50 protein-coding genes and 2 pseudogenes (2 of these 52 only partly in view) are annotated in these 56442 nt (G+C 63.7%); 25 read left to right on the forward strand and 27 right to left on the reverse strand.

Annotated elements, in window-relative coordinates:
• The 5 genes in view from B9A31_RS07245 to B9A31_RS07265 are tightly spaced (at most 44 nt apart) and all read left to right on the forward strand, a layout consistent with a single transcriptional unit that may run on beyond the window.
• Positions 1-348, forward strand: partial view of a response regulator gene (locus tag B9A31_RS07245; RefSeq protein WP_084296830.1) — the 3' portion only. 3123 nt of this gene lie to the left of the window's left edge; only the last 348 of its 3471 coding nucleotides appear in the window; its start codon lies beyond the left edge, outside the window; it ends in the stop codon at positions 346-348.
• A complete protein-coding gene (locus B9A31_RS07250) occupies positions 345-1166 on the forward strand; it encodes a CheR family methyltransferase (protein WP_019099468.1) in 822 nt (273 codons plus the stop codon). Before B9A31_RS07245 ends, B9A31_RS07250 begins: the two co-directional genes overlap by 4 nt.
• Complete coding sequence (locus B9A31_RS07255; RefSeq protein ID WP_019099467.1) at positions 1163-1738, forward strand: chemotaxis protein CheB; 576 nt, start codon at positions 1163-1165, stop codon at positions 1736-1738. Before B9A31_RS07250 ends, B9A31_RS07255 begins: the two co-directional genes overlap by 4 nt.
• Positions 1732-2958: a hybrid sensor histidine kinase/response regulator gene (locus B9A31_RS07260; RefSeq protein WP_019099466.1), complete on the forward strand. Its 1227-nt coding sequence runs from the start codon at positions 1732-1734 to the stop codon at positions 2956-2958. Before B9A31_RS07255 ends, B9A31_RS07260 begins: the two co-directional genes overlap by 7 nt.
• Before the next feature lie 44 nt (positions 2959-3002).
• A complete protein-coding gene (locus B9A31_RS07265; protein ID WP_016711125.1) occupies positions 3003-3380 on the forward strand; it encodes a response regulator in 378 nt (125 codons plus the stop codon).
• Between the two features lie 48 nt (positions 3381-3428).
• Here the strand turns inward: B9A31_RS07265 and B9A31_RS07270 are convergent, their stop codons facing one another.
• From B9A31_RS07270 to B9A31_RS07280, 3 genes are read right to left on the reverse strand one after another with little or no spacing between them, the layout of a single operon-like run.
• Complete coding sequence (locus B9A31_RS07270) at positions 3429-4010, reverse strand: TetR/AcrR family transcriptional regulator (protein ID WP_084296831.1); 582 nt, start codon at positions 4008-4010, stop codon at positions 3429-3431.
• 12 nt (positions 4011-4022) lie between these two features.
• On the reverse strand, positions 4023-4871 hold the full coding sequence (locus tag B9A31_RS07275) for a 3-hydroxybutyryl-CoA dehydrogenase (protein WP_019099464.1): 849 nt from the start codon (positions 4869-4871) through the stop codon (positions 4023-4025).
• A 13-nt stretch (positions 4872-4884) separates the two neighbouring features.
• Entirely contained in the window at positions 4885-6069 is a 1185-nt protein-coding gene (locus B9A31_RS07280; RefSeq protein ID WP_027608884.1) for an acetyl-CoA C-acyltransferase family protein, read from the reverse strand.
• A gap of 168 nt (positions 6070-6237) precedes the next feature.
• On the opposite strand from B9A31_RS07280, the gene B9A31_RS07285 reads away from it, so the two are divergent.
• Positions 6238-7248, forward strand: coding sequence for an AraC family transcriptional regulator (locus B9A31_RS07285; RefSeq protein ID WP_027614965.1), 1011 nt, complete (start codon positions 6238-6240; stop codon positions 7246-7248).
• A 31-nt stretch (positions 7249-7279) separates the two neighbouring features.
• Here the strand turns inward: B9A31_RS07285 and B9A31_RS07290 are convergent, their stop codons facing one another.
• Complete coding sequence (locus B9A31_RS07290; RefSeq protein WP_019098769.1) at positions 7280-7717, reverse strand: carboxymuconolactone decarboxylase family protein; 438 nt, start codon at positions 7715-7717, stop codon at positions 7280-7282.
• Between the two features lie 201 nt (positions 7718-7918).
• On the opposite strand from B9A31_RS07290, the gene B9A31_RS07295 reads away from it, so the two are divergent.
• Positions 7919-9115 carry a cyanate transporter gene (locus tag B9A31_RS07295; RefSeq protein WP_027608885.1) on the forward strand — a complete coding sequence of 399 codons (1197 nt, stop codon included), beginning with the start codon at positions 7919-7921 and terminating at the stop codon, positions 9113-9115.
• On the opposite strand, the gene B9A31_RS07300 is transcribed toward B9A31_RS07295, so the two are convergent.
• The 7 genes from B9A31_RS07300 to glcD all read right to left on the reverse strand — a co-directional run bounded on the left by B9A31_RS07300 (position 9108) and on the right by glcD (position 17610).
• Positions 9108-10541: a MocR-like pyridoxine biosynthesis transcription factor PdxR gene (locus B9A31_RS07300; protein ID WP_027614963.1), complete on the reverse strand. Its 1434-nt coding sequence runs from the start codon at positions 10539-10541 to the stop codon at positions 9108-9110. The two genes, B9A31_RS07295 and B9A31_RS07300, sit on opposite strands and share 8 nt — an antisense overlap.
• A gap of 80 nt (positions 10542-10621) precedes the next feature.
• On the reverse strand, positions 10622-10960 hold the full coding sequence (locus B9A31_RS07305; protein WP_019099228.1) for a hypothetical protein: 339 nt from the start codon (positions 10958-10960) through the stop codon (positions 10622-10624).
• 200 nt (positions 10961-11160) lie between these two features.
• The gene (locus B9A31_RS07310; protein WP_025752658.1) at positions 11161-13332 is read right to left on the reverse strand and encodes a malate synthase G; all 2172 of its coding nucleotides are present in this window, start codon (positions 13330-13332) and stop codon (positions 11161-11163) included.
• Positions 13333-13422: 90 nt separating this feature from the next.
• Complete coding sequence (locus B9A31_RS07315; protein WP_084296832.1) at positions 13423-13821, reverse strand: heme-binding protein; 399 nt, start codon at positions 13819-13821, stop codon at positions 13423-13425.
• On the reverse strand, positions 13814-15049 hold the full coding sequence (glcF, locus tag B9A31_RS07320; RefSeq protein ID WP_027608887.1) for a glycolate oxidase subunit GlcF: 1236 nt from the start codon (positions 15047-15049) through the stop codon (positions 13814-13816). Before glcF ends, B9A31_RS07315 begins: the two co-directional genes overlap by 8 nt.
• A 9-nt stretch (positions 15050-15058) precedes the next feature.
• On the reverse strand, positions 15059-16111 hold the full coding sequence (gene glcE / locus B9A31_RS07325; protein WP_025752652.1) for a glycolate oxidase subunit GlcE: 1053 nt from the start codon (positions 16109-16111) through the stop codon (positions 15059-15061).
• Complete coding sequence (gene glcD / locus B9A31_RS07330; RefSeq protein WP_019098607.1) at positions 16111-17610, reverse strand: glycolate oxidase subunit GlcD; 1500 nt, start codon at positions 17608-17610, stop codon at positions 16111-16113. The genes glcE and glcD overlap by 1 nt, the downstream gene beginning before the upstream one ends.
• Before the next feature lie 194 nt (positions 17611-17804).
• Between glcD and glcC the strand changes: the two genes are divergently transcribed.
• A complete protein-coding gene (gene glcC / locus B9A31_RS07335; protein ID WP_027608889.1) occupies positions 17805-18569 on the forward strand; it encodes a transcriptional regulator GlcC in 765 nt (254 codons plus the stop codon).
• 61 nt (positions 18570-18630) lie between these two features.
• On the opposite strand, the gene B9A31_RS07340 is transcribed toward glcC, so the two are convergent.
• Positions 18631-18948: a DUF2388 domain-containing protein gene (locus B9A31_RS07340; protein ID WP_019098605.1), complete on the reverse strand. Its 318-nt coding sequence runs from the start codon at positions 18946-18948 to the stop codon at positions 18631-18633.
• Between the two features lie 292 nt (positions 18949-19240).
• Between B9A31_RS07340 and B9A31_RS07345 the strand changes: the two genes are divergently transcribed.
• Positions 19241-19867 carry a glutathione S-transferase family protein gene (locus B9A31_RS07345; RefSeq protein ID WP_084296833.1) on the forward strand — a complete coding sequence of 209 codons (627 nt, stop codon included), beginning with the start codon at positions 19241-19243 and terminating at the stop codon, positions 19865-19867.
• A gap of 22 nt (positions 19868-19889) precedes the next feature.
• Here the strand turns inward: B9A31_RS07345 and sfnR are convergent, their stop codons facing one another.
• From sfnR to B9A31_RS07365, 4 genes are all read right to left on the reverse strand, one after another.
• Positions 19890-20990 (reverse strand): sigma54-dependent transcriptional activator SfnR, encoded by a 1101-nt coding sequence (gene sfnR, locus B9A31_RS07350; protein WP_019098603.1) that lies wholly within the window; start codon positions 20988-20990, stop codon positions 19890-19892.
• A 9-nt stretch (positions 20991-20999) separates the two neighbouring features.
• Positions 21000-22187, reverse strand: coding sequence for an acyl-CoA dehydrogenase family protein (locus B9A31_RS07355; protein WP_027608892.1), 1188 nt, complete (start codon positions 22185-22187; stop codon positions 21000-21002).
• Positions 22188-22196: 9 nt separating this feature from the next.
• On the reverse strand, positions 22197-22757 hold the full coding sequence (msuE, locus tag B9A31_RS07360; RefSeq protein WP_016711107.1) for an FMN reductase: 561 nt from the start codon (positions 22755-22757) through the stop codon (positions 22197-22199).
• Between the two features lie 252 nt (positions 22758-23009).
• Positions 23010-23600 (reverse strand): TetR/AcrR family transcriptional regulator, encoded by a 591-nt coding sequence (locus B9A31_RS07365; protein ID WP_019096232.1) that lies wholly within the window; start codon positions 23598-23600, stop codon positions 23010-23012.
• An 84-nt stretch (positions 23601-23684) separates the two neighbouring features.
• Here B9A31_RS07365 and B9A31_RS07370 point away from each other — a divergent pair, with 84 nt between their 5' ends.
• The 10 genes and pseudogenes from B9A31_RS07370 (at position 23685) to B9A31_RS07415 (ending at position 38129) form a co-directional block, all read left to right on the forward strand.
• Positions 23685-24434, forward strand: a complete 750-nt coding sequence (locus B9A31_RS07370) for an SDR family NAD(P)-dependent oxidoreductase (RefSeq protein WP_084296834.1) — start codon at positions 23685-23687, stop codon at positions 24432-24434.
• Complete coding sequence (locus tag B9A31_RS07375) at positions 24427-25182, forward strand: SDR family oxidoreductase (RefSeq protein ID WP_027608893.1); 756 nt, start codon at positions 24427-24429, stop codon at positions 25180-25182. The genes B9A31_RS07370 and B9A31_RS07375 overlap by 8 nt, the downstream gene beginning before the upstream one ends.
• 238 nt (positions 25183-25420) lie before the next feature.
• Positions 25421-27496, forward strand: coding sequence for a hydantoinase/oxoprolinase family protein (locus tag B9A31_RS07380; RefSeq protein WP_088537530.1), 2076 nt, complete (start codon positions 25421-25423; stop codon positions 27494-27496).
• Between the two features lie 24 nt (positions 27497-27520).
• Positions 27521-29185 carry a hydantoinase B/oxoprolinase family protein gene (locus B9A31_RS07385; RefSeq protein ID WP_084296835.1) on the forward strand — a complete coding sequence of 555 codons (1665 nt, stop codon included), beginning with the start codon at positions 27521-27523 and terminating at the stop codon, positions 29183-29185.
• Between the two features lie 3 nt (positions 29186-29188).
• The gene (locus B9A31_RS07390) at positions 29189-30391 is read left to right on the forward strand and encodes an aminotransferase class I/II-fold pyridoxal phosphate-dependent enzyme (RefSeq protein WP_084296836.1); all 1203 of its coding nucleotides are present in this window, start codon (positions 29189-29191) and stop codon (positions 30389-30391) included.
• A 25-nt stretch (positions 30392-30416) separates the two neighbouring features.
• Positions 30417-31229, forward strand: a complete 813-nt coding sequence (locus B9A31_RS07395; protein WP_019096237.1) for an NAD-dependent epimerase/dehydratase family protein — start codon at positions 30417-30419, stop codon at positions 31227-31229.
• 27 nt (positions 31230-31256) lie between these two features.
• The gene (locus B9A31_RS07400) at positions 31257-32453 is read left to right on the forward strand and encodes an NAD(P)/FAD-dependent oxidoreductase (RefSeq protein WP_019096238.1); all 1197 of its coding nucleotides are present in this window, start codon (positions 31257-31259) and stop codon (positions 32451-32453) included.
• Between the two features lie 25 nt (positions 32454-32478).
• A complete protein-coding gene (locus B9A31_RS07405) occupies positions 32479-34164 on the forward strand; it encodes a thiamine pyrophosphate-binding protein (RefSeq protein WP_025752635.1) in 1686 nt (561 codons plus the stop codon).
• A 62-nt stretch (positions 34165-34226) separates the two neighbouring features.
• Positions 34227-34950, forward strand: a pseudogene (locus tag B9A31_RS07410) (aldehyde dehydrogenase family protein); the annotation flags it as partial.
• Positions 34951-35240: 290 nt separating this feature from the next.
• Positions 35241-38129, forward strand: coding sequence for an HD domain-containing phosphohydrolase (locus tag B9A31_RS07415; RefSeq protein WP_084296837.1), 2889 nt, complete (start codon positions 35241-35243; stop codon positions 38127-38129).
• Positions 38130-38132: 3 nt separating this feature from the next.
• Here B9A31_RS07415 and B9A31_RS27430 read toward each other — a convergent pair whose 3' ends face one another.
• From B9A31_RS27430 to B9A31_RS07425, 3 genes and pseudogenes are all read right to left on the reverse strand, one after another.
• Positions 38133-38360, reverse strand: a complete 228-nt coding sequence (locus B9A31_RS27430) for a helix-turn-helix domain-containing protein (protein ID WP_256207354.1) — start codon at positions 38358-38360, stop codon at positions 38133-38135.
• A gap of 144 nt (positions 38361-38504) precedes the next feature.
• Positions 38505-38912: pseudogene (locus B9A31_RS27435) on the reverse strand (sigma 54-interacting transcriptional regulator); the annotation flags it as partial.
• Positions 38913-38927: 15 nt separating this feature from the next.
• Positions 38928-40640, reverse strand: a complete 1713-nt coding sequence (locus B9A31_RS07425; protein WP_025752629.1) for an FAD-dependent oxidoreductase — start codon at positions 40638-40640, stop codon at positions 38928-38930.
• Positions 40641-40835: 195 nt separating this feature from the next.
• Between B9A31_RS07425 and B9A31_RS07430 the strand changes: the two genes are divergently transcribed.
• From B9A31_RS07430 to B9A31_RS07440, 3 genes are all read left to right on the forward strand, one after another.
• Positions 40836-41612 (forward strand): IclR family transcriptional regulator, encoded by a 777-nt coding sequence (locus tag B9A31_RS07430; RefSeq protein WP_016711093.1) that lies wholly within the window; start codon positions 40836-40838, stop codon positions 41610-41612.
• A gap of 139 nt (positions 41613-41751) precedes the next feature.
• Positions 41752-42804: a Gfo/Idh/MocA family protein gene (locus B9A31_RS07435; protein ID WP_084296838.1), complete on the forward strand. Its 1053-nt coding sequence runs from the start codon at positions 41752-41754 to the stop codon at positions 42802-42804.
• A gap of 29 nt (positions 42805-42833) precedes the next feature.
• Positions 42834-43649 carry a sugar phosphate isomerase/epimerase family protein gene (locus B9A31_RS07440; RefSeq protein WP_025752625.1) on the forward strand — a complete coding sequence of 272 codons (816 nt, stop codon included), beginning with the start codon at positions 42834-42836 and terminating at the stop codon, positions 43647-43649.
• A gap of 106 nt (positions 43650-43755) precedes the next feature.
• Here the strand turns inward: B9A31_RS07440 and B9A31_RS07445 are convergent, their stop codons facing one another.
• Positions 43756-45045, reverse strand: coding sequence for an MFS transporter (locus B9A31_RS07445; RefSeq protein WP_371059045.1), 1290 nt, complete (start codon positions 45043-45045; stop codon positions 43756-43758).
• A 423-nt stretch (positions 45046-45468) separates the two neighbouring features.
• On the reverse strand, positions 45469-45768 hold the full coding sequence (locus B9A31_RS07450; protein WP_019099560.1) for a hypothetical protein: 300 nt from the start codon (positions 45766-45768) through the stop codon (positions 45469-45471).
• A gap of 162 nt (positions 45769-45930) precedes the next feature.
• Here B9A31_RS07450 and B9A31_RS07455 point away from each other — a divergent pair, with 162 nt between their 5' ends.
• Entirely contained in the window at positions 45931-46359 is a 429-nt protein-coding gene (locus tag B9A31_RS07455) for a DUF2231 domain-containing protein (RefSeq protein WP_019099561.1), read from the forward strand.
• Positions 46356-47648, forward strand: a complete 1293-nt coding sequence (locus B9A31_RS07460) for a PQQ-dependent sugar dehydrogenase (protein WP_084296839.1) — start codon at positions 46356-46358, stop codon at positions 47646-47648. The genes B9A31_RS07455 and B9A31_RS07460 overlap by 4 nt, the downstream gene beginning before the upstream one ends.
• Before the next feature lie 33 nt (positions 47649-47681).
• Here the strand turns inward: B9A31_RS07460 and B9A31_RS07465 are convergent, their stop codons facing one another.
• A complete protein-coding gene (locus B9A31_RS07465) occupies positions 47682-49814 on the reverse strand; it encodes a TonB-dependent receptor (protein WP_178092337.1) in 2133 nt (710 codons plus the stop codon).
• Between the two features lie 215 nt (positions 49815-50029).
• Here B9A31_RS07465 and B9A31_RS07470 point away from each other — a divergent pair, with 215 nt between their 5' ends.
• Positions 50030-50611, forward strand: coding sequence for a hypothetical protein (locus B9A31_RS07470; RefSeq protein ID WP_084296841.1), 582 nt, complete (start codon positions 50030-50032; stop codon positions 50609-50611).
• Positions 50612-50613: 2 nt separating this feature from the next.
• Here B9A31_RS07470 and B9A31_RS07475 read toward each other — a convergent pair whose 3' ends face one another.
• The 5 genes in view from B9A31_RS07475 to B9A31_RS07495 are tightly spaced (at most 55 nt apart) and all read right to left on the reverse strand, a layout consistent with a single transcriptional unit that may run on beyond the window.
• Positions 50614-51963, reverse strand: a complete 1350-nt coding sequence (locus B9A31_RS07475) for a cation:proton antiporter (RefSeq protein ID WP_016713817.1) — start codon at positions 51961-51963, stop codon at positions 50614-50616.
• A gap of 23 nt (positions 51964-51986) precedes the next feature.
• Positions 51987-53474: an amidase gene (locus tag B9A31_RS07480; RefSeq protein ID WP_084296842.1), complete on the reverse strand. Its 1488-nt coding sequence runs from the start codon at positions 53472-53474 to the stop codon at positions 51987-51989.
• Positions 53474-55138 carry an NAD(P)/FAD-dependent oxidoreductase gene (locus B9A31_RS07485; RefSeq protein WP_019099566.1) on the reverse strand — a complete coding sequence of 555 codons (1665 nt, stop codon included), beginning with the start codon at positions 55136-55138 and terminating at the stop codon, positions 53474-53476. The genes B9A31_RS07480 and B9A31_RS07485 overlap by 1 nt, the downstream gene beginning before the upstream one ends.
• A gap of 55 nt (positions 55139-55193) precedes the next feature.
• Positions 55194-55832 carry a peroxiredoxin-like family protein gene (locus B9A31_RS07490; protein WP_084296843.1) on the reverse strand — a complete coding sequence of 213 codons (639 nt, stop codon included), beginning with the start codon at positions 55830-55832 and terminating at the stop codon, positions 55194-55196.
• Positions 55833-55852: 20 nt separating this feature from the next.
• Positions 55853-56442, reverse strand: partial view of a hypothetical protein gene (locus tag B9A31_RS07495; protein ID WP_025752615.1) — the 3' portion only. It continues 175 nt past the right edge of the window; the window shows 590 of its 765 coding nt (coding positions 176-765); its start codon lies beyond the right edge, outside the window; its stop codon occupies positions 55853-55855.

Below are 56442 nucleotides of genomic sequence, written 5' to 3' on the forward strand. Positions count from 1 at the left end.
CGTAACATCTTTGCCCTCACCAGTGCCTTGGAGCACAAGGGCGCGATAGTGGAAATCGGCCGCAACGGGCGTGAAGCCATCGAGCGCCTGGAGCAGCATGACGACATCGACCTGGTGCTGATGGACGTGATGATGCCGGAAATGGACGGCTTCGAAGCCACCCGTCTGATCCGCCAGGAACCGCGCTGGCGCAAGCTGCCGATCATCGCCGTGACCGCCAAGGCCATGAAGGATGACCAGCAGCGTTGCCTGCAGGCCGGGGCCAATGATTACCTGGCCAAACCGATCGACCTGGACCGCCTGTTCTCGCTGATCCGTGTATGGCTGCCGCAACTGGAGCGAATTTGACTAGCGAACGTAACACCGACATTGAGATCCGCTTGCTGATCGAGGCCATCTACCTCAAGTACAGCTACGATTTCCGCAACTATTCCGGCGCTTCGATCAAGCGCCGGATCCTGCACGCGCTGCGCCAGTTCGACTGCCTGACGGTGTCGGCGCTGCAGGAGCGTGTGCTGCACGACCCGGGCATGTTCATGCAGTTGCTGCAGTACCTGACGATCCCGGTCAGCGAAATGTTCCGCGACCCGGGGCACTTCCTGGCGCTGCGCAACGAAGTGGTGCCGCTGCTGCGCACCTGGCCTTCGATCAAGGTGTGGATTGCGGGTTGCAGCACGGGTGAGGAGGTGTACTCCATGGCCATCCTGCTGCGCGAGGAAGGCCTGTTGGAGCGCACCATCATCTACGCCACCGACATCAACCCGCATTCGCTGGACAAGGCCAAGCAGGGCATCTACTCGATGCAGAGCATGCGCGAGTACGCCGAAAACTACCGCATCGCGGGCGGGCGCAGGGACTTTTCCGAGTACTACACGTCGGCCTATGGCAACGCCATCATGGACAGCACCCTGCGCGACAACGTGACCTTCGCCGACCATAGCCTGGCCACCGACAGCGTGTTTTCCGAAACCCAGCTGGTGTCGTGCCGCAACGTACTCATCTATTTCAACAAGGAATTGCAAGACCGTGCCCTGGGCCTGTTCCATGAATCCCTGTGCCACCGCGGCTTCCTGGTGCTGGGCAGCAAGGAGTCGGTGGACTTTTCGGCCTACAGCGACCGGTTCGAGCCGCTGGTCAAGCCTGAACGGATCTACCGTAAATCATGAAGGGCGTACGCGCAGTGGTGATTGGCGCCTCGGCAGGCGGCGTGACGGCGTTGTTCACCGTGCTCGGCGCGTTGCCCGCCGGTTATGGCATCCCGGTGGTGTGCGTGCTGCACCTGCCGGATGACCGTCACAGTCAGTTGGCCGAGGTGCTGCAACGGCGCTTGCAGCGCCCTGTGTGCGAGGCGCGCGACAAGCAACCGCTGAAGCCCGGGCAGGTGTATGTAGCCGGGCCTGGCTACCACTTGTCGGTGGAACGCGACTTCACCCTGTCGCTGAGCCAAGAGCCACCGCGGCATTTTTCCCGGCCATCGATCGATTTCCTGTTCACGTCGGCGGCAGACGCCTACGGTGATGGCCTGCTCGGCGTGCTGCTTACCGGTGCCAATGAAGATGGCGCCGAAGGGCTGGCCTACATCAAGAACAGCGGGGGCCGGACCATCGTCCAGGACCCCCGTGACGCACAGGTTGCGCTGATGCCTGAGGCTGCCCTGGCCCTGCACCAGCCTGACCATATACTTTCTCTGAGTGGCATCGAGCAGTTGCTCGCCGCCCTGGAACCCAGCGCATGCTAAGCCACACCATCGCCAAACTGCTGATCGTCGACGATCTGCCGGAGAACCTGCTGGCCCTGGACGCCCTGATTCAGGGCGAAGACCGCGAGGTGCATCAGGCCCAGTCGGCGGAAGCCGCGTTGTCGCTGCTGCTCGAACACGAGTTCGCCCTGGCCATTCTCGATGTGCAAATGCCAGGCATGAATGGCTTCGAGCTGGCTGAGCTGATGCGTGGTACGGAAAAGACCCGCAACATTCCCATCGTCTTCGTCACTGCGGCCGGACGCGAAATGAACTATGCCTTCAAGGGCTACGAAAGCGGGGCGGTGGACTTCCTGCACAAGCCGCTCGACACCCTGGCGGTGAAGAGCAAGGTGTCGGTGTTCGTCGACTTGTACCGCCAGCGCAAGGTGCTCGACCGCCAGTTGCAGGCGCTGGAGCGCAGCCGCCAGGAGCAGGAACTGTTGTTGACCCAGTTGCAGACGGCGCGAGGCGAGCTGGAACATGCCGTGCGAATGCGTGATGACTTCATGTCGATTGTCGCCCACGAGGTTCGCACGCCGCTCAATGGGTTGATCCTGGAAACCCAGCTGCGCAAGATGCACCTGGCACGCGGCAACCTGGCCGCGTTCAGTGGCCAGAAGCTGCAGGCGATGGTCGAGCGCGATGAACGGCAGATCAACAGCCTGATCCGCCTGATCGAAGACATGCTCGATGTGTCGCGTATCCGCACCGGCAAGCTGTCGCTACGGCCCAAGGCCTTCGACTTGAGCCAGCTGGTAGGTGGACTGGTGGAGAATTTCGCTGCCCAGGCCACTGCGTTGGACACGCGTATCGAGCTACACCGTTGCGAACCGCTGCACGGTGAGTGGGACGAATTTCGCATTGAACAAGTGGTGGTCAACCTGTTGTCCAATGCCTTGCGATATGGTGAGCGCAAGCCGGTGCAGGTACGGGTGTTCGAACAGGACGGCCTGGCGTGCGTGCAAGTGCAGGACCAGGGTATCGGCATTGGTGCGGCCAACCAGCAGCGCATTTTCCAGCAGTTCGAGCGGGTGGCCACCCAGCAAGCCAGCGGCGGATTGGGCTTGGGGTTGTATATATCGGAGCAGATCGTGCAGGCTCATGGCGGGTGCATCCGGGTCGACAGTGAAGAGGGCAAGGGTGCCACTTTTACCTTGCAGCTGCCGCTGGCAACCTACGAACAACAAAACGACCAGGCGCGGGCAACCTCTGCATGAGCCTGCGGTCTGATGGCCAACTGTAAGCATTTCAAGGCGTTAACATGAGTGAAGATGCACAAGACGTGGTGCTGATCGTCGAGGATGAACCGGCGATTCGCATGATTCTGCGTGACTACCTGGCGGGCGAGGGGTATCACGTGCTGGTGGCCGAAGATGGCGAGCAGGCGTTTGCCATCCTGGCCAGCAAACCGCACCTGGACCTGATGGTGACGGACTTCCGCCTGCCGGGTGGCATCTCCGGGGTGGAGATTGCCGAGCCTGCGGTGAAGTTACGGCCGGACCTGAAGGTGATCTTCATCAGTGGCTACCCGGCGGAGATTCTGGAATCGGGCAGCCCGATCACCCGCAAGGCACCGATCCTGGCCAAGCCGTTTGACCTGGATACCTTGCATGAGCAGATCCAGAGCCTGCTGCGTTAACCTGTTCCGGCCTCTTGGCGGTTTTACCCGCGAAGAGGCCGGAACAGGCTACCTCAGGGTCCGCTCAATACCCCCTACCAACATACTCTCCATCAACCCCACTCCCTGTTCCTCAGGCAGTGCCTTCAACATCCCCGGCAACTGGTTAAGCAGCGCCGCCACCACATGCGCCGTCGCCACCAGGGCTTCCCCTTGCAGCTTCGCCTGCGGCGCAATCAGCCTCAGCAGCCCGGCCTCGTAACGCGAACGCAACAACGCCAAACGCGCCCGCTGCTCGTCACTCAGGCAGCACAAATCCCGCTCGGCCAGCCGAAACTGCATGGGCCGCTCGGCATGCAACTGCCAGTGCGCCGTAATCAGGCAACTCAACGCCGAGGCCCCGCGCGCCATGGCCCGGCGGCCCTGGTCCAGGGTGGTCTGCAGTTCTTCGTACAACTCCTCGATCAGGTCGTACAGCAAGTCCTGCTTGCTCGGGAAGTGATGGTACAGCGAGCCTGCAGTCAGCCCCACATGGGCCGCCAGCTCGCGCATGCTGACCTGGCCAAAGCCCTTTTCGGCAAACAGCGCCATGGCCCGGTCACGTCGCTCTTCAAAATTGGCACAGCGCATTGCGGCATTGACCGGGGGCATGGCGCAGGGTCCTCAATAGGTGAAGAAACCGCGACCGCTCTTGCGCCCCAGCCAACCGGCCGCGACCATTTCCTTGAGCAGCGGGGCAGGGCGGTACTTGCTGTCGTTGAAGCCCTCATGGAAGGCCTCCATGATTGCCAACAGCGTGTCCAGGCCAATCAGGTCGGCCAGGGCCAGTGGGCCGATGGGCTGGTTGCAGCCCAGGCGCATGCCGGTGTCGATGTCCTCGGCGCTGGCTAGGCCTTCCTGGCGCACGAAGATCGCTTCGTTGATCATCGGCACGAGGATGCGGTTGACCACAAAGCCCGGACGGTTGCCGGCGGTGATCGGTGTCTTGCCGACCTTTTCGGTCACCACCAGCGCCTGGGCATAGGTGCTGTCGCTGGTCTGCAGGCCGCGAATGATTTCCACCAGTGCCATCATCGGCACTGGGTTGAAGAAATGCACACCAATGAAACGCTCGGGGTGCTCGATGCTGGCGGCCAGCTGGGTGACCGACAGCGACGAGGTGTTGGTGGCGATCAGGCAGTCGGCGGCGACGTTGGCGGCCACTTGCTGCAGGATGCGCTGCTTGAGCTGCAGGTTCTCGGTGGCGGCCTCGATCACCAGCTGCGCACCGCTGAGCTGGGTGTAGTCGGTGCTGGTGCGAATGCGGGCTTTGGCGGCTGCGGCCTTGTCCGTCTCCAGGGTGCCTTTGTTGACCTGGCGCTCGAGGTTTTTGCTCAAGGTGGCCACACCACGCTCCAGTGCCGCGTCGGACACGTCCACCAGCAACACCTGGTAGCCGGCCACTGCACACACCTGGGCAATACCGTTGCCCATGGTGCCGGCGCCGATCACGGCGATCTGTTCAATGCTCATGTGTCAGCCTCCCTCAGACGCGTTCGAAGACCACGGCGATGCCTTGGCCACCACCGATGCACATGGTGGCCAGCGCGTAGCGGCCCTGGATGCGCTGCAGTTCATGGATGGCCTTGGTGGCGATGATCGCGCCCGTGGCGCCTACCGGGTGGCCCAGGGAAATGCCCGAACCGTTGGGGTTGACCTTTTCCGGGTCGAAGCCCAGCTCGCGGGCCACGGCGCAGGCCTGGGCGGCGAACGCTTCGTTGGACTCGATCACGTCCAGGTCCTGGACCTGCAGCCCGGTCTTTTCCAGCACCTTGCGGGTGGCCGGGATCGGACCCAGGCCCATTAGTTCAGGCTCGACACCGGCGTGGGCGTAACCCACCAGGCGGGCCAGCGGCTTCAGGCCCAGGCGGCGCACGGCGTCGCCCGTCGCCAGCACCAGGCCGGCGGCGCCGTCGTTGATGCCGCTGGCGTTGCCGGCGGTGACGGTGCCGTCTTTCTTGAACACCGGCTTCATGCCGGCCAGTTGTTCAGCGGTCACTTCGCCACGTACATGCTCGTCGACACTGAATTGCACGCTGCCTTTACGGGTTTTCAGTTCCAGCGGCACGATCTGGCTGTCGAAGCGGCCTTCGGCAATGGCGCGGGCGGCGCGGCGCTGGCTGGTCAGGGCCAGTTCGTCCTGCATTTCGCGGGTGATGCCGTGTTTGGCCGAGACGTTTTCGGCGGTGATGCCCATGTGGAAATGCTGGAACGGGTCCTGCAGCACGCCAACGGTGTAGTCGATGCCTTGCAGGTCACCCATGCGCGCGCCCCAGCGTGCCTGTGGCAGCAGGTATGGACCACGGCTCATGGATTCGGCACCGGCTGCAACGGCCACGTCGGTGTCCCCCAGCAACAGCCCCTGGGCTGCCGAAACGATGGCCTGCAGGCCCGAGCCGCACAGGCGGTTGACGTTGAACGCCGGGGTTTCCTTGGGGATGCCGGCGTTCATTGCTGCCACACGGGCCAGGTAGGCGTCACGCGGCTCAGTGGGGATTACCGTGCCCATCACCAGATGGCCAACGTGATCGGCGGCCAGGCCCGAACGCTCGATGGCAGCACGGGTAATGGTGCTGGCCAGGTCGGCCAGCGGCAGGTCCTTGAGGGAGCCGCCAAAGCCACCAATGGCTGAACGGACGGCACTGACGACGTAGATTTCTGCGTTGCTCATAGGGGCTCCGATTGCGAAGGCATGGCGGGACGGGGCCAGGCTCTGCGAGAATGGCCGGCGGTCCCGGAGTGGGATCGAGTCTAGGCAAAGGTTCCGTTGCAGCCTATGCCGGAACTGTTCAAACAACCTGGCACTTTTTGCCACTCAGCATAGACAGCGAAAACCGCCATGCGCGATAGCGATTCGGTCGCCGTGTACTTTCTCAACGCCATGCTCCATGCCCTGCGCGACAGCCCCGCCGAGCGTGATGCACAGCTGCGTGCCGTGGGCATCGACCCACAGCTGCTGGAACAGCCCCAGGCACGCGTGCCGGCCAAGGCCTTCGCCCAGCTCTGGCTGGCGATGATTCAACGGCTGGACGACGAGTTTTTCTGCCTCGACAGCCATGGCATGCCGCTGGGCAGCTTTGCCCTCATCTGCCGGGGCTTGATACTTGAACCGAACCTGGAAAAGGCCTTGCGCCAGTGCATGGGCGGCTTCGGCCTGTTCCTGCGGGACCTGCGTGGCAGCCTGACGGTACGTGGTGGTCGGGCGCAGATCAGCGTGCAGTCGAACATTGCCGACCCGCTGACCCGGGTGTATGCCGAGGAAACCTATTTGGTGCTGATGATCGGCATGCTGTGCTGGCTGGCCGGGCGGCGCATTGCCATCGACCGTACCGAACTGGCGGTGTCGCGCCCGGCCCAGGAGGACGACCTGCTGCTGTGGGGGCCAGACCTGCGCCTGGGCAGCGGCCGTACCGAGGTGGAATTCGACAGTGCCTACCTGCGGTTACCAGTGGTACAGGATTTGCCAGCCTTGAAAACCTTCCTGCGCACTGCGCCACAGGGGCTGGTGATTCGCTTTCGGAACCAGAACGGGCTGGTGGCCGAGGTGTACCGGCGCTTGCGCGCACTGCGTTATGGCCAGTGGCCGACATTGGCGGCGCTGGCGCAGCAGCAGGGGGTTAGCGCCAGTACCTTTCGCAGGCAGTTGGACCGGGAGGGGCGGTCATACCAGCAGATCAAGGATGAGGTGCGCCGGGCGATGGCCTTCGAGCGCTTGCGTGAAGGAGTGTTAAGCATCGCCGAAATCGCGGAGCAGGCGGGGTTCCAGGAGCCCAGTGCGTTTCACCGGGCGTTCAAGAAGTGGACGGGGCAGAGCCCCGGTAGCTATCGGGCTCGGTTGGCTGGGCGTTGATGTGTCACCTGTACCGGCTACCCATTAATGATCAGGCCGGCACCATCGCAAACCCGACACCAAAGCGGTTCCAGGCATTGATCGTGGCAATTGCCAGGGTCAGGTTGGCCACTTCGGCCGGTTCGAAATGTTCCTGCAGGGCTTCATATTGCCCCTGCGGCGCGCCCTGCTCAGGCAAGCGGGTCAGGCTCTCGACCCAGGCCAGTGCCGCACGTTCACGCGGGGTGAAGTAAGCGGTCTCACGCCATACGCTCAACGTCTGCAAGCGTGCCTCGGTCTCGCCGGCCTTGCGCGCATCGTTGGCATGCAGGTTCACGCAGTAGGCGCAGCCGTTGATCTGCGATGCCCGCAGGCGCACCAGCTCCAGCAGGGAACTCTCCAGGCCGCTCTTGGCCAGGGCCTGCTCCAGGCCGACCATGGCTTTGTAGGCTTCGGGGGCGTGCTTGGCCCATTCGATACGGTTGTGCATGGCTGTCTCCAAAGGGTGTGGGGTGGGAATGGCACTACTTTAGTGCCGCCCTTTGGCCCCCCCGATAGCCAATCCTGCGCATATGCAGGAGGCCAATCGACCATTCATGTGGCCACTGACAGGCATCCAATCTCTTCATTTCTGCCAGGCTGACCGAGCCGGGATAATGGCCGGGTCTTGCTACAAGAGAACCGATTCACAATGAGAGCTGCGTTGAACCTGTTGCTGGTGATTCTGCTGGCGCTGAACTTGCGGCCGATCCTGACCAGTATCGGCCCGTTACTCGAACCTATGCGTGCCAGCACTGGCCTGGGCTACCAGCAGGCCGCCTTGCTGACAGCGTTGCCGGTGCTGTGCATGGGGCTGGTACCGTTGCTGCAACCCTGGCTGCGGCGCTGGATCAGCGAGCATGGCGGCATGGTCGGTGGCCTGGCTGCGATTGCCCTGGCCTGCCTGTGGCGGCTGCAATTGGACAGCGCGTGGGCGTTGATTGCCAGTGCAGTGGTCGCTGGCCTGGGCGTGGCGGTGGTGCAAGGCATGATGCCAGGGTTGGTCAATCGATGGTTCCCCGGGCGGCTGGCCGGGGCGATGGGCCTGTATTCGGCGGCACTGATGACGGGCGGCGGCCTGGCGGCCGTGCTTGGGCCACATGTCAGTGGCCACTTCGGCCACTGGCAGGCCGGCCTGGGCCTGTGGGCAGCCCCGGCCGTGCTGGCGGTGCTGGCCTGGGCCGTGCTGCGGCCTCGTCAGGAAGCACCGAGGCTGGCGGGCGCTGCGGGTGGACACTGGTTTGGCACTCGCCGGGCGTGGTTGCTGGCCTTGTACTTCGGCCTGATCAATGGCGGCTACACCAGCATGGTGGCCTGGTTGCCCGCCTACCATATCGAGCACGGTGGCAGCGCCCAGGGCGGCGCCGACCTGGTGGGCCTGATGACCATTTTCCAGGTGGCCGGTGCGCTCGGCCTGCCTCTGCTGCTGCGGCGCTGGGCAGACCGGCGCCCAGGCCTTTGGCTGGCGCTGGCGATTCAGCTGGCCGGCTTTCTCGGCCTGCTGCTGGCACCCACGGTGGCTGCAGGACTGTGGGTCGCCATGATCGGCTTTGGCTTGGGTGCCTGCTTCAGCCAGAGCCTGACGCTGACTCTGGAGCACCTCAAGACGCCTGCGGAGGCCGGCAGCCTGGCGGCATTCGTACAGGGGATCGGCTTTATCATCACCGGTATCGTGCCGTACATCACCGGCTGGTTGCGTGACGTGAGTGGCGACTTCCAGGCATCGTGGACGCTGCTGACCGTGACCGTGATGGCGATGCTGTTGGTAACCGCGTGTTTCAATCCGCGTGGCTATGCTGCGGCCGTCGCGCGCGCGCCCGCGACGGGCAGGGCCGCGCCGGTCAGCTGAGGCGTTGCAGGGTATCGCGCACCCGGTCCAGTGCCGGGTCGATGTCCAGCAGCTCGATAGCGCCAAAGCCCAGCAACAGCCCCGGGCGTATCGGTGCTTCGCTGAAAAACGGCGCCAGCGAATACAGGCCCACCTCCACCTTGCGGGCCAGGTTGGCCAGCAACTCGACATCGACCCCGGGCTTGGCCAGCGCGCTGAGGTGGAAGCCCGCGCTGGCGGGGATGGCGCTGAACCACGGTGACAGGTCGCTGCCCAAACGCGCCAGGATACGTTCGCGGCGGGCGCTGTAAACCTCGTGGCAGCGGCGGATGTGCTTGTTCAGGTGGCCTTCGCCCAAAAAGCGCGCCAGCGCCCACTGCAGCAAGGTCGGGCTGTGCCAGTCACTGAGGTGCTTGGCCACGCAGGCCGCCTGCAGCACGGCAGGCGGCAACACGGCATAGCCCAGCCGCAGCTCGGGCAGCAACGTCTTGGAAAAGGTTCCCACATAGGCCACCAGACCATGGCAGTCGAGGCGCTGCAATGCGTCCGCTGCCGGCCCGTGGTAACGGAACTCGCAATCGTAGTCGTCTTCGATGATCAACGCGCCCAGCTCAGCCGCCCGGGCCAGCAGGGCGTGCCGACGTGGCTCGCTCATGGGCATGCCCAGCGGGAATTGGTGCGACGGCGTTACATAGATCAACCGGGTGCCATCGGCGATGTGCTCGACACGCAGGCCTTCATCATCCACCGGAACGGACTGCACGCGTGCACCAAGGGCCAGGAACAGTTGCCGGGCAGGCGGGTAGCCGGGGTCTTCCATGGCCACTTGGCAACCGGGTTCCACCAATACCCGGGCGATCAGGTCCAGCGCTTGCTGGGCGCCGTTGCACACCAGCAGGTCGGTTGCGCTGCAGTGCACGCCGCGGGCGTAAGCGATGTGGTGGGCTATGGCCTCGCGCAGCTCCGGCAGGCCCTGGGCCGGAAACTGCCGCTCGGGGTGGCGTTGGCTGCGGCGCAGGGCGTAGTTCAGGCAGCTGCGCCACTGGTCAAACGGAAATTGCGCCTTGCTCGACGCACCACCGATAAAGTCATAGCGGGAGGGCGCTTGCAGTTGGCGTTGGCCGAGCACGGTAGCGCGCTGCTGCCAGCGCTCGAGGGACAAAGCGCCGGCGAGGGGGATGGTGGTTGATTCATGGCTACGCAGCGGTTGGCGCGGCGTGATGAAGGTGCCACGGCCGACCACACCGCTGAGCAGGTTGTCGTAGGTGAGCCGCGAATAGGCCTCGGCCACCGTCTTGCGTGACACGCCCAGTTGCTCGGCCAGCAAGCGGGTGGGTGGCAACTGGGTGCCGGCGGCCAGGTGGCCACTGTCGATCCCGGCGCGCAGTTGCTGATAGAGCTGGTCGGCCAGGCCTTTGCGGCCTTCCAGGCGAATGTGCAGTTCCATGGGGCGGTCCGGAGCGGGGGAGTGCTCAGGATAGCGGATTGGCCAGACAAGGGCATGGGGCCGCAAAGCGGCCACATATCTCAGAGCCGGGCCGTACTCACCGTGATATAGCCCTTGTCGGCGACTGCGATGCGTATCACCGTTTCATCCGCTGGCGCCTTGCGGTTGCGCTTGATGCGCACGCCATCGACTGCGGCCGCTTTCAGGTGTTCCGCGATGGCCCGTCCGTTCCGGTCAAAGAACACCTCGCTGGCCAGCAACTCGATTCGCTCGACCAGTTGCCGGGAGTGTTCGTCGGTGGCGCAGAAGAACATCACCCCCGACAGGTGCGGATCCTCTTCGGGGTTGCAGATGTCATGGGCCAGCATTTCGCACAAGCTGCTGCGCAGTTCGGCAATGGAGCGGGCGTAACGGTGCATACGGAGCCTCCTCTGGATCGCGACCTTGCGGTTTCCAGTGCCGATCTTGTTTTTTGCGTGCAGAGGCAGCAAGCAGGATGCTTCCGAGAACGTTGTGGGAAATTTCTGAGGGCGCCGGAATACCACCCCTGACGGGCCGGCGGCAGATGTTTGCTGCCGGCGCAACACAAGGCCGCGCCAGCAGCTCCGCGCAGCTTGGGCTAGCGTTGAACCTGCTGCTTGAACTGCAACCGCCAGCCATGCAGCAACGGCTCGGTATAGCCACTAGGTTGCTCGCGCCCCTTGAACACCAGCTCTCGGGCGGCGCGAAACGCATGCGATGCCTCGAAGTTGGCCGCCATTGGCCGGTACGCCGGGTCCCCGGCATTCTGTTGGTCTACCACCTTGGCCATGCGTTGCAGAGTCGCCTCGACCTGCTCGGCACCCACCACGCCATGGTGCAGCCAGTTGGCGATGTGCTGCGCTGAAATACGCAGGGTGGCACGGTCCTCCATCAGGCCAACATCGTGGATGTCCGGTACCTTGGAGCAGCCGACCCCTTGTTCGACCCAGCGCACCACGTAACCGAGGATGCCTTGGCAGTTGTTGTCCAGTTCAGCCTGGATATCGTCGGCACTCCAGGGCCGCTCTGGGCTGACCGGTATGCTGAGCAGGTCGTTCAGCAATGCGTGGCGCTGGGCGTTCAGATCGACTGCTTCCAGCGCCTGCTGCACCGCTGCCACGTCTACCAGATGGTAATGCAGCGCATGCAGCGTTGCGGCCGTCGGTGAGGGCACCCAAGCGGTGTTGGCACCGGCCTTGGGCTGGGCAATTTTCTGTTCGAGCATGGCCGCCATCAGGTCGGGCATGGCCCACATGCCCTTACCGATCTGTGCCTTGCCGCGTAATCCGCAGGCCAGCCCCACCAGCACGTTGCTGCGTTCGTAGGCCTGGATCCAGGCACTGCCTTTCATGTCGCCCTTGCGCAGCATGGCACCGGCTTCCATGGCGCTGTGCATCTCGTCCCCGGTGCGGTCGAGGAAGCCGGTGTTGATGAACACCACCCGTGATGCAGCACTGGCGATGCAGGCTTTGAGGTTGACGCTGGTGCGCCGCTCTTCGTCCATGATGCCCATCTTCAGGGTATGCGCGGGCAGGCCCAACAGGGACTCGACGCGACCGAACAGCTGGTCGGCAAAGGCCACTTCGGCCGGCCCGTGCATTTTCGGCTTGACGATGTACAGGCTGCCTTCGCGCGAGTTGCCTCGGCGCTTGAGATCGTGCAGGCCGATCAGGCTGGTGACCACGGCATCGAGGATGCCTTCCGGAATTTCCCGGCCATCGCGGTCGTGGATCGCCGGGTTGGTCATCAGGTGGCCAACGTTGCGAATGAACAGCAGCGAACGGCCTGGCAAGGTCAGTGGCTGGCCGTTTGCACCGTGATACTGGCGGTCGGCGGCCAAGGTGCGGCTGAAGGTTTTGCCGCCCTTGCTGACCTGCTCGCTGAGGTCGCCTTTCATCAGTCCCAGCCAGTTACGATAGACATTGACCTTGTCGTCGGCATCGACGGCTGCCACTGAGTCTTCGCAGTCGATGATGGTGGTCAGTGCGGCTTCCAGCAGGATGTCCTTGACCCCGGCCAGGTCCTGCTGGCCGATGATGTTGGCCGGGTCGATCCGGATTTCGAAATGCAGTTGGTGGTGCTGCAGCAGGATCGCAGTAGGCGTGTTTGGCTCGCCTTGGTAGCCACGCATTTGCGCGGGGTTTTGCAAGCCAACCTGGCGGCCATCGGCCAGGGTGACCTGCAGTGCGCCCTGGTTGATCGCGTAGGCCTTGGCGTCGCTGTGTGAGGCGCCGGCAAGCGGGGCTGAGGTATCGAGGAATTGCCGGCCATAGGCAATCACCTTGGCGCCGCGCACCGGATTGTAGCCTTGGCCGCGCTCGGCACCCGCGGTTTCGGCGATGGCATCGGTGCCGTAGAGGGCATCGTACAGTGAACCCCAGCGGGCGTTGGCGGCGTTGAGGGCGTAGCGGGCATTGCTCAGCGGCACGACCAGTTGCGGGCCGGCTTGTACGGCGATCTCGCGGTCGACGTTGTGGGTGCTGATTTGCACGTCTTCGGGGGCATCCACGAGGTAGCCGATGCCTTGCAGGAAGTGCTGGTAGGCCACCATGTCGCGGATTGGGCCGGGGTGCTGGCGGTGCCAGCTGTCCAGTTCGGCCTGCAGGCGCTCGCGTTCGGCGAGCAGTGCACGGTTTTGCGGGGCGAGGTCGTGGACCAGGGTGCTGAAGCCTTGCCAGAAGGGGGCGGCTTCGATGCCGGTGCCGGGGAGCACTTCGTCTTCGATGAAGCGCTGGAGGATGGGGGCTATCTGGAGTTGATGGTTTGGCATTGTCTGTCCGCTCGATGTTCAGTTTTCAGGAAATGGGGTGCCTGTGCTGGCCTCTTCGCGGGTGAGCCCGCGAAGAGGCCAGCACAGGATTTACAGAACAGCTGCCCCGACCTTGGCCACCTGGGCGTCTTGCTCGGACTTGACCCCGGACACACCGATGGCACCCACCACCTGGCCGTCCACCCGCAACGGCACGCCACCTTCCAGGCTGGTCAGCAGCGGTGCAGTGACAAATGCAGTGCGGCCACAATTGACCATCTCTTCGTAATCCCGTGTTTCCTTGCGCCCCAGCGCAGAGGTCCGAGCCTTTTCCACGGCAATGTAGGCACTGGCTGGCGCACAGCCGTCCATGCGCTCCAGGGCTAGCGGGTGACCACCGTCGTCAACCACGGCGATGGTGACGTTCCAGTGTTGGGCCAGGGCTTCCTGGCGGGCGGCGGCCAATACGCGGGCGACTTCGGCCTGGCCGATCACGAACTTGCTATGCATGGGGGGGCTCCGGGTTCAAGGCTGCTTCGACAATTTCTATCCAGTGCCGTACCGGCGTACGCCCGGCCCCGTCGAGGTGGGCCTGACAGCCGATGTTGGCGGTGGCGATGACGTGCGGTTTGCCGCTTTCCAGTGCGTTGAGGCGGTTGTCACGCAGTTGCAGTGACAATTCGGGCTGGGTCAGCGAATAGGTGCCCGCCGAGCCGCAGCACAGATGGCCGTCCGGCACAGCGGTGAGGGTAAAGCCCAGGCGCGTCAGCAGCGCTTCCACCGCGCCGCCCAGCTTCAGGGCATGCTGCAGGGTACAAGGGCAATGGAAGGCCAGGCGCTGTTCGGCGCACAGGCCTAGTTGCTCGATCGGCTCATCGCGCAGCACTTCTACCAGATCGCGGGACAGGGCGCTGACCCGCGCGGCCCTGGCGGCGTAACGGGGGTCTTTCTCCAATAGATGGCCGTAATCCCGCACGAACGCGCCGCAGCCGCTGGCGGTTTGCACAATGGCCTCGGCCCCCGCTTCGATGGCAGGCCACCACGCGTCGATATTGCGCCGTGCACGTTGCAGGCCTTGCTCTTGGGCATTGAGGTGGTAGTCCACCGCGCCACAGCAGCCGGCCTGGTGGATCGGCTGCACGCTGATGCCCAGGCGGTCCAGCAGGCGCGCGGCGGCGGCGTTGGTGTTGGGCGACAAGGCTGGCTGCACGCAGCCTTCCAGCATCAACACCCGGCGTGCATGGCGCGGTGCCGGGCGCTGGCCAGGGGCGACCACCCGTGCCGGCAGTTTGCGCTTGAGTGTGGCCGGCAGCAGCGGGCGCAAGGCCTGGCCGCCACGGGTCAGGGCCTTGAACAGCGCCGGGCGTGGCACCACGGCTCGCAGGCCCTGGCGCAGCAGGCGCTGACCGAGCGGGCGCGGCACCTGTTGTTCGACCACGGCGCGGCCGATGTCCAGCAGGTCGTGGTATTTCACCCCTGAGGGGCAAGTGGTTTCGCAGTTGCGGCAGGACAGGCAACGGTCCAGGTGCAGTTGCGTGCTGGCCGTGATCGGCTCGCCTTCGAGCAGTTGCTTGATCAGGTAGATGCGCCCGCGCGGGCCGTCCAGCTCATCGCCCAGCAACTGGTAGGTGGGGCAGGTGGCGGTGCAGAAACCGCAGTGCACGCAGGAGCGCAGGATGCTTTGCGCCTCGTCGGCGCGGGCCAGGCGTCGGGAGGCTTCACTCAGGTTGGTTTGCATGGTCTGGCCTCACAGGTTCGGGTACAGGCGGCCAGGGTTGAACACGCCCTGGGGGTCGAGCTGCTGCTTGAGCGTCTGGTGGTAGCGCATCAGTGCAGCGGGCAGCGGCGGGCTACTGTCCGCTCCAGCGGTGTAGCAGGTGGCGTGGCCGCCCACGTTGGCGACCAGGTCGCGAATGGCCTGTGCCGGTGCGCTGGACGTGAGCCAGCGCTGCGCTCCACCCCAGTCGATCAGTTGCTGGCCGGGCAGGTCCAGCTCGCCGGTGGCGTTGGGCAGTGACAGGCGCCACAGCGGTGCAGGGCTGTTGAAGAATGCCAGGCGCTGCTCGCGCAGGTCGCTCCAGAAACCGCTGTCGAGGGTTGCGCCGCCCAGTCGCTGGCGTGCCGACTGAACCGAGCCTTCGCCGCCTTCCAGGCGCAGGTACAGCGCTTCGCCGTCATGGCAAGCCGCGCTGATCGGCAGAGGCTGCTGGCCCCATTCGGCCAACTCGGCCAGCGCCTCATGCCGGCCCATTGGCAGGCGCAGGCTCAAGCACTGGCGCGGCCGGGGCAGTACTTTCAACGAAACCTCGGTCAGCAACCCCAGGCAACCGAAGCTGCCCACCATCAGCCGTGATACATCGTAACCAGCCACGTTCTTCATCACTTCGCCACCAAAGCGCAGCAACTTGCCGTGGCCGGTGATCACCCGCGTGCCCAGTACATAATCACGTACCGACCCGGCCCATGGCCGCCGGGGGCCAGACAAGCCGGCGGCGACCATGCCGCCCAAGGTGGCGTCCGGGCCCAGGTGTGGCGGTTCACAGGGAAGCATCTGGCCGGCTTCGTGCAGCGCCGCTTCGATCTCGCGCAGCGGTGTGCCGGCGCGGGCGGTGAGCACCAGTTCGGTCGGGTCGTAGCTGACGATGCCACGGTGGCTGCGGGTGTCGAGTACTTCGCCAGCTACAAGGTTGCCCAGCCTGGCTTTGCTGTTACTGCCCTGGATACGCAGCGGTGTGCCTTGGTTCAGCGCCTGGCCGACCTGCTCCAGCAGGGCCTGGCTGTTGTCGCGGTCCATGCTCATCAGAAGCGCTCCAGCTCGGGGAAGGGCAGTTGCCCATGGTGCACATGCATGGCGCCAAACTCGGCACAGCGGTGCAGCGTGGGAATGTTCTTGCCGGGGTTGAGCAGGCCCTGCGGGTCGAAGGCGGCCTTCACCGCGTGGAACAGGGTGATTTCGTCGCTGTTGAACTGCGCGCACATCTGGTTGATTTTCTCGCGGCCTACGCCGTGCTCGCCCGTAATGCTGCCGCCTACCGCCACGCACAGTTCGAGGATCTTGCCGCCGATGGCTTCGGCACGCTCCAGTTCACCTGGCAGGTTGGCATCGAACAGGATCAGCGGGTGCATGTTGCCGTCGCCGGCATGGAACACGTTGGCCACGCGCAGGCCGTATTCCGCGGACAGGTCACTGATGCCCTTGAGTACCCGTGGCAGTTCGCGGCGCGGGATGGTGCCGTCCATGCAGTAGTAATCCGGCGAGATGCGCCCCACCGCCGGGAAGGCGTTCTTGCGCCCGGCCCAGAAACGCACGCGCTCCGCTTCGTCGCGGGCCAGCCGTACTTCGCGGGCCCCGGCGTGCGCCAGGACGGCGGCCACCCGTTCACAATCGTCATGCACATCGGCTTCGACGCCATCCAGTTCGCACAACAGGATGGCTGCCGCGTCCACCGGGTACCCGGCATGAATGAAGTCTTCGGCGGCGCGGATGGCCAGGTTGTCCATCATCTCCAGGCCGCCGGGAATGATACCGGCAGCGATGATTTCGGCGACTGCCCGACCGGCGTCCTCGACACTGTCGAAACTGGCCAGCAGCACCCGCGCCACCTGGGGCTTGGGGAGCAGCTTGACGGTCACTTCCGTGACGATGCCGAGCATGCCTTCGGAGCCCGTGAACAGTGCCAGCAGGTCGAAGCCTGGGCTGTCCAGCGCATCGCTGCCGAGGGTCAGGCGTTCGCCTTCTACCGTGAGGATTTCCACCTTGAGCAGGTTGTGCACGGTCAGGCCGTATTTCAGACAGTGCACGCCTCCGGCGTTTTCGGCAACGTTGCCACCGATGGAGCAGGCAATTTGCGAGGACGGGTCTGGTGCGTAGTACATACCGTGCGGGGCGGCCGCCTGGGAGATGGCCAAGTTGCGCACGCCGGGTTGCACACGGGCGTAACGGCCCTGTGGATTGACCTCCAGAATGCGGTTGAAGCGCGCCATTACCAGCAGGACCCCCTTGGCCAGCGGCAGGGCGCCGCCCGACAGGCCGGTGCCGGCGCCACGGGCTACCACGGGTACGCCGCGCTGGTGGCAGAGCCTGAGCAAGGCCTGCACCTGCTCCAGGCGCTCGGGCAGCACCACCAGCAGCGGTACCGTGCGATAGGCCGACAGGCCGTCACATTCGTAGGGTTTGAGGTCTTCTCCGCGGTACAGGATATCGAGGTCTGGCAGGGCCTTGCGCAGCGCCTGCAACAGGTCCGCCTGGTCTACGGTGGGCAGCGCGCCATCGACGCGTTCGTCGTACAGGATATTCATCGGCTCACTCGGCAACGTTTTTGTTGTTGTTGGCAAAGCGGTCACCGGTGCAGCCTGCACGTGCCAACGGCCCTGGTCGAGCGCGTCGTTCACTGGTCCTACCAGTTTTTCTGCAAAGGGCTGGTTATTGACGGCTTTGCCTGTCTAGATTGGAGCCATCGGTTGAGGTGGTCCTACCAGTAGGAGAAGGCGTGATGGGTGCTGAGGGCAAGGTCAAGGTCGCCGACCAGGTGGCCGAGCGTGTGGAGCGCCTGATCGTTGACGGCGTACTCAAGGTGGGCCAGGCCTTGCCGTCGGAGCGGCGGTTGGTGGAGAAGCTGGGGTGTTCACGCTCGGCACTGCGCGAAGGGCTACGCATTTTGCGGGGGCGCGGCATCATCGATACCGAACAGGGGCGGGGCTCGTTCGTCGCCGACCTGACAGGGCAGTCGGGTGCCACACCGTTGATGCATTTGTTTGGCTCGCAACCGCGTACGCTGTTCGACTTGCTGGAAGTGCGGGCGTTGCTGGAGGCAGAGTCGGCGCGGCTGGCGGCGTTACGGGCCACCGAGGTTGACCGCTTGCTGATTCGGCGGCGCTACGAAGACATGCTGGCCGCGCACGAGGCACCAGACGCGATCGATGCCCGTGAACACGCTCGTCGCGACCACGCGTTCCACCGGGCGATCAGTGAGGCGTCACACAACCCGGTGCTGGTGCATACCTTGCAATCGCTCAGCGACCTGACCTTGAGCACGGTGTTTGCCTCGGTCAACAACCTGTATTGCCGGCCGGCGCAAAAGCGCCAGATCGACCGCCAGCATGCACGCTTGTATCAGGCGGTGATGGAGCAGTTGCCGGAGCAGGCGCAGCGGGCTGCGCGCGAGCATATCAACGGGATTCGCGACAGTTTGCGGGAGATCGAGCAGGAGGAGCAGCGCCTGGTCAGGGCAACCATGCGCATGGATGGCTGGGGGTGAATGTTTGCCTGCGCCGGCCCTTTCGCGGGCGCGCCCGCGAAAGGGCCGGCGCAGGCTGACCTCAATGATCGGCTATCCGATCATCCTGCGACAGAATGGCCCGGGCCAGCTCTTCATCATTGGCTTGCAGCCCAGGGTGGTCCCTGCGGGCTTGTTCCAGCGCCGACTCCACATAGGCGCCACGGATTGCACCGCCACTGGCAACGAAGGCAGAAAGTTCATCGCGTGCCGGGATGATCCGTTTATCGTCCTTGAAGGTCGAGTAAAGCGAAGCGGAAACACCGGCCGAGGTGGCGACGTCGCCCGCATCGACGCGGGCCAGGGCAGCACCGGCAGGCAGCAGGAGCAGCAGCGCAGGAGCGAGGAGTAGGTGGCGCATGTCGTGTTCTCCAGTAGCGTGAAGCCCAAGGTAATAAAACACTCAACGTTTAAGAGAGCACGCAGGAGGTGGTAGTTCCCTTGGGGGCCACGAAATAGATTGTGTGGGGGCTATGACGGGAGGAACGGGGAATGGGGTGTTCTGGCTGCAGGAGAACAACCGCCGTCCAGATTGCCTGAAGATAGATTGACCGTGGCGGGCCGGGCGTGATTTGCTCGGCGCTACGGCTTCTTCGCGGGTGAACCCGTGAATGGCCCGACACGATCATTCAAAGGAAAATGAAGGTTCGCCGATGTCCGAATACACGCTGCATTGCTTCGCCGAATCCGGCAACGCCTACAAGGCCGCGCTTATGCTTGAGCTCACTGGCCAGGCCTGGCAGCCGGTTTTCGTCGACTTCTTCAACGGCCAGACCCGCGAGCCAGGCTGGCGCGATGAGGTGAACGAGCAGGGCGAGGTGCCGGTGCTGGAGCACGCGGGCAAAACCTTCACCCAGTCTGCGCTGATCCTGGAATACCTTGCCGAACAGACCGGCCAGTTCGGCCCGCGTGATGAAGACGAAAAACGCGAGATCTGGCGCTGGATGCTGTTCGACAACCACAAGTTCACCAGCTATTACGCCGCGCTGCGCTTTCTATTCTGCCTGAAGAAAACGGGGGAAACGGACGTGACGCGATTCCTGCGTGAGCGTGCCACGGCGGCTTACCGTATTGTCGACGCACACCTGGCAAAAACGCCGTTCATGGTTGGCGGCCGGCTGACCATCGCCGACCTGTCGTTGGCGGGGTATGTGTTCATGCCTGAAGATACAGGGATCCCGCTGGTGGATTTCACTCATATCGAGGCTTGGAAGGCGCGAATCCAGGCGCAGCCGGGGTGGAAGCATCCGTATGAGCTGATGCCGCGTACGGCATCCTGAGGCCTTCGCGGCACTGCAAGGCTCAGATGGACAACCGTATCACCCGGTTGTCCAGCACTTGCTGTTCTTGCCCCCGCCGCTTGTTCACCACCAGCTCGCCAATGGCAATCAGCCGCGTGCGCGTGATGTTGCGCGACAACCCCAGCAACTGCGCGGTATGCACCTGGTTGTAGTGGCAGAACCGGTAGGCCGAGCGCAGCAAGGCGTTTTCCACCTTCTCGTACAGGTCGCCCGGCTGCTCCTCGAACAGCTGGCTGAACGCCCGCTGCAACAAGTCGTCTACACCATTGCCAGCCGTCTCTTCCTCTTGCCGCTCGATGCGCAGGTTGGACAGGCGCAGGTCCTGCGCCTGCACCGTGCCGTCGCCGCAAGTGAGCAAACTGTGGTGAATCACGTTCTCCAGCTCGCGGATATTGCCCGGCCAGCTGTATTCCACCAGCTTGGCCTGGGCTTTGGCGCTGAGCTCCACCGGGCCGTAGCCCAGTCGGTCGCTGTAGCTGCGAATGAAGTGCCGGGCCAGTGGCAGGATGTCACCCGGGCGGTCGCGCAGAGGGTGCAACTGTAAGGTCACCACGTTGAGCCGGTAGTACAGGTCTTCACGAAAATGCCCGGCGTTGATGGCCTTTTCCAGCTGCACGTTGGTTGCGGCCAGGACCCGCACATTGATCGGGATGCTCTTGCGCGACCCTAGCCGCACCACCTCGCGCTCTTGCAGCACGCGCAGCAACTTGACCTGGATCGGCAGGGGCAGGTCGCCGATTTCGTCGAGGAACAGCGTGCCGCCATTGGCTTCCTCGAACCAGCCGGCCTTGGCCGCCAGCGCGCCGGTGAAGGCGCCTTTTTCATGACCGAACAGTTCGGCCTCCACCAGCGACTCCGAGAACGCCCCGCAGTTGACTGCGACGAATGGGCCGTTGCGCCGGCCACTGAGGTTGTGGATGTGGCGTGCGACCAGCTCCTTGCCCGTACCGGTTTCGCCGATGATCAGGACGCTGGCCTCGCTGGGGGCGACCTGTTGCAAGTGGGCGAGCAGCGCCTGTGACCTTGGGTCTTCGAAGACCTGTGCGGTCGCCCTGATCGAGGTAGCCAGTGTCGGTGACGGGGGGAGGGTCAGCAGTTGCATGGGCAATCCTCAGGAATAGAAGGATGGGGCAGGGCGCTTGTCGTTGAGGGCCCACTCGCCGAGTTCGTGGATGCGGTAGTCCACCGGATCGTGCAGGGTTTGTGTGCGCAGGTTGCGCCAATGGCGGTCGAAGCGCAGCGAGGCATGGGTGGCGCGTGCGCCGGTGACCTCGAACAGGCGGTTGCAGATGTCCAGGCCGTGGCGGCTGGCGGCGACCTTGGCGGTGCCGATGGCCAGGGCCAGATCGCCGCGCTCTTCTGCCGTGAGGGCATGTTCCTTGGCCCAGGCGGCATCCAGCTGGCGTGCGGCCCGTTCGATCAGCAGACGCACGCTTTCAAGGCCAACCCAGAACTCGCCGTAATGGCGCAGCACATAAGGGTCTTCGGCACTGCTGGCGGCGCTGGAGCGGAACCACGGCCGGCTTTCCTTGAGGGTGTACTGGCGGGCTTCTTCGAAGGCGCCTTCGGCAATGCCGAGGAACAGGTTGGCGAAGTGCAGCTGGGCAATCAGCGGGCGCAGGGCGGCGAACGGAGTGCTCAGCGGGCCTGGGTCGAGTAGCAGTTCGTTGTGCTCTACCCGCACCCGCTCGAACGTGGCGCTGCCACTGTCGGTCTGGCGTTGACCGATGTTGTTCCAGTCGCTATGCAGGCTGATGCCGGTGCGGCCACTGGGGATGGCGGCAATCAGAAGCTTGCCGCCGGCACGTTCGTCCACCGCCGAGGCGATGAGCATTTCCGAGTCGCTGGCGCCGGAGCAGAAGCTTTTCTTGCCCGAAAATTCGCACCAGCCATCGAAGTGCTTGACCACGGTGCGGGTGTCCAGCGGGTTCAGGGCATTGCCCCAAAACCACTGTTTGCGGGCGGTCTGTTCGAACCAGGGCTGCCATTGGTCGGGGCGTGAGAACAGGCGTACGGTGGCCAGCATCAGGTGGTGAAAGCCGAACACATGGGCAATGGAGCTGTCGACCCGGGCGAACTCGCGCACCACCGCGAACGTGTCGTGCCAGTTGGCACCCTGCCCACCGAAGGCCTGCGGGATCACCAGCGACAGCAGGCCGCTGTCACGCAGGGCATCGCGCTCGGCTTTCGGGGTGCCGCCGCGCTCGTCGCGTTCTACGGCGGTCTGGGCAAACTGCCCGGCCAGTTCGCGGGCGATGGCCAAGGCCGGGCACAGCGGGGTATTCACAGGTGCATTCATGGCCGCTCCTCAGGCGCTTTTACGCAGTGCGTGGTGGGCGCCGAACAGCGGCACGGCACGCTCTGCAGCCAGGCGGATGCGGGCGGCGAGGGCATCGCTGGACACGCGATAGTCGGCCAGTTCTGCCTGGCTGGCGAACACGCCGATTGGCAGGGTCAGGGCTTGCAGGAAGCTGAACAGCGGGCGCAACTGATGGTCGAGCACCAGCGCATGGCGTTCGCTGCCGCCGGTGGCGGCGAGCAGAACCGGGGTGTCGACCAGGGCATCCTGGCCGATCAGGTCGAACAGGTGCTTGAAGTGGCCAGTAAAGCTGCCGCGGTACACGGGGGTGGTCACCACCAGCAGGTCGGCTTTTTCCACCAGACGCAGTTGCTGCTCGACGGTGTCGGGCAGTTCGCTGCGCCACAGGGCGCTGCCCAGTGGGCGGGCGATGTCGCCCAGTTCGATCAGGTGCGGCTTGATGTGCAGGTGTTCAGCCAGCTCAGCGAGGATCGCCTCGGTCAGGGCCAGGGTGCGTGAAGGGCGGGAAGTGCCGCCGGACAGGGCTACGACATTCAGTGGGGTGCTCATGGGCAGGTCTCCGGTTCGGGTTGAGCGGGGGACTTTGCTTGAGCAATCGTCGTGCCGGGTTCTAATGTTCTTCTAAATCAACAAGTTATCGCGTTAGCAGGTTTGCGTCGCTGTTGCCGGGCGGGCGTTTCGTGTTGATTGGGTGTTGCGCTGCGAACAGTTGGCCAAGTGTTGGCGGCTGTGCAGTGGAGAGAGTTATAGAGGATTATCGTTCGTTAAAAAAAGAATAAGAATTCATATTGTTATGCATTTTTATGGATAAGCCGCCGTCTTGCCGGTACCGACAATGCCCTGTACGAACGTCACCAGTTGATCCCTCGCGGTGATCACGCTTCCCCATTGCGCCTGCCCGCACAGCAAACCCAGTACGGCATGGGCAATCGACCGCGCTCGGAGTGCCGGCAGCCCGCACTCTGCGGCGACAATGTCACTGAGCAGCCCGCTGTATTGCGTTTTCAACTGTTCGATTTGCAACAGTTGCTCTGTGTTCAGGTTCATGGCTTCCCGCGTCAGCAGCACCAGTTTGTCGGGGTTGGCCTGGCTATACGTCACGAAGGCCTGCACAAAGCACGGCAAGTGTTCACTGATGGTACGGGCACCTTTGAGGCATTGTCGGGTTTCATACAGCAGATCGGTCAGGCTCGACTCGATCAGCTCGAACAGCAGCCCCTGTTTGCTCTCGATGTGGTGGTACAGCGAGCCGGCGCGCAGGCCCAGGTGGCTGGCCAGGTCACGCAGGCCTATGGCCTGGTAGCCATGGCTGGCAAACAAGGCGCTGGCCGCCTCCAGCAGGCGGTCCCGAGCGTGCGGGGTGGGTACGGGCGAGAGGCTGGAAGCGGGCATGGACGCACCTGTGGGCGAATTGATGTTTGACCAAATGTAAGACAACAGGCATCTTACGTAAAGACTCAATCGCGGAGGTGTTTCGTGGAAAATCAAACGGTGGTGATCGTAGGTGGTGCCTCGGGTCTGGGCCTGGAAACAGCCCGGCTGATGGTTAAACGTGGAGCCGGCAAAATCGGCCTGATCGACCGCAATGAGCAATTGCTGGTACAAGCCGCAGAAGAGCTGCGCGGGCAGGGTGTAGAAGTGGCAATCGCGGTAGGCGACATTGCCCGCAAGGACACCGCCCATGCAGCCTTCGACCAGATCGTCGAAGGCTTGGGGCGGGTGCATTGCCTGGTCAACAGCGCGGCCATCTACCCGCGTAAGGACATCTTCGAGATCACTGACGACGAGTGGGGCCTGGAGAACGCCGTCAACATCAAGGGTACCTACCACATGATGGTCGCCGCCGCGCGCCACATGCAGCAGTACGTGGCGGCCCCGGCGGTGACCGGGCGTATCGTCAACGTGACGTCGGTGGATGCCTTCAAGGCCCACCCGCAAAACGCCCACTATGCCGCCACCAAGGCAGCGGTGGTAAGCCTGACCAAATCGTTTGCCCAGGCCTGTGCCAAGGACCAGATCCTGGTCAACTCGGTAGCCCCGGCCGGTTTTGCCACCGAGCGCGCCAAACAGCTGGGCTTCCTCGGCGAGCTGGCGGCAGCCAACCCGCTGGGCCGTGCTGCGGAACCGGCAGAAATCGCCGAGTGGATCGTGATGATGGGCAGCAGCCGCAACAGCTACGCCACCGGTGAAAACGTGATTGTCAGCGGGGGCTACATCTATGCCTGAAGCCGCATTTCCTGAGGGCTACCAGCGCGCGCTGGTGACCGGGGCTACCAGCGGTATCGGCAAGGCCATCGTACTGGCGCTGCGTGATGCCGGCCTGCAAGTGATTGCCGTGGGGCGCAGCGCTGAGGCGTTGGCCGAGCTGGCTGGCGAGCCGGGTGTGACCACCTTGCAGGCGGATGTGCGTGATTACCGTTCGCTGGCTGCTGCGCTGGAAGGGCAAGCGGTGGATGTGCTGGTCAATAACGCGGGCATTCTGTCCACCCGGGCGGCATTCCAGGACATCGACGAAGCCGAAATCGACAACATGCTCGACATCAACCTCAAGGCGCCGTTGCACCTGGCGCGCCAGGTGCTGCCAGGCATGGTCGAGCGGGGCAGGGGGCACCTGTTCTTCATTGGCTCCAGTGCTGGTCGAGCGCCGCACCCGGGTGCAGCGGTGTACGGCGCGTCCAAGGCCGGGGTCAGCCTGTTCTGCGATGCCTTGCGCTGTGACCTGTTGGGCAGCGGCGTGCGAGTGACCGAGATTGCTCCGGGTCGGGTGCAGACACAGCTGTACAAGACTGCCATGGGCATGCAGGCGGCAGGCAGTGAGCTGTATGACGGTTATGAGTCGATCCAGCCGGAAGATATCGCCCAGCTGTTGCTGGCGGCGCTGAAGATGCCGCGGCAGGTGGATGTGTCGCGGTTGGAGGTATTCCCTACTGCGCAGGCGGTGGGTGGCGGGCGGATGGTCAAGACGGCGGGCTGATCCGACGGTTCTATCGCCTGTACCGGCCTCTTCGCGGGCACGCCCGCTCCGAAAGGATCACCACTGGTCCACAGGCACCACAGTACCTGTGGGAGCGGACGTGCCCGCGAAGAGGCCAGTGCAGGCAATGCAGTTTTGAGTAAATAGGTGCTTGACCACCTGTAAGACAACATATAACTTACATTAAGACTGCTTCAGCCGGTCGAGACAACTACAAAGCATTGCAGGGGATATGACGATGACTGCGACATCATGCCGGGTCGGCGTGGACATAGGCGGCACCTTCACCGATATCGCGCTGGACGTGAATGGCGTGCTGCATTCGACCAAGATCCTGACCGACTACGAGCTGCCTGAACGGGCCATCCTCACCGGCGTGCGCCAGGTGGTGGAGCAGGCGGGCCTGGCACTGTCGGACATCGACCAGTTGATCCATGGCACCACCTTGGCCACCAACGCCCTGATCGAGCGCCGTGGCGCGCGCACCGCCTTCATCACTACCGAAGGCTTCCGGGACACCCTGGAAATGCGCACCGAAAACCGTTTCGAGCAGTACGACATCAACATCGCCCTGCCGCCGCCACTGATCGATCGTGACCACCGCTACACCCTGCGTGAGCGCCTGAATGTCAAAGGCCAGGTACTGATCGCCCCTGCGCAGGCCGAGATCGATGCCCTGGTCGAGCGCATTGCCGAAGGCAACTACGAAAGCGTGGCCATTGGCTTCATTCACAGCTACGTCAACGGTGCTCACGAACGCCAGTTGCGCGATGCCCTGCAGGCGCGACTGCCGCAGTTGTCGATTTCCATTTCCAGCGAAGTCTCGCCGCAGATGCGTGAGTTCGAGCGCTTCAACACCGTGTGTGCCAATGCTTACGTCAAACCGCTGATCAAGTCTTACCTGGACCGCCTGGTGGTGACCCTCAAACAGGAAGGCGCCCATTGCCCGGTGTTCATGATTCACTCCGGTGGCGGCATCATCTCGGTGCAAAGCGCCGCTGAGTTCCCGGTCCGTCTGGTGGAGTCCGGTCCGGCTGGTGGCGCCATCTTTGCGGCCGACATCGCCCGCCGCTACCAGCTGGAGAACGTGCTGTCGTTCGACATGGGTGGCACCACGGCGAAAATCTGCCTCATCGAAGACCAGGTACCGAAAACCGCGAAAACCTTCGAGGTTGCCCGTACCTACCGCTTCAAGAAGGGCAGCGGCATGCCGATTTCCATCCCGGTGGTGGAAATGGTCGAAATCGGTGCTGGCGGCGGCTCCATCGCCAGCCTCGACAGCATGCGCCAGATCCGCGTGGGCCCGCACAGTGCGGCCTCCGAGCCTGGCCCGGCCTGTTACGGCCGTGGTGGCCTGGAGCCGACCATCACCGACGCCAACCTGCTGCTCGGCCGCCTGGATGCAGACAACTTCGCCGGTGGCGCGCTGCGTTTGTCCACCGACAACGCGGCCAACGCCATGGCCCGGGTCATCGGCCAGCCGCTGGGCATGCAGGCCGTCACCGCAGCGTTTGGCGTGTGCGAAGTGGTTGACGAGAACATGGCCAACGCCGGCCGTGTGCATGCGGTGGAAAGCGGCAAGGACATTGCCGACTACACCATGATCACCTTTGGCGGTGGCGGCCCGCTGCACGCTGCACGGCTGTGCGAGAAGATGGGTGTGGCACGCTTTATCGTCCCGGCGGGTGCTGGCGTGGGCTCGGCGATCGGCTTCCTGCGTGCGCCATTCGGTTACGAGGCCGTACGCAGTGCGTTCGTACGCTTGTCCGAGTTCGAGGCCGCGCAGGTCAATGACCTGATCGACGAGATGAAAGCCGAATCGCTGGGCTTCCTGCGCCAGGGCATGCCGATCGGTGAGCCGGACATGGACTGCACCGCGTTCATGCGTTATGTGGGCCAGGGCTGGGAAATCCCGGTTGCCTTGCCATTCAAAGCCTTCAGCGCTGCCGACACGCTAGAGTTCAAGGCCCGCTTCGAAGCAGCCTACACCCGCTTCTTTGGCCGCCCCATCGAAGGGCCGGACATCGAGATCGTCAGCTGGTCGGTCAAGGCCAGTTCGCCCCTGCCACCCGTCACGCAGATTGAGGAAGTGGGCGCCGCCTACCGCGCCCATGAAATTTCCCGCCGCCAGGTGTTCGACGTGGCCGCCGGTGGTTTTGTCGAAGCCGGCATCCACCCACGCGAAGAGCTGCAAGTCGGTGCCCGTGTCGACGGCCCGGCGGTCATCGTCGAGCGCGAAACCTCGACCTTCGTCACCTCCAATTTCACCGCCACGGTCCAGCCAGACGGCTGCCTGCTGGTCGTGCGCCGCTAACGCCTGAATTCGGAAGCCAGAACCATGAGCGATACGTTGATCGACATTCAAATGCAGGTGATGTGGAACCGCCTGGTCTCGGTGGTCGAAGAGCAGGCCCTGACCCTGATTCGCACGGCCTTCTCCACCAGTGTGCGCGAAGCCGGCGACCTGTCCGCCGGGGTGTTCGACCGCGCCGGCAACATGCTGGCCCAGGCCGTCACCGGCACCCCTGGCCATGTGAACACCATGGCTGAGGCGGTGGTGCACTTCATCAATGACATCGGCGAGGACAACATTTTCGAAGGCGATGTCTACGTGACCAACGACCCGTGGAAGGGCACTGGCCACCTGCACGACATCACCATCGTTTCGCCGTCCTTCTACAAGGGCAAGCTGATCGGCTATTTCGCCAGTACTGCCCACGTGGTCGATATCGGTGGCCGGGGCTTCGGCCCCGATGCCCGTGAAGTGTACGAAGAAGGCCTGTTCATCCCGATCATGAAGTTGTTCGAGCGCGGCAAGGTCAACCGCGATCTGATCAACATCCTGCGCAACAACGTGCGTGAGAACGACCGGGTAGTGGGCGACTTCTATGCGTTGTCGGCGTGCAACGAAACTGGCCACAAGCGCCTGCTGGACATGCTCGAAGAGTTCAAGCTGGACGACCTGGAGTACATCGGCGGGTTCATCCTCGAACACAGCCGTCGCGCTACCCTGGAGTGCTTCAAGTCGCTGCCCCACGGCACCTACAGCAACAGCATGACCCTCGACGGCTACGATGTGCCGGTAACCCTGGCGGTCACCATCACTGTTGGCCCCGACGGTATCAAGAGCGACTTTACCGGCACTTCTGGCATGAGCCAGTTCGGCATCAACGTGCCGCTGGGCTACGCCAAGGCTTATGCCTGCTATGGCCTCAAGTGCATCGTCGCACCGGAAATCCCGAACAACACCGCTTCGCTGGCGCCCTTCGAAGTCACCGCGCCTGAAGGCTGCATCCTCAATGCCAAGCACCCGGCGCCGGTGTCGGTGCGCCATGTGCTGGGCCATTTCGTGCCCGACCTGGTGCTCGGCGCGCTGCACAAGTGCCTGCCAGGCAAAGTGCCGGCCGAGGGTGCCAGCGCCCTGTGGAACCTGCACCTGAGCGTGCGTCCGCTGGAGAGCAACCTCAACGGCCGCAATGCCGAGATGCTGATGTTCAACAGCGGCGGCATGGGTGCCCGCTCGACGATGGATGGCCTGAGCGCCACGGCGTTCCCCAGCGGCGTACACACCATGCCGGTGGAAGCCACCGAACACGCCGGCCCGGTCGTGGTATGGCGCAAGGAACTGCGTGAAGGCTCCGGTGGTGCTGGCCAGTTGCGCGGTGGCCTGGGCCAGGAAATCGAAGTGTCGGCGGCCGAAGGCTACAGCTTGCGCTTCAGTGCCATGTTCGACCGTATCCAGTACCCGGCACGCGGCCTGGAGGGTGGCAAGGAGGGCGCCCAAGGCTTCGTTGGCCTGGATGACGGCAGCGTGCTGCGCGGCAAAGGCCAGCAATTCGTACCCGCTGAGCGCCGCCTGGTGCTGCGCCTGCCCGGGGGCGGTGGTTATGGCGACCCGCGCCAGCGCGACCGCAAGCAGGTTGAGCGCGATGTACGTGCCGGTTACATCAGCGCCGAGCAGGCACGTAACGACTACGGCTTTGACGCCGCTCAGGAGCGCTAGAGGATGGACGTGCAAAGCAGCCGCGTGCGCGCGGTAAAAAGCTCGCCAAGCATGGCCGTGTCGGTACTGGCCAAGCAGATGCTGGCCAAGGGCGAACCGGTCATCAACCTGGCACTCGGCGAGCCGGATTATAACGTACCGGCCCACGTGATCGAAGCCGCCCACCAGGCGATGCTTGCGGGTAACAACCACTACACCGGGCCCAACGGTCTGGAGGTGTTGCGCCAGGCCATCGTCGACAAGTTTGCCCGGGAAAACGACCTGGTCTACGGCCTGGACGAAATCTGCGTAGGCAACGGTGCCAAGCAGCTGTTGTTCAACGCCTTTCTGGCCACGCTCGAACCGGGCGACGAGGTCATCACCCCGGCGCCGTACTGGGTGTCGTACACCGACATGGCCATGCTCAACGATGGTGTGCCCAAGGTTATCCCTTGCGGGGCCGAGCAGGGGTTCAAGCTCAAGCCCGAGCAGCTGGAAGCGGCCATTACCCCGCGCACACGCTGGGTGATGCTCAACTCGCCGAACAACCCGAGCGGGGCGATCTTCACCCGTGAAGAGTTCGCCGCGTTGGGCAAGGTGCTGGCGCGCCACCCGAACGTGCTGATCATCTCCGACGAGATCTACGAGCACATTGTGCTGGGCGATCAGCCGTTCGTGTCGTTCGTCACTGCTTGCCCGCAACTGCGTGAGCGCACCTTGCTGATCAACGGCGTGTCCAAGGCCTATGCCATGACCGGCTACCGCCTGGGTTACGCCGCCGGGCCGAAAGACCTGGTCGTAGCCATGAACAAGACCCAGTCACAGACCACCACCTGCCCGTCGAGCATTTCGCAACTGGCCGCCGTGGCGGCGCTGAACGGGCCGCAGGACTTCGTGCGGGAGGCCAACCGTGAATACCAGGCGCGTGGCGCGCTGGTGGTGCAAGGCTTGGCGCAGATCCCGGGCTTGCAGCTGCAGATGCCGCAGGGCGCTTTCTATGCCTTCCCCGAGGTAGGTGCCTTCATCGGCAAGCGCACCCCGGATGGCCAGGTCATTGGCAACGATGCCGACCTGTCGGCCTACCTGTTGCGGGTCGGCAAAGTCGCGACTGTGCCGGGCTCGGCGTTTGGCCTGGAACCCTACATTCGTCCGTCGTTCGCCACGTCGCGGCAGGAACTGGAACAAGCCCTGGGGCAGTTGCGCGACGCGTTCGCGGCGCTGTCCTGAGCCCATCAAGCAATCGAGGTAACACATGAGCAAGCCTTTCAAACGCCTGCTGATCACCGGCGCCGCCGGACGCCTGGGCAGCGTGCTGCGCAAGCACCTGGCCGCCTTCGCCGACGAGTTGCGCCTGACCGACATCGCCGACATGGGCCACGCTGCGCCCCATGAACAGTTGGTGCGCTGCGACCTGGCCAACTTCGACGATGTGCTGCCGCTGACCGAAGGGGTTGACGCCATCGTTCATGCCGGTGGCGTACCGGTGGAGGACACCTTCGAGAAAATCCTCAACGGCAACATCGTCGGCACCTACAACATTTACGAAGCCGCGCGGCGCAACGGTGTGAAGCGTGTGGTGTACACCAGCTCCAACCACGCCATCGGCTTCTATGACCGCACCGAGACCATCGATGCCACCGCCGCGCATCGCCCCGACAGCCTGTATGGCGTCAGCAAGTGCTTTGCCGAAGACTTGGGCCGCTACTACTGGGACAAGTTCGCCATCGAGTCGGTCAACCTGCGCATCGGTTCGTCGTTCCCCGAGCCGCTGGACCGGCGCATGCTCGCCACCTGGCTATCGTTCGACGACTTCGCTCAGCTCACCGAGCGCTCACTGTTGGCGCCACGGGTCGGACACATGATCGTCTATGGCATGTCGGCCAACCGCGAAAGCCTGTGGGACAACCGCCTGGCCTCATCGATCGGCTATGTGCCCAAGGACAGCGCCGACGACTACCGCGACAAGGTCCTGGCCAAGCACCCGCCGCTGCACCCGAATGAACCCGCTGCACGCTACCACGGCGGCAACTTCGCCGGCGCCGGCCATTTCGAAGACCCGAAATAACGCCCACATCAGAAGAGAGCTAATTCCATGGCTTCCACCGCTAAACAACAGAATTACGATGTGGTGATCGTCGGCGGCGCGGTCAACGGCAGCGCCACCGCCTACTTCCTGGCCAACAACCCGGACTTCAAGGGGTCGGTGCTGGTCATCGAGCGCGACTGGACCTACAACAAGTCGGCCACCGCGTTGTCCAGCAGTTCGATCCGTCAGCAGTTTTCCAACCCGATCAACATTGAAATCTCCAGGTTCGGCGCCGAATTCGTGCGCAACTTCCCCGACGTGATGGAAGTGGATGGCGACCGCCCGGATCTGGCCTTTCACGAAAATGGCTACCTGTTCCTTGGCGACGACAAGGGCTATGAAGTGCTGCGCCGCCTGCACGATACCCAGGTGTCTCACGGCGCGGATGTGCACCTGCTCGACCCCGAGCAGCTCCAGCGCAAGTTTCCCTGGGTGAACATCGACCGCCTCGCTGGCGCCAGTTATGGCCAGAGTGGAGAAGGCTGGTTCGACAGCCTTGGCATGCTCAACGGCTTCCGCCGCAAGGCGCGTTCCATGGGCATCGAGTACATCGAGAACGAGGTGGTGGGTATCCAGCGCGAAGGTGATCGCATTACCGGCGTTCAACTGGCCAGCGGCGAGCGTATCGGCTGCGGCCTGTTGGTGAACTGTGCCGGTACTCGCGGCACCAAGGTCGCGCGCATGGCGGGCCTGGATATTCCGGTCGAGCCACGGCGCCGCTCGCTGTTCGTGTTCGACTGCCGTACCCCGCTGGAAGGCACCGTGCCACTGACCATCGACCCGACCGGGGTGTTCTTCCGCCCCGAAGGCAAGTTCTACCTGGGCGGCACCTACCCTAAAAACGACCCGGAAGTGGACTTTGAAGACTTCGACGTGTTGCACGAGGAGTTTGACGAAGAGGTGTGGCCGATTCTTGCCGAGCGGGTGCCCGCGTTCGAGGGCATCAAAGTGGTCAACTATTGGGCCGGGCACTACGACTTCTGTGTGCTCGACCACAACGCCATCGTGGGCCCGCATAACGAAGTGAGCAACTTCCTGTTTTGCAACGGCTTCAGCGGGCACGGCCTGCAGCAGGCACCGGCCATTGGCCGCGGGCTGTCCGAGCTGATCACCTATGGCGGCTACCGCTCGCTCGACCTGGGCGCGCTGAGCTACCAGCGGGTGATCGACAACAAGCCGTTCCTGGAAGACTCGGTTATCTGACCGCAGCGCCTGAGGGAGAACAACAATGAGCAACTCCGAAGTGAAGCGCAGTGGCGGCCAGGTACTGGTCGATGCCCTGCGGGTGAATGGTGTCGAGCGTGCGTTCTGTGTGCCGGGTGAAAGCTACCTGGCGGTGCTCGATGCGCTGCATGATGTGCAGGACGAAATCGACCTCATCGTCTGTCGCCAGGAGGGTGGTGCCGCCTACATGGCCGAGGCCTACGGCAAGTTGACCGGCAAGCCGGGCATCTGCTTCGTTACCCGTGGCCCAGGCGCCACCAACGCCTCTGTGGGCGTGCACACCGCCTTCCAGGACTCCACGCCGATGCTGCTGTTCATCGGCCAGGTGGCCCGCGACCAGATTGAACGCGAAGCCTTCCAGGAAGTGGACTACCGGCGCATGTTCGGCCAGATGGCCAAGTGGGTGGTACAGATCGACGATGCCGTACGCATTCCCGAACTGGTCAACCAGGCCTTCCAGCGCGCCATCAGCGGCCGCCCCGGGCCTGTGGTGATCGCCTTGCCGGAAGACATGCTGACGGACGTGGTACAGGTAGCCGATGCCCGCCCGGCCCAGCGTGTCGAAGCCGCCCCGGCGCCGCAGGCGCTGGGCGAACTGCAGGCGCTGCTGGCCAAGGCCAAGCGGCCACTGGTAATTGCCGGTGGCGGTGGTTGGAACGCCCAGGCGGTGGCCGACCTGAAGCGCTTCGTGCAGGCGCAGCATTTGCCGCTGGCAGCGTCATTCCGCTGCCAGGACCTGTTCGACAACACCGACCCGCACTATGCCGGCGACCTTGGCCTGGCTGCCGGCCCGGTATTGGTCGATGCAGTGAAGCGATCTGACTTGTTGATCGTGGTAGGCGCACGTCTGGGCGAAATGACCACGGGCGGTTACGCGCTGGTCGACATCCCGACACCAAAACAGGCACTGGTGCATGTGCACGCCAGCGCCGAAGAAATTGGCCGCGTCTACCAACCGACCCTGGGCATCAATGCCGGCCCGGCGAGCTTCCTGAACCAGGCCGCCACCTTGCCCGCCGTGCGCCCGGCGGCGTTCACCGACTGGGTCGCCAGCCTGAACAGCGGCTACCGGGGCAACTTCGAAACCCCGCGTTCGCCGGGTGATGTGCAGATGAGCGAAGTGATCGCCTGGCTGAACAAGACCTTGCCGGCCGATAGCATCCTTACCTGCGGTGCCGGTAACTACACCGGTTGGGTGCACCGTGGCTACCAGCACCGCGTATTCCGTACGCTGCTCGGGCCTACCAACGGCTCCATGGGGTACGGCGTGCCGGCAGCAGTAGCAGCCAAGTTGACCTACCCGCAGCGCACGGTAGTGGCGTTTGCCGGCGACGGTTGCTTCCTGATGAATGGCCAGGAGCTGGCCACGGCGGCGCACTACGACGCCCGGGTGATCACGGTGGTGGTCAACAACGGCATGTACGGCACCATCCGCATGCACCAGGAGCGTACTTACCCGGGCCGGGTCTCTGGCACCGAACTGCATAACCCGGACTTTGCCGCCCTGGCCCGCGCCTATGGGCTGCACGGTGAAACGGTCACTCGCACTGAGGATTTCGCCGCCGCCTTCGAGCGTTGCCAGGCGTCCGGCAAGCCGGCGCTGATCGAGGTGCAGGTCGACCCTGAAGCCCTGACCCCGCGCATGACCCTCAGTCAGATCCGCGAAAAGGCCCTGCAGGCCAAACGCTGACTCACCTCAGGTGGGGCGCGGTCCGGCCCCACCTTTTTCATTCTTCGAACGAGCCAATCGACATGAACCTTGCCGATCGTGATCTGCTGCGTGAAGTTTGCTATATCGATGGACAATGGCTGGCCGCTGACAGCGGCCAGCGCATTGCCGTGACCAACCCGGCCACAGGCGAAGTGCTCGGCCATGTGCCGCGCATGGGCGCAGATGAGACCCGCCGCGCCATCACCGCCGCCGAGCGCGCCTTGCCGGCGTGGCGGGCGCTGACCGCCAAGGAGCGCGCAGCCCGGCTGCAAGCCTGGTTCCGCGAAATCCTTGCCCACCAGGAAGACCTGGCGCGCATCATGACCGCTGAACAAGGCAAGCCGTTGGCCGAATCCCGTGGCGAAATTGCCTTTGCCGCGGCCTATGTGGAGTTCTATGCCGAGGAAGGCAAGCGCATTTACGGCGATGTGATTCCTTCGCCGAACGGTGACCGGCGCTTGATCGTGACCAAAGAGCCGAGAAGAAGGTGACCATGGAATTGGGGCAACGCCCCGTTCATCGTGTTCGACGATGCCGACCTTGCTGGCGGATGTCACACCGGGCATGCGTGTGGCGCGAGAGAAAATCTTCGGGCCGGTAGCGCCGATCTTCCGCTTCAGCAGCGAGCAGGACGTGATTGCCCAGGCCAATGACACCGAGTTCGGGCTGGCCTGCTACCTGTATGCCCGGGACGTCGGGCGCATCTGGCGCGTATCCGAAGCGCTGGAGTACGGGATGGTCGGGGTTAACGTCCGTGTGGTGGCGACTGTGCCGGCCTCGCGGTTTTACCCGCGAAATGGCCGGCGCAGGCGCTGCAAGGTGATGTCGGCACGCTGGTGATGCTGGAGCAGCGGGCGTCTACCTGAGGGCATTGTGACCAGCCACGTTAATTTTTTCTGCCAACCCGGCAGAACCCCCCGCCGCACTCTACACTCCTGCCAAGATGGACCAGGGCTATTGGCCACCATTCGGCCCCTCTCGCTGCCTGCGAATGGCTTCGGCCCGCATGATCGTTCTGGCTGCTCCCTCAATCTGCTTCACATGGAGTACCTGGGATGGGCTGCGTGTCGACGGGGCGTGATACCGGTAGGACCGGGCGTGGCATTTCACTGCAATGGCTGGTGGCGCTGGCCATCGTGCTGGCCATGCTGCTGCTGGGTGCCGCCCTGGCCTGGCAGGGTTATCGCGGTATCCGCCAGACCCTGGTAGCCGCCGCCGGCGATACAGCCCAGCAGGTGGGCAAGACCATCGACGAACGCGCCCGGCGCCTGATCGACCCGGTGCAAAGCAGCATCCGCCTGCTTGCCCACAACCCTGCTGCGCATACCCAGGCGCAGCGCCTGGATAGGCTGCCGCAACTGGTCGAAACGCTAAATGCCAACCGCATGCTCAGTGCCGCCTACATGGGCTACCCCAGCGGCGATTTCCTGTTGGTGCGCCGGCTGCGTGACCCGCAGCTGCTGCAGCGTTTCGCCGCGCCGCCGGGCACGGCGTTTCTGGTGCAGCGTGTCAGCCGTGGCGAGGGCGGGGTGGTGCAGGGCGAGTGGCGCTACTACGACCAGGCGTTGAACCTGTTGCAGGCCCAGGCCAAACCCGAATACCGCTACGACCCGCGTACACGCCCGTGGTTCGCCGAAGCCAGTGCGCAGCCCGCCACTGTGCTGACGCCGCCGTACGTGTTCTTCACTACCCGCGAAATAGGCGTCACCCTGGCGCAGCGCAGCGTTGACGGAGAAACGGTGATCGGCATGGATGTTTCGGTCAACGACCTGGCCAGCGAAACCCAGGGCTTGCGCATCACCCCCAGCACCGAAATTGCCGTGCTCGACGACCAGGGCAATGTTGTGGCCTACCCGGACTTGCAGCGGGTGATCGTGCATGAAGGGCAGGGCGTGCGCCTGTCGCGACTCAGCGAGCTGGACATTGCAAGCCTGCAGCACCTGTACGCTGACCTGCCGTCAGGCACGCAGGCACAGCCATACCAGGTGGACGGCCAGACTTGGTATGGCATGCGCATTCCGCTGACCAGCCTGGCCGGGCAGGATCTGCAGGTGTTGATTGCCGTGCCGGGCCATGAGCTGCTGGCCGGTGCGCGCAAGGTGTTGTTCGAGCAGTTGCTCTGGACCTTGGCGTTGATGGCCGTGCTGCTGGTGCTTGGCGGTGTGCTCGGTCGGCGTATCGTCCGCCCGCTGAAGGTGCTGGCTGAACAGGTGCAGGGCTTGGCCAGCTTTGATTTCAGCCGCGAAGTGGGGGTGAAATCGCAGGTGTCCGAAGTACGAGAGCTGAGCCAGGTATTGAGCCGCATGGCTGGCACCATTCGCGGTTTCCAGGCCATTACCCTCACGCTCAGCCGCGAGCGCGACCTGGCGCGTATGCTCGACGGCGTCCTGGCTCACCTGGTGCACGCTGCCGGGGTCGAGGCCGGTGTGGTGTACTTGTTCGACGCCGAGCACACGCTGCTGCGCCTGGCCGCCGCCTGCCGGGGTGAGCAATACCCCGGCGAGCTTGCCGTGGATGAAGGTGCCCGTTGCACGCTGGCCGCTGCGGTGACGCAGGCCCTCGGCCTGGACGAGCGCAGCCAGGCCGTGGTGCTGAAAGACCGTAGCCAGGCGCTGCTGGGCATTCTGGTGCTGCAACTGGATGAGGCGCAGGCGCGCGACCAGCTGGGCGAACCGTTCCGGCAATTTGTCGAAGAGCTTTCTGGCGTGGCGGCAGTGGCCATCGAGACACGCCAGCTGGCCGAAGCCCAGCAACGCCTGATGGATGCCATGATCAAGTTGCTGGCCGACGCCATCGATGCCAAGAGCCCCTATACCGGCGGCCACTGCGAGCGTGTGCCGCAACTGGCGCAGATGCTGCTGGACCAGGTGGTGAATGCCGACAGCGGCCCCTATGCCAGCTTCAGCATGACTGAAGCCGAACGCTACGAATTTCGCGTAGCGGCCTGGCTGCACGACTGCGGCAAGGTCACCAGCCCTGAGTACGTGGTGGACAAGCCGACCAAGCTGGAGACCCTGTACAACCGTATTCATGAAGTACGCATGCGTTTTGAAGTGCTGTGGCGTGATGCCGAGCTGGCCTACTGGCGAGGCCTGGCCAGCGGCGCCGACCCGCAGGTGCTGCAAGCCGCGCTAGTCCATAGCCAGGCCCAGCTGCAGGATGACTTCGCCTTTGTCGCCCAGGCCAACATCGGCGGCGAGTCCATGCAGGATGCCGATATCGAACGCCTGCAGCAGATCAGCCAGCAGCGCTGGCAGCGCCACTTCGACAACCGCCTGGGCATCTCCCGCGATGAGGCGCAGCGCTATACCGGCGTACCGCAACCCGCGCTGCCGGTAGAAGAATCGCTGCTGGCCGACCGCCCCGAGCATCGTGTGCCCTGGGGCGAGCGCAAACCCCCGGTGACCAAGGGCGACCCGTGTAACCGATGGGGCTTCGACATGCGCCTGCCAGCCCACGCCAGCAACCACGGCGAGCTGTATAACCTGTCGATCCGGCGCGGCACGCTGAATGACGAGGAGCGTTTCAAGATCAACGAGCACATCGTGCAAACCATCATCATGCTCAGCTCGCTGCCGTTTCCACGTCAGATGAGACGCGTACCGGCCATCGCCGGCAACCACCATGAAAAGCTGGATGGTAGCGGCTACCCACGCCGGCTGGGTGAGCATGACCTGGGCATTGCCGAGCGAGTCATGGCCATTGCCGACATATTTGAAGCACTGACGGCGGCCGACCGGCCTTACAAGCCGCCGAAGACGTTGTCCGAATCGGTGAAGATCCTGGTGTTCATGGCCCGTGACCGGCACATCGACGGGCAACTGCTGGAGTTGTTCCTCAGCACCGGGGTGTACCGCCAGTATGCCGAGCTGTTCCTGCGTGCCGAGCAGATCGACGAGGTGGATGTGCCGTACTGGCTGGCGCAGATGCGCTGCCCGGCCTGAGTGCTAGCGCGAACCCAGGCGCTTGTACATGGTGGTACGGGAAATACCCAGCGCCTTGGCGGCAGCACTGACATTGCCCTCATGGGCCAGCAAGGCGCGCTCGATCACGTCCTGGGTGGCGTCTGAAAGCGAGCGCGGCGCCGCGACCGGCTGGCCTTGCAGGTCTTCTGGCAGGTGCTGCGCACCTATGCTGGGCTCACCCGGGGCCAGCACCCCGACCAGCCGTGCCACGTTCTCCAGTTGCCGCAGGTTGCCCGGCCAGTGGTAGGCCAGCAGCCGACGCCTGGCCTCGGCCTGCAGCGGCGCAAAGCCCGGACGCTGGAAAAAGGCTTCGATCAGTTGTTGTTTATCCAGGCGCTGTTCCAAACCGGGCAGGCTGACACGCAGGCCGTCCAGGCGGTAGAACAGGTCTTCGCGAAAACCTCCGTTGGCTACCAGCGCGCCAAGGTCTTTGTGGGTGGCTGCGACAATGTGTGCCTTGAAGGGCGCTGCCGTGGTGCTGCCAATGCGGGTGACCTGCCGTTCCTGCAGTGCCCGCAGCAACCGGCTTTGCAGGGCCAGCGGCATGTCGCCAATTTCGTCGAGCAGCAGGATACCGTCCCCGGCTGACTCCAGCAGGCCCATGGCACCCCCTTTGCGGGCGCCAGTGAAGCTGCCTTCGGTATAGCCGAACAGCTCGGCTTCGATCAGGCTTTCGGGCAGGGCCGCGCAGTTGATCGCAACGAACGGGGCCTGAGGGCAGCAGTGGGCATGCAGGGCTTTGGCGAACACTTCCTTGCCGGAACCGGTTGGCCCACCTCACTCATACGCCTGCACCCCGGCAATGTGCCGCCCGGCCACATAGCCAAAGGTCAGCGCTGGCCCCAGGTTGATGCCGCCCGACGGGTACCAGCCACCAAACACACTGGCCATGTCGGTACCCGCCGCATACAGGCCTGCGATGGGTTGCCCGGCTTCATTCAGCACCCGGGCACTGCCGTCGGTGCGCAACCCGGCAAAGGTACCAAAGCAGCCGGGTTGCACCTTCACTGCATAGAACGGCCCGTGTTCGATGGGCGCCACGCACGGGTTGGGGCCCTTGTGCTGCGGGTCACCCTGTTTGCGGTTGAACGGCGTGGAGCCACGGCCAAATGCCGGGTCCTGGCCATCTCGTGCATGTTTGTTGAAGTCGCTGACCGTGGCACGCAACCCGGCCGGTTCAATGCCACAGGCGTCCGCCAGCGCTTCAAGCGTGACACCCCGCTTGAGATAACCGCTGCGCACATGCGGCCACACCGGCAGCGGTGCCGGGCGGGCATAGCCCAGGCCAAAGCGGCGCAAGAAGCGATGATCGCACACCAGCCACGAGCACACTTCCTCACCCTGCGGGACTGCCGCGACCATGGCTGATACATAGTCGTAATAGCCATGCGCTTCATTGACAAAGCGCTTGCCGTTGGCCAGCACGCCGATGATGCCTGGCTTGCCGCGCTCGATAATGTGTGGGAAGTGGCCGATGCTGCCATCGCGATGCGGCACGCGCGAAACCGGCGCCCAGGCCACCGGCGATTTCAGGTTGGTGGCCACCACGCCGCCGGCCGCCTCGCCAAGGCGCAGCCCGTCACCGGAACACCCCTGTGGCGGCAGGGCCAGGTTGTCGTGGCCGCTGGCATCGCGCGGGAACAGCTGCTGGCGCCGGGCGCTGTCGTTGGGGAAGCCACCTGCTGCAAGCACCACGGCCTTGGCGCGTATCTGTCGCTCGCCCTGCGGCGTGGCCACCCGAGCCCCGCACACTCGGCCATCTTCGACCAGCAGGCTTTTGGCCGGCGCCGATTCCTGCAGGTGCACACCCAGGTCCTGTGCCGATTTGGCCAGCCGCGCCACCAGTGCCACGCCGTTGACCAGGTGCATCGCCCGACCATACCGCGCCAGGTGATACAGGTGACGGCCAAAACGCTTGCATACGTGCAGCAGTGCCTTGGGCGAACGGGTCATGTTGAGGAAGGCCGCCAGGTCGGCACCGGCCATGATCGGCATGCCCATGAACGAGGTTTCGCGCAGGGTCTTGCGCAGGCGTGGCAGCAAGGCACCCACCTCGCGGGCATCATACGGCGCCGCGATCACCTGGTGCCCGCCCTGGGCTGCGCCCGGCGTGTCGCCATGCATGTCCGGGATGCCGTTGCCGTCGGCAAACTGCAACGCCGTATGTTTCTCGAAGAACGCCACCATGTGCGGGCAAGCCTCAAGGAAGGCATCGACGCGCTCGGCGTTGTAGTGGGTTCCCAGTTCATGGCGCAGGTAAGTTCGCGGCTGCTCGATGTCCTCCACGATGCCGGCCCGCTGTGCCAGCGGGTTACGTGGCACCCAGGCCCAGCCGCCGGACCAGGCGGTGGCACCGCCAAACACGGGCTCCTTCTCTACCACGATCACCCTCTGCCCATGCCAGGCCGCCGTCACGGCCGCAGCCAGCCCGGCGGCGCCGGAGCCTATGACCAGTACATCGTATTCGGTATCCAGAGCAGCTGAGGGCATCGCGGTGTTCCTGTGTTGTTATTAGAACAAGGTTCCACATTTTTATCGGCGCCGTCTTTACCCGCAAGGGCATGGCAGCCCGCGCAGTCAACAACTGGGCGATAACCGGACACTTCAGCGCGACTTCGCTGCGGCCGGTATCGCTCATGTGGAATCATCTTCTAGAATCGGCAAAAAAATCAGGGACCTGTAGTCATGGCTGGTAGTCAGATCGAACGCGCCTTCAGTCTTGTAGAAACCCTTACCGGCGAACCCTCGGGGCTGCCGTTGCAAACCCTGGCCGAGCGCCTGGACATTCCCAAAAGCGCCACCCACCGCATGCTCACCGAGCTGGTGCGGCTCGGCTACGTGCGGCAGAACCGCGACAACAGCCGTTACCAACTGTCTGCCAAACTGGTGGCCTTGGGGTTTCGCTACCTGTCGAGCAACGGTGCCGACATCATTCAGCCGATTCTCGACCGCCTGGCCCAGGACAGTGGTGAGCTGGTGCGCCTTGGCGTGATCGACGGTGCCCGCCAGACCTGGATCGCCAAGTCTCAGGGCGCCCGTTCCGGGCTGCGCTACGACCCCGACATGGGCCGCGATGCGCCGCTGTTCTATACAGCGTCCGGGCATGCCTGGCTGGCCAGCCTGGACGATGAGCAGGCGCTGCAGATGGTGTTGCGCCAAGGTATTGCCGACCCTGCGCAGTTCGGCCCCAACGCACCGCGCTCCACCGACGAGCTGCTCGCCTATCTGCACCGTGCCCGCGAGCGTGGTTATGCCTGGGTCGAGGAAACCTCGGCCATCGGCACCTCGGCCCTGGCTGCCGTGGTGCGCCGCCCGCACACTGACGAGGTGATCGGCGTATTGAGCATTGCCGGGCCCAGTGCACGGATGGCGCAAAGCCGCCTGGCAGAGCTGGCGCCACTACTGCTGGCTGCTGCACAAGAGCTGTCGGCGGCCAGCCGGGCAAGCGAATTGTTTGCCTGACGCGCATTTCCGGTCGATTACCGAACAGCTTGTCCTGCGGGTTCTTCTGAAAGGCTGAACTTGGTTCTAAATTGTGCTGTATGAGTTTTGGAATAGGGTTCCATAATTCATACAACAACAATGACAAGAGGACAGGCTGTTGAACGAACCCCTTCGTATTGCCTTGATCGGCGCCGGCATCATGGGCCGCCAGCACTACCAGCACCTGCGCAATGTGCCGCACGCCCAGCTGTGCGCGGTGGCCGACCCCGGCCCGCAGGCCGAGGCTTTTGCCGCTGAATGCGGCGTGCCCTGTTTTGCCGACCACCGGCAGATGCTGGAGCGCGCACGCCCCGAGGCAGTAATCGTTGCCAACCCAAACAACCTGCATGTGGCGACCGCCTTGGATTGCGTCGAAGCCGGCGTGCCGGTGCTGGTCGAAAAACCGGTGGGCGTGCACCTGGATGAGGTTCGCGCATTGGTAGAAGCATCGCGCCGTTGTGGCGTACCCGTATTGGTCGGCCATCACCGGCGGCACAACCCGCTGATCGCCAAGGCGCACCAAGTGATTGCCGACGGCAAGCTGGGCCGGCTGATCAATGTCACCGCGCTGTGGCAACTGCAAAAACCCGACAGCTATTTCGAAACGCCATGGCGCCGTGAACCGGGCGCCGGCTTCCTGCTGACCAACCTGATCCACGACCTCGACCTGCTGCGCCATCTGTGCGGCGAGGTGGTACAGGTGCAGGCATTCACCCGTAACGATGTACGTGGTTTTGCCAACGAAGACAGCGCGGCGGTGCTGCTGCAGTTCGCCAACGGCGCGCTGGGTAGCCTGACCGGCTCCGACGCGGTGGCGGCGCCGTGGAGCTGGGAGCTGGATGCTGGCGAAAGCCCGGTGTACCCGCGCCAGGATGGCCAGCCGTGCTACCTGCTGGCCGGCACTCAAGGGGCGCTGAGCATTCCCCAGCTCAAGCGTTGGCACTACGCCGAAGCGGGCTCGGGCTGGCACACGCCGCTGCTTCAAAGCGAGGAGAGCATTCCCGCCGGCGAGGCCTTGACCCTGCAGTTGCAGCACTTCGTGCGGGTTGCCCGGGGTGAACAGGCGCCGCTGATCGATGCCGCCGACGGTGGCCGCACGCTGGCGCTGATCGAAGCGATCCGCCAGGCGGCGGAAATGGGCCGGGCTTGCGCGCCCGAGCACATCGCCTGACGCAACCTCTACTCTTTTGGTGACGATAAATGACTGACCGTATTTTCTCCCTTGCAGCCCTGACGGTACTCGAACTGTCCCCGCCAGAGATGGTAGAGGCGGCAGCCCGTGCCGGTTACAGCCACGTTGGCCTGCGCCTGGTAGCCGCCACCGAGCAGGAACAGCACTTCCCGCTGGTGGCTGATGCCGAGCTGCGCCGGCAGACCCAGGCGCGCCTGCGCGACACCGGCATCAAGGTGCTCGACCTGGAAATCCTGCGCCTGAAGCCGGAGACCTGTGTGGCTGATTTCGAGCCGATCCTTGCGGTGGGCGCCGAACTGGGTGGCACTGAACTGCTGGTGGCAGGCAACGACCCCGATGAAGCACGCCTGACCGAGCGTTTTGCTGCCCTGTGCGAGCTGGCGGCGGGCTATGGTATTCACCCACACCTGGAATTCATGCCCTGGACCGAGGTACGTGACCTGCGCCAGGCTATGCGGGTGGTGGCCAACGCCGACCATGGCAATGGCTGCGTGCTGGTGGACGCCTTCCACTTCAACCGCTCCCGGTCTTCACTGGATGACCTGGCGCAGTTGGCACCGCAGCGCATGCGTTATGCCCAGCTGTGCGACGTTGCCGGTCCGGTACCGGCCGACATGGATGAGATCCTGCGCCAGGCGCGTAATGAGCGACGCTTCCCGGGCGATGGCGATGCCGATCTGGTCAGCCTGCTACGCGTCTTGCCGTCAAGCGTACCGCTAAGCCTGGAAATTCCCACGCGGCAGTTGCTGGAGCAGGGCATCAGCGGCGAGCAGCGCGCGCGCATGGCACTGGAGAAGGCCAAGGCGGTGTTGGCCGCAGTCTGACTCCGAGCGGGCAGCGCGCTCACACAGACGGCGCGCTGTCACGGCCTGATCACAAGACTAAAAAAAGGGCCCGCAAGGGCCCCGTAGAGGAAAGTGACTAGCGCACTCAGGCGCTTTCGACCTTGCGCGGTGCCATGAAGTACATCCACACCAGCGCCAGGAAGTACATGGCCGGAATCATGGTAAACAGCACGGCATAGTTGTTGTGGGTAGCGGTCAGCACGCTACCGACGATCTGCGTCATGAACATTCCGCCAATTGCCGCACACATGCTGCCAAAGCCGAACACCGTGCTCACCAGGTGCTTTGGCGTATAGTCCATCACCAGGCTCCAGATATTCGCCGTCCACGCCTGGTGCGCGCCCACGGCCAGCGAGATGGCCGCCACCGCGACCCACAGGCCACTGGCGTTGGCGGCAAAGATGACGCTGAGCATGGTGCAGGCAAAGATCAACATGGATACCAGCCGCGCCGTGGTGGCACGCACGCCGCGTCCGATCAGCCACGACGACAGAATGCCGCCGCCGATGCTGCCAAAGTCCGCCGTCAGCCAGATGATGATCAGCGGGATACCCATCTGGGTCACGTTGATGCCCAGGCTGTACTGCTGGTTAAGAAACGGCGGCAGCCAATACAGGTAAAACCAGAACACCGGCGCGGTAATCGCATAGGCCACCGCAAAAGCCCAGGTCCCGCGCAGGCGCAGGATACGGCTGAACGGCACGCGGGTCGGCTCGGGCTCGTCATCCTGCTGGATGTACTGCACCTCGCTCTGGCGCACGCTGGGGTGGTCTTCAGGGTTGTAGTACTTCAGCAGCCACAGCACCACCCACACCAGGCCCAGGCTACCCATGGCGATGAATGCGGCCTGCCAGCCCCACACGGCCAGAATCAGCGGTAGCAGGGCCGGGGTAACCATGGCGCCGACGTTGGTGCCGGCGTTGAACAGCCCGGTGGCAATCGCCCGCTCACCCGCCGGGAACCACAGCCGTACAGTCTTGACGCAGGCGGGGTAGTTGGCGGCCTCGGTCAGGCCCAGGATGAAGCGGCAGACCATGAAGCCGGCGGCCGAGGTCGCCAGGCCATGAGCACCGGTGGCCAGGCTCCACAGCAGCACGGCGAAGAAGAAGGCGCGTTTTACCCCCACCTTGTCGATCAGCCGGCCCTGCAGCAGAAAGCCGATCGCGTAGCCGACCTGGAACCAGAAGTTGATGTTGGCGTAGTCCATCGCCGTCCAGCTCATTTCCTTGGCCAGCACGGGTTGCATGATGCCGAGCGCGGCACGGTCGATGTAGTTCAGGGTGGTGGCGAAGAACACCAGGGCAAGCATGCCCCAACGGGTTTTGCCGACGCCGAACGCGCCGCGAAGCTTGTCGCCGATCGAACCCGGGTGCATCCGGGGTGCGGCGGGGGTGATCTTGGAGTGGTTCATAAACTGCTCGTTTCTTGAAATTGTATTCAGCTGCGGTACGACGGATACGTGGCCGGTTCCCAGGCAGGGGGCACGCAAGGCCGGTGCATGGTGCGCAGTGAAGATGGCAGCGTCAATTCACGAGACGGGCTACTGTTCGGTTATCGAACTGTTGCGAGGTGCAAAAGAGAGTGGCTAACGTGCTGGTAGTCGTAGTCAGTCAATGAGCCAACCCGGGTCACCCTCGACTTTGCGCTTCCTTTTGTTGAGTCTAGCAGGGGCTTCTTCGAAGGCAGCAGGGGGCGGTGGCGTCGGATTTTGAGTCGGATAGATGTGGCGCTTATTGCAGTAAGGCAGCCTGTTTATATTTGTAGGAAATTTCCGTTTTTATTTGTAGTGCATAAACACTTAGTTCTTGCACTTGGCCATCACCACTTGACACGTTCTAGGCGTGCCTCCTGACCGGGCGGCATAGCGCACGCAGTTGTTCAGCGATTTCTGCCGGGCAATGCTCAGGGTATTCCCCCACGCCAAACCGCCTTCTCCGGTTGAGGGGACTGCTTTGGCAAAGCAGTTTGAGCCTACGGTAGAAGCTGCATAGCGTGCCTGGCTGTTTTTGCTGGAGCAGCCAGCAGTGAGTGCCAGGCAAAAGGCGAGCAGGGTGGTCAGTGCAAAGGGGGCGTGCCCGTCTTTCATTTTGCTAATCATGACTGCTCCTGGGGCACGAGCCAAATAGCTTGCAGGATATTTCATTCCAGCGAAACGGTGAACTATCGCGCCACCCCAGGGCTCCTTTGCTTAGCGCAACCTGTGCGTGCCTGGTGGCAATAGCCCATCAGTCCCTGGGTCACTGAATGAAAAGGAGGCACTGTGACCACACCTGACCAAACCCTCTGTCGTTATACACCCAGCCCGCTTCACGCCTTGCTGCTGGCCGGCAGTGTGCCGCTGTTTCTCGGCGCATTGCTAAGCGACATCGCCTACCTGAACAGCTACCAGATCCAATGGAGCAACTTCGCCGCCTGGTTGATCGCCGGTGGGCTGGTGTTCTGCGGGCTGGCACTTTTATTCGCGCTGGCCAATCTGATCCGGGCAGAGCGCAAAAGTGGGCGACCCACACTGTACTTCGTGCTGTTGCTGGTGACGTGGATGCTGGGCCTGATCAATGCCTTTGAACATGCCAAGGATGCCTGGGCGGTGATGCCATCCGGGCTGGTGCTGTCGGTAATCGTCACGGTGCTCGCGGTAATCGCTGCCTGGACCGGCTTGAGCAATCTGCGCTCGGGAGGTGCAGCATGAAGCCTTTGCATGCGTTGAGCCTGTTGGGCGTGGCTTTGTTGTTGAGTGCGTGCGGCGGCGATGGTGAGGTGACCCAGGCGCTGGGCCCGGACCCGAAGTTGCCAGCCCCCGAGCGCAGCTTGCTGCCAAGCATGAAGATTGCCCGGCCGGTTGCCTGGGGTGAGCAGAAGCCGACTGTGCCGGAAGGTTTCAGCATCACGGCCATCGCTACCGACCTGAGGATACCGCGGCAGAGCCTGGTACTGCCCAACGGTGACATTCTGATCGCCGAGGGGCGCGGCGGCAGTGCAGCCAAGCTCAAGCCCAAGGATGTGATCGCCAGCCAGATCAAGGCCAAAGGCAACACCCAGGTCAAAGGCGGCAACCGCCTGACCTTGCTGCGCGATGCCGACGGTGATGGCACCTATGAGGTGCAGACGGTGTTTGCGGAAAACCTCAATGCGCCTTACGGTCTGGCCTTTGCCGACGGCAAACTGTACGTGGCCAACCAGGATGCGCTGGTGCGCTTCGACTACCGGGACGGCCAGACCCAGGCTGATGGAGCGCCCGCCAAGCTCACTGACCTTCCTGCCGAAATCAACCACCATTGGACCAAGGCGCTGACGGTCAGCCCGGATGGCCGCTACCTGTATGTGGGGATTGGTTCAAACAGCAACATCACCGAACGTGGCCTGGAGGTAGAGGCCGACCGCGCCATGGTCTGGCAGGTCGATGCCGAGACGGGCGCCCACCGTCCTTATGCCACCGGCTTGCGCAACCCGACGGCCTTGACCATCCAGCCGCAGACCGGGCAATTGTGGGCGGTGGTCAACGAGCGTGATGAGCTAGGCCCCGATCTGGTACCGGATTACCTGACCTCGGTGCGTGAGGGGGGCTTCTATGGTTGGCCTTACAGCTATTGGGGGCAGAACGTCGACGAGCGGGTACGGCCGCAGAACCCGGACAAAGTGGCGGCGGCGATCAAGCCGGATTACAGCCTTGGCTCGCATGTGGCTGCGCTGGGTGTCGATTTTTCGATACCGGCCATGGGCGAGCGTTTCGCCGAGGGTGTGTTCGTGGGTGAACACGGCAGCTGGAACCGGCCAAATCCGGTGGGCTACAAGGTGATCTTCGTGCCGTTCCGCGATGGCAAGCCCGCCGGGGAACCGATCGACTTCGCCATTGGCTTCCGGGGTGAGGATGGCAAGACCCGTGGGCGACCGGTAGGGGTAACGGTGGACCCGCGTGGGGCGTTGATCATCGCTGACGACCTGGCGAATACGGTGTGGCGGGTGACGCGTAATCGCTGAACCTTTCGGGGCCGCCTTGCGCCCCGTTCGGTATCAGAAGCGATAATTGAAGCTTGCCTCAAGCGTACGCGGTGCCCCTGGGGTAACCAGGTCTACCGAGCCATGTGCCGAGGCATAGTAATCCCGGTCGAACGCGTTCTTCAGGCGCAGCGCCGCATCCCACTGCGGCACGCTGTACAGCAGCGCAGCGTCGAAGGTGGTGTAGCCCGGCATCACCACCACGTTGTCGAGCGCGGTGTAGCGTTCGTCCACGTAATTGGCACCCGCGGCCACGCGCCACTCCGGGGTCAGGGTGCGTACCAGCCAGACGTTGGCGCTGTTACGCGGCGTCAGGGTAGGGGTCTGGCCTTCGTCGGCCACGCCGTTGGTCTTGCTGTTGGACTTGGTGATCTCGGCATCCAGGTAGGCGTAGCCGGCGTAGATCTGCCATTTGTCCGTAAGCTGCCCGCTGACGGTGGCCTCGAAGCCGTCGGTGCGTTGTTCGCCGGCCAGCACGGTCAAGTTGGGGTTTGCCGGGTCGGCGGTCTTCATGTTGGTGCGTTCCAGGCGGAACACCGCCGCTGTCAGCGACAGGCGGCTGTCGAGCAGGTCCCACTTGGCCCCGATTTCGTAGTTGGTGGTTTCTTCCGGCTCCAGGTGCTGGTTGGTCGGGCTGACCGCGAACACCTCGCCCGAAGGCTGGTAGCTGCGGCTGACCGACACGTAGTAGGACTGGATGGCGTCTGGCTGGTAGACCAGGCCGGCACGCGGGCTCCAGGTCTTGTCGGTACGGTCGAGGTCGACGTTCTGCACGCGGTCGTCGTCGTACTCCTGGCCAAAGATGTCATAACGCACGCCGACCAAGGCCTTCCAGTGCTCGTTCAGCTCGATCATGTCCTGCAGGTACAGGCCGGTGGTCTGCTGGAAGTTGGTGCCTTTGGAGGAGAGGTTGGCAGCGTGCTCGGGTACCGATACCAGGGCGTCGCGGTACACCGGCACCTGGGCCACGTTGTTCTGGCTCAACACGCGCTGGTACTTGTCCTGGAAGCCCACTTCCACGCCGTACAGCAGGTTGTGCTGCATGCCGGCCAGTTGCGCCTGTTGTTTGAGCTCGGTCTGGTTGAATACGCCGTATTCGTCACGGGCTACGTTACCGCGGTTGAGCTTGACCAGCAGTTCGCCGTTGGGTGCAGTGACGAAGCGTGTAGGGCTGCTGTCAGCCAGGGTGTTGTTGCGGTCCAGGTCGTAGCGGTAGTAGCGGCTGGTGTTGGTCAGGGTGAAGTTGTCGTTGATGCGGTAGTCCAGGCTCGCCGTCAACGAGAACACTTCGCTGCGGGCGTAGTCCTGGTCGGCGTCGCCAGAGCCGAAGCGCTTGTCGCGGTCCACATCCACAGGGCGATTGCCCAGCGCCGGGATGCCGAAGTCGATCAGGCGCTTGTCGTACAGGTAGGTGGCGCCCAGGTTCAGTTCCAGGTCGTCGGACAGGCGGAAGTAGGCCGACGGCGCAATGGCCTTGCGGTCGATGTAGCCATCGTCGCGGAAGGTGTCGCTGTCTTCGAAGGCGCCGGTCACACGGTAAGCCTGGTTGCCCTGCGGGTCGGCCCAGCCGGTGTCGAACTGCGTGCGGCGCTTGCCTTCGCTGTCGAAACTCATGCCGACTTCGCGCTTGGGCGTAAAGCTCGGTTTCTTGCTGATGCTGTTGATCAGCCCGCCGGAAGAGCCGCGGCCATACAGCACGGCAGCAGGCCCCTTGATGACCTCGACACGCTCGATGTTGGACAGGTCGCGGAAGTACAGGGGGTCATCCCGTACGCCGTCGATGTACATGTCACCAATGGCGCTGAAGCCACGGATGGTCACCTGGTCGCGCTGGCCGTCGCCGTTGGACAGGCCGATGCCGGGCACGTTTTTCAGCACGTCTTCCATGGATTGCGCGCCTTGGTCCTTGATCACGCTTTCAGGTACGACGTTGACGGTTTGCGGGATGTCGCGCAGGGGGGCGTCGATCTTCATGGCGCTGCGGCTATCACTGGCCTTGTAGCTTTGTTGCTCGTAGGCGCTGGTGACGGCAGTGGCAGGCAGGGCGAGTGAGCCATGAGCATCGGGTTGAACGGCGGCGTGAACAGCAGGCACTACTAGCAGGCCCAGCATGGAAATGGATGCTGGGGCAACAGACCTTTTTGCCATTACAGGTGACTCTTTGTTGTTTTGAAGGTCACGAATAGTAATGATTTGTAAATGTAAAGCAAGTGTAAAGAGTTCGCATTTGCCATTACAAGAGTTGGCATGACGAAAACAGGACGAAATACGTCGCGCCTGCAGGGTGGCCGACAGGGTCTATGCTTGTTGGCGCGCGAGCATTTCGCGCCCCTATCCGGTCTTGATCACATGGAAGCAGGCCTATGAACCCGATCCGCTCACTTGTGCATGCTGTTGCTTTGGCCACGCTGGTATCCGCTACCAGCCTCACCGTGCACGCTGCAGATATCCCGATTGCCAGCGAGGCGCTGGAAAGTCACGTGACCACGCAGGTCACCGCCATCGACCTGGCCAACCGCCAGGTCACGGTGAAGGGCCCAGATAACAAGAAGGATGTGACGTTCCAGCTGACTGAAAAAGCCAAGGCCCTTCCCAACCTCAAGGTGGGGGACCAGGTCGACATCTTCGTGACCCGTGCCGTGGCCTATGTGCTCAACACGGATGTGGGCGGGGCGCCGAAGGCCAGTGAGGAGTCCGGCACCATTCGCGCCACGGCGCAAAACCCCAACCCGGGCGGCGAGGCCTTCCGCCAGGTCAGGGTCACCTCGCAGATCAAGAAGATTGACCTCGCCAAGCATGAAGTAAGCCTGCTGCCGCCAGAGGGCAAGCTGCAGGTGGTCAAGGTCGAGAACCCGGACCTGCAGGCGCGCATGAAAAACCTCAAGGTCGGTCAGACCGTCGACGCGATCTACACCGAAGTGCTGCGCGTCGAAACCTCACGCTGATTTCAGCCGCTGCCGACCTCGGTTGCCTCCGAGGTCGAACGTGGTGGGCGGGCATGTGCTGTGAGCAGCCGGATCAAGGGCGAGGCGATGAAGGTACTGATGATGGCCATGATCACCAGCAGGGTAAAGTACTCCTTGGGAAGTACGCCCAGGTCATAGCCGACATTCAGCACGACCAGCTCCATCAGCGCCCGGGTATTCATGCACACGCCTATCAGCGCCGCATCACGGCGGTTTTCGCCAAGCAGGCGGCTGGCTCCGTAGGCACCGAAAAACTTGCTGGCGAAGGCCACCAGGCAGATCAGCAGGCAATTCCACAGTGCGGTCGTGCCTTCCAGGGCACCCACATCCGTGCGCAGGCCGGTGTAGGCGAAGAATATCGGCAAGAAGAATGCGTTGACCACGCCACTGACCTTGGCATTCCACTGCTGGACGAAGCGGCGTTCAGTGTGCAGGGCAACGCCGAGAATGAAACCGCCGATGATCGAGAACACGCCGATCAGGTTGGTCACGGTCGCGCTGGCCAGCAGGATGATCAGCATCAGGGATATGCCTTGAGCCGTCAGCGGTCGGCGCTCCAGGTCGCCGAGGATCCAGCGCATGATCAGTGGTCGCACCAGGCCGATCACCAGCACAATGAACAAGCCCAGCGCCAGCACCCTGGCCAAGGAAGCCCAAGGGTTGAACTGCGAGGCGATCAGCGATGTAACGCCACCAAGGATGAGCCAGCCGCAGACATCGTCTATTGCCGCCGCACCGATGGTAAGGGTGGCGACTCGCGAGCGCGAAAGGCCCAGTTCCATGAAGATGCGCCCGAGGATGGGCAGGGCGGTAATCGACAGTGCTGTGGCGAAGAACAGCTGGAACGCCAGCAGGGGCGGTCTGTCCCCGCTGATTTGCTGCCAGAAGTATTCGGCAGTGAGCATGCCGCTGGCAAAGGGTACCAGCAGCCCACCCATGCTGATGATGATGACCGAACGCTTGCGGCCCTTGAGGTGTGCACCGAACTCGAACTCCAGGCCGACCTGGAACATCAGCAGGATAAGGCCGATTTGTGCTGTTACCACGAAGGCAGTGGCCGTTTGCGGTACGAACAGCGCAGCCAGTTGCTCAGGAAAAAAGTAGCCGAGCAGGCTTGGGCCTAGCACCAGCCCGGCAAGGATTTCGCCGGCGACTGGCGTTTGGCCCAAGCGGCGGGTACTGAACCAGGCGATCAGCCGCGAAACACTGAAGATCACGATGAGCTGCAGCAGAAACATCAGGGTCAGGTGTTCGGCCTGGGAGCCAACGGCTGACTGTGCCGGCGCCGTTGGCGCGAGCTGCACGGTACTGGCGTGAAGGGTATTGGGCATGATGGTGTCCCGAATGTGTTGGGTCAGAAGGGCGGTGCGATCCAGCCACCGAATGCGAGCTCCAGTGAACGGGCTGCGTCGAGCAGCACAGGCTCCTGGCCGGGGCCGGCCACCAGCTGCACGGCCACCGGGCAGCCTTGATCGAGGCGCCCCATGGGTACCGTCAGGGCCGGCAGGCCCAGTACGTTGAACAACGCGGTGTAGCCGATATCCCCCGGGTAGCGCAGGGCATGGCCATGCTCGGGCGAGGTGCCGGGCAACGCCGGCAGGGCCAGTACACTGTTGCCATCCAGCCGTTCGGTCAGCGCGTGTAACAGGGCATCGCGTTTAGGTAGCTGCCTTGCAAGGCCGGGGTTACCCAGGCATTCGCCCAGGCTGTCGAGCACGGTTGCCAGCCAAGGTCCGGTGGCATGCTGCGGTTGGCCGAGCAGTGCTTGCCAGGCATGAGCCAAATGCGCCACAGGCTGGCCGTCACCGAGAATGTCGGCCAGGCGCACGCCGGTTTCCTGCTTGAGCACGGCCAACCAGATGGCGAACGCATCGTTCAGTGCGTGGGGTAGCCAGCGCTCGACATGGGTGCCTTGGCTTTGATAGTGGTGGGCCACGTCATCCAGCGCCAGAGCCACGGCCGGCGAAATCCGGCTTCCCCAGCCCAGGCGTTCGGGCTGGCACAGGTACAGGCGTTGCAATGCTGCAGGCGGCGGGCGGTGTACGTAGCTGTCGAGGATATTGCGGTCCAGTGGGTCAGGCCCGGCAATGATCTCCAGCAGCACGGGCAGGTCTTCGGCATGCCGACACAATGGGCCGGCAGCAAAGTGCCTGGCGATGGCCATGGCATTCGGCTGCCCCAGGCCGCGTTCGTCCAAGGGAAGATGCCCGGTCAGTGGCACCAACCCCCGTGACGGCTTGAGGCCGAAAATGCCGTTGCAGGCAGCAGGGATTCGCACCGAACCACCGCCGTCGGTACCCAGTGCGAATGGCACGCAAGCGCTGGCTACCAGCACGGCATCACCGCCACTGCTGCCACCGGCACTCCGGTCGTTCCGGTAGGGGCTGCTGGTGCGGCCGTAGACCGGGTTATCGGTTTCTGGCCATAGCGCCATCTCGGCCTGGTTACCCAGCGCGACCGGAATGGCGCCCGCATCGATCAGGCGTTGCGCGGCGGTGGCGGTAAACCCGGCAACCTTGTGCTGTCGGCGGCGTGAGCCGCACGTTTTGGGCGCATCGGCCAGCCCCAGGCCCTCCTTGAAGCTGAAGGGCACGCCATGCAGTCGACCCAGCGGGGCGCCTTGGTCTCGCTGGCGTTCGGCAACTTCGGCGGCCCGCCGCGCCTGGTCGTACAGCGCCACTGCCACCGCGTTGCAGCGCCGTTGCACGGTTTGGCAGCGGCGGATGCTGTGTTCGACCAGTGCTACCGGCGACAGCGTGCCATCACGGACCCCGGCAGCCAGGCGCACACCGCTATGAGCCAGCAGTGCGTCGCTGCCGGCATCGGCCATGGGCATGCCCATCAGTGGCGCGCCAGGTCGAGGAAGCCGCCGTCGCTGCCGAACGGCGACTTGAGCAGCTCGGGCGCCTCGCCGTACTTGTAGAACAGTGAAGGCATCAGCCGCAGGCTGGTAGCGCGTCCCAAGTCCTGCAGCGTGCCCAGGCTATGCCGCGCCAGCAGTTTCAGGTGGCGAGGCGCCACGCTCCAGCGCACCATGCGCATCAAGCGTAAGCGCAGCAGCGCCGAGCGCAGGAAGTAGCTGGCGGCGTATCGCGGCCGGGCCTGGTTGTCGGCCTTGTACAGGGCGAAGTTGATAGTGCGCGAATACAGGTTGGGGATCATCTGCGGGCTGATGCCCGGATTGGAACGGCGTACTTCACGTAACAGGCAGGCAAAGGGTAGCGGTGATGGCTGCAGGTCCCGCGTGTAGCGTGGCAACAAATCGGCGAATTGCTGGGCCTGATGGCCGTCGAGAAAATCGCCGCTGACATACATGGGCAACACCACATGGAAGTACGCCATGTTGGCGAACAGCAGCGTCCAGCCCATCAGGAACGGGTCGTCCATTACCTCGTACCACTTGCTCCAGGTGTCCTGAAGCGCCAGTTGCGCCTGGATGTGCGATTCCAGGCAATTGACATAGGCGGGCGTCAACGTGCCCTGGATATCTTTCTCGATCATGGCGGCCACTTGCGGTATCTGCTGGGCTACATAGGCCAGCCCGGCACTGTTGGCCGGGTCGAAGGTGAACGCTGCATCACCGATCAGGAACCAGCCATCGGTGGAGTAATACTGGTTGGCCTCGTACATGTAGTTGTACATGGCGTGCTGGTCGATGACTTCGCCCGAGGCCATCAGCTCGGTGATCACCGGGTGGTCTGCCATGACCCTTTCCTTGAAGGCTTCCAGCGTGCCAATCCGTTCGTTGATCATGTCCGGGCGGTAGGTAATGCCGATGCTGATCATGTCGGCACCGTCTTCGCTGCGCATGGGTATGAGCCAGATCCAGTAGCCCTTGCCGTAGAAGTGATGGGTGACGTAATACGGGTCGAAACAGTGATGCTTGTCCTTGTGGGTGTTGATGCTGTGCAGGATGTTGCGGTCAAACTGGCGAAGGCGGAACCAGAACGTGCTGCGCTGGTAGGTCGGCTCCTTGTGCAGCTTCAGCTTCTTGGCCATGAAACGGTTGCGGCCGGTGGCGTCGACCACCCAGTCGGCGTCCATTTGCCAGGTTTGCGCTTCGCTGCGCAGGGTCAGGCGGTGACGTGTATGCTCGCCTTCGTGCAGGTCGACCGCAGCCACGTCGGCCTCGATCAATTGCACCTGCTGGTCGGCCACGATCGCACGAAGGTCTTTGTCGAAGCTGAAGCGGTTGAGGTTGTAGGCGGGCATGCGGATCACCCCAGGTGCTTCATGGACCACGTAGTTACGGCATTCCGGGTTGTTGCGCAGTTTCAGGTAATAGGTCAGGCCGTATTTGTGGTAGTGCTTTTCTTCAAGCAGGCTGCCCAGGCCGATACCTTTGAAAAAATGCGTGGTCAGCTCGACCGTCGACTCACCGACGATCGGCCGCTTGCGGTCCGGGCGGCCGATCAGCGTCACTTCTACGCCAGGCAAGCGCTTGCGCAGGTACAGGGCAGCCAGGTGGCCGGCCACGCCGGCCCCCATGATAGCGATACGTTTCATGTCATCAGTCCGTGATGGGGTGGGGCACCGGGAAACCCGGTGCCGGGGGTGGCACTCAGTGGCTGGCGGCTTCGATCAGCGCCTGGGGGTCGGCGCGCTCAGAATAGTCGACATTGATGAACGCCCGGCGTATGCGGCCGTCCTGGCCGATGACGAATGCGCTGGCCATCGGCAAACTGAGGTCGTCGCTGGCATTGAGGGCCTTGAGGTCTGCACCGAGTGAGCGGTACACCGCCTCGAGCTCCGGTTCCAGTTCGAAGACGATGCCGTACTGGCGTGCCAGCTGGTTGCCGGGGTCGCTCAACAGTTGATAGCGCACCCCCAGGGCTTCGCGGGTTTTTTGGGTGGCGGCAGGGCTCTGGGCGGAGACAGCCACCAAGGTGGCGCCGCTGACGGCCAGGTCACCCACCATCTGCTGGTACTCGCCAAGCGCGGCATTGCAGAACGGGCACCACAGGCCGCGATAGAAAACCAGCACCAATGGGCCGCGTGCCAGCAAGGCATGCAGGTCTACCGCCTTGCCATCGGCATCCTCCAGCACGGCCAGTGGTGCGCGGTCGCCGGCTTTCAGCGCATGGGCTTCGGGGTGGCGTGCGATCAAGGCCTGTAGCGACGTGCTGAATTTTTCCAGCACGTCGGCGGGCAGTTGGCCCATCTGCTGTTTGATGGCGTCGAGTTTTTCCTTGAGTGACATGCTTCTCTCCTTGTGGTGATTCACTGGGGCAGGCTTCGGGTTGCCCGGGTGTGGATTCGCTGCGAGGCCTTGCAGCCGGGGGGGTAGCGCTGAAACAGCTGGAGCACCCAATCGGGTCGGGTTTTGCTGGCATCGTTAAGCCAGTTGGCGACCGAGTCCTGGGCGTACTTTTCAGCCTCGGCCAACAGCGGCACGAGCAACGGCTCGGCCACTTCCGGTTGTTCTTTGAGCGCGGCTATGTGCTCACACCAGACGCCACGTGGGCGCAGGATTTCGATACAAAAGCGTCGCACCAGCGGGTCTGCGTCGCCTGCGTAGCGGCTGAGCAACGGCATGGCGGTGTCCAGCTGCTGTGCCAGGCGTGGGCGCAGGGCAATCCAGGCCCATTCGCGTACACCGAAATGCTCATCGCGGGCGAAGCGCAACTGCGCCAGCAGGGCGTCTTGTGCAGGCAGCGTGCGCGAAAGGTGTGCCTGAGCGAAGGCTGCCCAGCTGCGTACGGTGTCGGACGGGTGCGCACAGCATTGCTCGAACACCTCCTGGCGCAGGGGGGCGGGTGCATGTTCCAGCCATTGGCCCAGCGCCAGGCCGATGGCTGCAACCTTTTTTG

The sequence above is a fragment of the Pseudomonas sp. URIL14HWK12:I5 genome, from assembly GCF_900176445.1.
In the GTDB taxonomy this organism is placed as follows: domain Bacteria; phylum Pseudomonadota; class Gammaproteobacteria; order Pseudomonadales; family Pseudomonadaceae; genus Aquipseudomonas; species Aquipseudomonas monteilii.

Bases quoted from the DNA above. Each gene is read 5' to 3' on its own strand.
- B9A31_RS07255 (WP_019099467.1), top strand. From the start codon at position 1,163: ATGAAGGGCGTACGCGCAGTGGTGATTGGCGCCTCGGCAGGCGGCGTG.
- B9A31_RS07260 (WP_019099466.1), top strand. From the start codon at position 1,732: ATGCTAAGCCACACCATCGCCAAACTGCTGATCGTCGACGATCTGCCG.
- B9A31_RS07265 (WP_016711125.1), top strand. From the start codon at position 3,003: ATGAGTGAAGATGCACAAGACGTGGTGCTGATCGTCGAGGATGAACCG.
- B9A31_RS07270 (WP_084296831.1), bottom strand. From the start codon at position 4,010: ATGCCCCCGGTCAATGCCGCAATGCGCTGTGCCAATTTTGAAGAGCGA.
- B9A31_RS07275 (WP_019099464.1), bottom strand. From the start codon at position 4,871: ATGAGCATTGAACAGATCGCCGTGATCGGCGCCGGCACCATGGGCAAC.
- B9A31_RS07280 (WP_027608884.1), bottom strand. From the start codon at position 6,069: ATGAGCAACGCAGAAATCTACGTCGTCAGTGCCGTCCGTTCAGCCATT.
- B9A31_RS07285 (WP_027614965.1), top strand. From the start codon at position 6,238: ATGCGCGATAGCGATTCGGTCGCCGTGTACTTTCTCAACGCCATGCTC.
- B9A31_RS07290 (WP_019098769.1), bottom strand. From the start codon at position 7,717: ATGCACAACCGTATCGAATGGGCCAAGCACGCCCCCGAAGCCTACAAA.
- B9A31_RS07295 (WP_027608885.1), top strand. From the start codon at position 7,919: ATGAGAGCTGCGTTGAACCTGTTGCTGGTGATTCTGCTGGCGCTGAAC.
- B9A31_RS07300 (WP_027614963.1), bottom strand. From the start codon at position 10,541: ATGGAACTGCACATTCGCCTGGAAGGCCGCAAAGGCCTGGCCGACCAG.
- B9A31_RS07305 (WP_019099228.1), bottom strand. From the start codon at position 10,960: ATGCACCGTTACGCCCGCTCCATTGCCGAACTGCGCAGCAGCTTGTGC.
- B9A31_RS07310 (WP_025752658.1), bottom strand. From the start codon at position 13,332: ATGCCAAACCATCAACTCCAGATAGCCCCCATCCTCCAGCGCTTCATC.
- B9A31_RS07315 (WP_084296832.1), bottom strand. From the start codon at position 13,821: ATGCATAGCAAGTTCGTGATCGGCCAGGCCGAAGTCGCCCGCGTATTG.
- glcF (WP_027608887.1), bottom strand. From the start codon at position 15,049: ATGCAAACCAACCTGAGTGAAGCCTCCCGACGCCTGGCCCGCGCCGAC.
- glcE (WP_025752652.1), bottom strand. From the start codon at position 16,111: ATGAGCATGGACCGCGACAACAGCCAGGCCCTGCTGGAGCAGGTCGGC.
- glcD (WP_019098607.1), bottom strand. From the start codon at position 17,610: ATGAATATCCTGTACGACGAACGCGTCGATGGCGCGCTGCCCACCGTA.
- glcC (WP_027608889.1), top strand. From the start codon at position 17,805: ATGGGTGCTGAGGGCAAGGTCAAGGTCGCCGACCAGGTGGCCGAGCGT.
- B9A31_RS07340 (WP_019098605.1), bottom strand. From the start codon at position 18,948: ATGCGCCACCTACTCCTCGCTCCTGCGCTGCTGCTCCTGCTGCCTGCC.
- B9A31_RS07345 (WP_084296833.1), top strand. From the start codon at position 19,241: ATGTCCGAATACACGCTGCATTGCTTCGCCGAATCCGGCAACGCCTAC.
- sfnR (WP_019098603.1), bottom strand. From the start codon at position 20,990: ATGCAACTGCTGACCCTCCCCCCGTCACCGACACTGGCTACCTCGATC.
- B9A31_RS07355 (WP_027608892.1), bottom strand. From the start codon at position 22,187: ATGAATGCACCTGTGAATACCCCGCTGTGCCCGGCCTTGGCCATCGCC.
- msuE (WP_016711107.1), bottom strand. From the start codon at position 22,757: ATGAGCACCCCACTGAATGTCGTAGCCCTGTCCGGCGGCACTTCCCGC.
- B9A31_RS07365 (WP_019096232.1), bottom strand. From the start codon at position 23,600: ATGCCCGCTTCCAGCCTCTCGCCCGTACCCACCCCGCACGCTCGGGAC.
- B9A31_RS07375 (WP_027608893.1), top strand. From the start codon at position 24,427: ATGCCTGAAGCCGCATTTCCTGAGGGCTACCAGCGCGCGCTGGTGACC.
- B9A31_RS07380 (WP_088537530.1), top strand. From the start codon at position 25,421: ATGACTGCGACATCATGCCGGGTCGGCGTGGACATAGGCGGCACCTTC.
- B9A31_RS07385 (WP_084296835.1), top strand. From the start codon at position 27,521: ATGAGCGATACGTTGATCGACATTCAAATGCAGGTGATGTGGAACCGC.
- B9A31_RS07390 (WP_084296836.1), top strand. From the start codon at position 29,189: ATGGACGTGCAAAGCAGCCGCGTGCGCGCGGTAAAAAGCTCGCCAAGC.
- B9A31_RS07395 (WP_019096237.1), top strand. From the start codon at position 30,417: ATGAGCAAGCCTTTCAAACGCCTGCTGATCACCGGCGCCGCCGGACGC.
- B9A31_RS07400 (WP_019096238.1), top strand. From the start codon at position 31,257: ATGGCTTCCACCGCTAAACAACAGAATTACGATGTGGTGATCGTCGGC.
- B9A31_RS07405 (WP_025752635.1), top strand. From the start codon at position 32,479: ATGAGCAACTCCGAAGTGAAGCGCAGTGGCGGCCAGGTACTGGTCGAT.
- B9A31_RS07415 (WP_084296837.1), top strand. From the start codon at position 35,241: ATGGGCTGCGTGTCGACGGGGCGTGATACCGGTAGGACCGGGCGTGGC.
- B9A31_RS07425 (WP_025752629.1), bottom strand. From the start codon at position 40,640: ATGCCCTCAGCTGCTCTGGATACCGAATACGATGTACTGGTCATAGGC.
- B9A31_RS07430 (WP_016711093.1), top strand. From the start codon at position 40,836: ATGGCTGGTAGTCAGATCGAACGCGCCTTCAGTCTTGTAGAAACCCTT.
- B9A31_RS07440 (WP_025752625.1), top strand. From the start codon at position 42,834: ATGACTGACCGTATTTTCTCCCTTGCAGCCCTGACGGTACTCGAACTG.
- B9A31_RS07445 (WP_371059045.1), bottom strand. From the start codon at position 45,045: ATGCACCCGGGTTCGATCGGCGACAAGCTTCGCGGCGCGTTCGGCGTC.
- B9A31_RS07450 (WP_019099560.1), bottom strand. From the start codon at position 45,768: ATGATTAGCAAAATGAAAGACGGGCACGCCCCCTTTGCACTGACCACC.
- B9A31_RS07460 (WP_084296839.1), top strand. From the start codon at position 46,356: ATGAAGCCTTTGCATGCGTTGAGCCTGTTGGGCGTGGCTTTGTTGTTG.
- B9A31_RS07465 (WP_178092337.1), bottom strand. From the start codon at position 49,814: ATGGCAAAAAGGTCTGTTGCCCCAGCATCCATTTCCATGCTGGGCCTG.
- B9A31_RS07470 (WP_084296841.1), top strand. From the start codon at position 50,030: ATGAACCCGATCCGCTCACTTGTGCATGCTGTTGCTTTGGCCACGCTG.
- B9A31_RS07475 (WP_016713817.1), bottom strand. From the start codon at position 51,963: ATGCCCAATACCCTTCACGCCAGTACCGTGCAGCTCGCGCCAACGGCG.
- B9A31_RS07480 (WP_084296842.1), bottom strand. From the start codon at position 53,474: ATGGGCATGCCCATGGCCGATGCCGGCAGCGACGCACTGCTGGCTCAT.
- B9A31_RS07485 (WP_019099566.1), bottom strand. From the start codon at position 55,138: ATGAAACGTATCGCTATCATGGGGGCCGGCGTGGCCGGCCACCTGGCT.
- B9A31_RS07490 (WP_084296843.1), bottom strand. From the start codon at position 55,832: ATGTCACTCAAGGAAAAACTCGACGCCATCAAACAGCAGATGGGCCAA.